40 protein-coding genes and 1 tRNA gene (1 of these 41 running past the window's edge) are annotated in these 57,671 nt (G+C 73.2%); 15 read left to right on the top strand and 26 right to left on the bottom strand.

Annotated features, from left to right (window positions below):
- Positions 1 to 19 precede the first annotated feature (19 nt).
- A complete protein-coding gene (locus tag ACFVFR_RS12890) occupies positions 20 to 451 on the bottom strand; it encodes a protein phosphatase (RefSeq protein WP_383700484.1) in 432 nt (143 codons plus the stop codon).
- Positions 452 to 1,143: 692 nt separating this feature from the next.
- Positions 1,144 to 1,566: a Rieske (2Fe-2S) protein gene (locus ACFVFR_RS12895; RefSeq protein WP_383700486.1), complete on the bottom strand. Its 423-nt coding sequence runs from the start codon at positions 1,564 to 1,566 to the stop codon at positions 1,144 to 1,146.
- A 506-nt stretch (positions 1,567 to 2,072) separates the two neighbouring features.
- Between ACFVFR_RS12895 and ACFVFR_RS12900 the strand changes: the two genes are divergently transcribed.
- The gene (locus ACFVFR_RS12900) at positions 2,073 to 3,011 is read left to right on the top strand and encodes a carbohydrate kinase (protein WP_383700488.1); all 939 of its coding nucleotides are present in this window, start codon (positions 2,073 to 2,075) and stop codon (positions 3,009 to 3,011) included.
- 91 nt (positions 3,012 to 3,102) lie between these two features.
- Here ACFVFR_RS12900 and uvrA read toward each other — a convergent pair whose 3' ends face one another.
- Positions 3,103 to 6,120 carry an excinuclease ABC subunit UvrA gene (gene uvrA, locus ACFVFR_RS12905; protein WP_383700490.1) on the bottom strand — a complete coding sequence of 1,006 codons (3,018 nt, stop codon included), beginning with the start codon at positions 6,118 to 6,120 and terminating at the stop codon, positions 3,103 to 3,105.
- Between the two features lie 181 nt (positions 6,121 to 6,301).
- Here uvrA and ACFVFR_RS12910 point away from each other — a divergent pair, with 181 nt between their 5' ends.
- On the top strand, positions 6,302 to 7,015 hold the full coding sequence (locus ACFVFR_RS12910) for a maleylpyruvate isomerase family mycothiol-dependent enzyme (RefSeq protein ID WP_383700492.1): 714 nt from the start codon (positions 6,302 to 6,304) through the stop codon (positions 7,013 to 7,015).
- 4 nt (positions 7,016 to 7,019) lie between these two features.
- Positions 7,020 to 7,676 (top strand): MBL fold metallo-hydrolase, encoded by a 657-nt coding sequence (locus tag ACFVFR_RS12915; protein WP_383700494.1) that lies wholly within the window; start codon positions 7,020 to 7,022, stop codon positions 7,674 to 7,676.
- Between the two features lie 156 nt (positions 7,677 to 7,832).
- Here the strand turns inward: ACFVFR_RS12915 and ACFVFR_RS12920 are convergent, their stop codons facing one another.
- From ACFVFR_RS12920 to uvrB, 4 genes are all read right to left on the bottom strand, one after another.
- Entirely contained in the window at positions 7,833 to 8,816 is a 984-nt protein-coding gene (locus ACFVFR_RS12920; protein WP_383700496.1) for a TerC family protein, read from the bottom strand.
- 295 nt (positions 8,817 to 9,111) lie between these two features.
- The gene (locus ACFVFR_RS12925) at positions 9,112 to 11,052 is read right to left on the bottom strand and encodes a TerD family protein (protein ID WP_383700498.1); all 1,941 of its coding nucleotides are present in this window, start codon (positions 11,050 to 11,052) and stop codon (positions 9,112 to 9,114) included.
- Positions 11,053 to 11,353: 301 nt separating this feature from the next.
- Complete coding sequence (locus ACFVFR_RS12930) at positions 11,354 to 11,932, bottom strand: TerD family protein (protein ID WP_383700500.1); 579 nt, start codon at positions 11,930 to 11,932, stop codon at positions 11,354 to 11,356.
- A gap of 188 nt (positions 11,933 to 12,120) precedes the next feature.
- Positions 12,121 to 14,247, bottom strand: coding sequence for an excinuclease ABC subunit UvrB (gene uvrB / locus ACFVFR_RS12935; RefSeq protein WP_383700502.1), 2,127 nt, complete (start codon positions 14,245 to 14,247; stop codon positions 12,121 to 12,123).
- 181 nt (positions 14,248 to 14,428) lie between these two features.
- On the opposite strand from uvrB, the gene ACFVFR_RS12940 reads away from it, so the two are divergent.
- Positions 14,429 to 14,629 carry a DUF4177 domain-containing protein gene (locus tag ACFVFR_RS12940; RefSeq protein WP_383700504.1) on the top strand — a complete coding sequence of 67 codons (201 nt, stop codon included), beginning with the start codon at positions 14,429 to 14,431 and terminating at the stop codon, positions 14,627 to 14,629.
- A gap of 228 nt (positions 14,630 to 14,857) precedes the next feature.
- Here the strand turns inward: ACFVFR_RS12940 and ACFVFR_RS12945 are convergent, their stop codons facing one another.
- On the bottom strand, positions 14,858 to 15,787 hold the full coding sequence (locus ACFVFR_RS12945) for a phosphotransferase enzyme family protein (RefSeq protein WP_383700506.1): 930 nt from the start codon (positions 15,785 to 15,787) through the stop codon (positions 14,858 to 14,860).
- 113 nt (positions 15,788 to 15,900) lie between these two features.
- Between ACFVFR_RS12945 and ACFVFR_RS12950 the strand changes: the two genes are divergently transcribed.
- Entirely contained in the window at positions 15,901 to 16,809 is a 909-nt protein-coding gene (locus ACFVFR_RS12950; RefSeq protein ID WP_383700508.1) for a glycerophosphodiester phosphodiesterase, read from the top strand.
- 435 nt (positions 16,810 to 17,244) lie between these two features.
- On the top strand, positions 17,245 to 17,775 hold the full coding sequence (locus ACFVFR_RS12955; protein ID WP_383700705.1) for a methylated-DNA--[protein]-cysteine S-methyltransferase: 531 nt from the start codon (positions 17,245 to 17,247) through the stop codon (positions 17,773 to 17,775).
- Between the two features lie 56 nt (positions 17,776 to 17,831).
- On the opposite strand, the gene ACFVFR_RS12960 is transcribed toward ACFVFR_RS12955, so the two are convergent.
- The 3 genes from ACFVFR_RS12960 to ACFVFR_RS12970 form a co-directional block, all read right to left on the bottom strand.
- The gene (locus ACFVFR_RS12960) at positions 17,832 to 18,476 is read right to left on the bottom strand and encodes a uridine kinase (protein ID WP_383700510.1); all 645 of its coding nucleotides are present in this window, start codon (positions 18,474 to 18,476) and stop codon (positions 17,832 to 17,834) included.
- Between the two features lie 237 nt (positions 18,477 to 18,713).
- Positions 18,714 to 19,175 carry a type II toxin-antitoxin system PemK/MazF family toxin gene (locus tag ACFVFR_RS12965; RefSeq protein ID WP_383700512.1) on the bottom strand — a complete coding sequence of 154 codons (462 nt, stop codon included), beginning with the start codon at positions 19,173 to 19,175 and terminating at the stop codon, positions 18,714 to 18,716.
- Positions 19,176 to 19,316: 141 nt separating this feature from the next.
- Positions 19,317 to 20,012, bottom strand: a complete 696-nt coding sequence (locus ACFVFR_RS12970; protein WP_383700514.1) for a S1 family peptidase — start codon at positions 20,010 to 20,012, stop codon at positions 19,317 to 19,319.
- A gap of 467 nt (positions 20,013 to 20,479) precedes the next feature.
- Between ACFVFR_RS12970 and ACFVFR_RS12975 the strand changes: the two genes are divergently transcribed.
- On the top strand, positions 20,480 to 20,803 hold the full coding sequence (locus tag ACFVFR_RS12975) for a DUF6343 family protein (protein WP_383700516.1): 324 nt from the start codon (positions 20,480 to 20,482) through the stop codon (positions 20,801 to 20,803).
- An 82-nt stretch (positions 20,804 to 20,885) separates the two neighbouring features.
- Here ACFVFR_RS12975 and ACFVFR_RS12980 read toward each other — a convergent pair whose 3' ends face one another.
- From ACFVFR_RS12980 to ACFVFR_RS12995, 4 genes are all read right to left on the bottom strand, one after another.
- Positions 20,886 to 21,257 (bottom strand): tetratricopeptide repeat protein, encoded by a 372-nt coding sequence (locus ACFVFR_RS12980; RefSeq protein ID WP_176161062.1) that lies wholly within the window; start codon positions 21,255 to 21,257, stop codon positions 20,886 to 20,888.
- A gap of 300 nt (positions 21,258 to 21,557) precedes the next feature.
- Positions 21,558 to 22,010 (bottom strand): DUF3592 domain-containing protein, encoded by a 453-nt coding sequence (locus ACFVFR_RS12985; RefSeq protein ID WP_383700519.1) that lies wholly within the window; start codon positions 22,008 to 22,010, stop codon positions 21,558 to 21,560.
- A 159-nt stretch (positions 22,011 to 22,169) separates the two neighbouring features.
- Positions 22,170 to 22,772, bottom strand: a complete 603-nt coding sequence (gene coaE / locus ACFVFR_RS12990; RefSeq protein WP_383700521.1) for a dephospho-CoA kinase — start codon at positions 22,770 to 22,772, stop codon at positions 22,170 to 22,172.
- Positions 22,773 to 23,071: 299 nt separating this feature from the next.
- Positions 23,072 to 24,019, bottom strand: a complete 948-nt coding sequence (locus ACFVFR_RS12995; RefSeq protein ID WP_383700523.1) for a PAC2 family protein — start codon at positions 24,017 to 24,019, stop codon at positions 23,072 to 23,074.
- A gap of 258 nt (positions 24,020 to 24,277) precedes the next feature.
- Between ACFVFR_RS12995 and ACFVFR_RS13000 the strand changes: the two genes are divergently transcribed.
- A complete protein-coding gene (locus ACFVFR_RS13000; RefSeq protein ID WP_383700525.1) occupies positions 24,278 to 25,303 on the top strand; it encodes a nitrous oxide reductase family maturation protein NosD in 1,026 nt (341 codons plus the stop codon).
- Positions 25,304 to 25,409: 106 nt separating this feature from the next.
- Here the strand turns inward: ACFVFR_RS13000 and rpsA are convergent, their stop codons facing one another.
- Entirely contained in the window at positions 25,410 to 26,921 is a 1,512-nt protein-coding gene (gene rpsA / locus ACFVFR_RS13005; protein ID WP_383700527.1) for a 30S ribosomal protein S1, read from the bottom strand.
- Positions 26,922 to 27,282: 361 nt separating this feature from the next.
- On the opposite strand from rpsA, the gene ACFVFR_RS13010 reads away from it, so the two are divergent.
- Both ACFVFR_RS13010 and hrpB read left to right on the top strand, forming a co-directional pair.
- On the top strand, positions 27,283 to 28,251 hold the full coding sequence (locus tag ACFVFR_RS13010; RefSeq protein ID WP_383700529.1) for a class I SAM-dependent methyltransferase: 969 nt from the start codon (positions 27,283 to 27,285) through the stop codon (positions 28,249 to 28,251).
- A gap of 163 nt (positions 28,252 to 28,414) precedes the next feature.
- On the top strand, positions 28,415 to 31,123 hold the full coding sequence (gene hrpB, locus ACFVFR_RS13015) for an ATP-dependent helicase HrpB (RefSeq protein WP_383700531.1): 2,709 nt from the start codon (positions 28,415 to 28,417) through the stop codon (positions 31,121 to 31,123).
- Positions 31,124 to 31,900: 777 nt separating this feature from the next.
- Here hrpB and ACFVFR_RS13020 read toward each other — a convergent pair.
- Together ACFVFR_RS13020 and polA are read right to left on the bottom strand one after the other, a co-directional pair.
- The gene (locus ACFVFR_RS13020) at positions 31,901 to 33,769 is read right to left on the bottom strand and encodes a lytic transglycosylase domain-containing protein (RefSeq protein ID WP_383700533.1); all 1,869 of its coding nucleotides are present in this window, start codon (positions 33,767 to 33,769) and stop codon (positions 31,901 to 31,903) included.
- An 818-nt stretch (positions 33,770 to 34,587) separates the two neighbouring features.
- A complete protein-coding gene (gene polA, locus ACFVFR_RS13025) occupies positions 34,588 to 37,317 on the bottom strand; it encodes a DNA polymerase I (RefSeq protein ID WP_383700535.1) in 2,730 nt (909 codons plus the stop codon).
- A gap of 295 nt (positions 37,318 to 37,612) precedes the next feature.
- Here polA and ACFVFR_RS13030 point away from each other — a divergent pair, with 295 nt between their 5' ends.
- Both ACFVFR_RS13030 and ACFVFR_RS13035 read left to right on the top strand, forming a co-directional pair.
- Positions 37,613 to 39,895 carry an FdhF/YdeP family oxidoreductase gene (locus tag ACFVFR_RS13030; RefSeq protein ID WP_383700537.1) on the top strand — a complete coding sequence of 761 codons (2,283 nt, stop codon included), beginning with the start codon at positions 37,613 to 37,615 and terminating at the stop codon, positions 39,893 to 39,895.
- Between the two features lie 73 nt (positions 39,896 to 39,968).
- On the top strand, positions 39,969 to 40,439 hold the full coding sequence (locus ACFVFR_RS13035; protein WP_383700539.1) for a PaaI family thioesterase: 471 nt from the start codon (positions 39,969 to 39,971) through the stop codon (positions 40,437 to 40,439).
- A gap of 164 nt (positions 40,440 to 40,603) precedes the next feature.
- On the opposite strand, the gene ACFVFR_RS13040 is transcribed toward ACFVFR_RS13035, so the two are convergent.
- A complete protein-coding gene (locus tag ACFVFR_RS13040; protein WP_383700541.1) occupies positions 40,604 to 41,260 on the bottom strand; it encodes an ANTAR domain-containing response regulator in 657 nt (218 codons plus the stop codon).
- A 99-nt stretch (positions 41,261 to 41,359) separates the two neighbouring features.
- Here ACFVFR_RS13040 and ACFVFR_RS13045 point away from each other — a divergent pair.
- Positions 41,360 to 41,432, top strand: a tRNA-Leu gene (locus ACFVFR_RS13045).
- 358 nt (positions 41,433 to 41,790) lie between these two features.
- On the opposite strand, the gene pyk is transcribed toward ACFVFR_RS13045, so the two are convergent.
- Positions 41,791 to 43,221, bottom strand: a complete 1,431-nt coding sequence (pyk, locus tag ACFVFR_RS13050) for a pyruvate kinase (protein ID WP_383700543.1) — start codon at positions 43,219 to 43,221, stop codon at positions 41,791 to 41,793.
- Positions 43,222 to 43,366: 145 nt separating this feature from the next.
- Positions 43,367 to 44,062 carry an SIMPL domain-containing protein gene (locus ACFVFR_RS13055; protein ID WP_383700545.1) on the bottom strand — a complete coding sequence of 232 codons (696 nt, stop codon included), beginning with the start codon at positions 44,060 to 44,062 and terminating at the stop codon, positions 43,367 to 43,369.
- A gap of 157 nt (positions 44,063 to 44,219) precedes the next feature.
- Here ACFVFR_RS13055 and ACFVFR_RS13060 point away from each other — a divergent pair, with 157 nt between their 5' ends.
- Positions 44,220 to 46,070 carry a bifunctional metallophosphatase/5'-nucleotidase gene (locus tag ACFVFR_RS13060; RefSeq protein WP_383700547.1) on the top strand — a complete coding sequence of 617 codons (1,851 nt, stop codon included), beginning with the start codon at positions 44,220 to 44,222 and terminating at the stop codon, positions 46,068 to 46,070.
- A gap of 553 nt (positions 46,071 to 46,623) precedes the next feature.
- Here ACFVFR_RS13060 and ACFVFR_RS13065 read toward each other — a convergent pair.
- The 4 genes from ACFVFR_RS13065 to pepN form a co-directional block, all read right to left on the bottom strand.
- Positions 46,624 to 48,081, bottom strand: coding sequence for a lysine N(6)-hydroxylase/L-ornithine N(5)-oxygenase family protein (locus ACFVFR_RS13065; RefSeq protein WP_383700549.1), 1,458 nt, complete (start codon positions 48,079 to 48,081; stop codon positions 46,624 to 46,626).
- Positions 48,078 to 49,823, bottom strand: a complete 1,746-nt coding sequence (locus ACFVFR_RS13070) for a pyridoxal phosphate-dependent decarboxylase family protein (protein WP_383700551.1) — start codon at positions 49,821 to 49,823, stop codon at positions 48,078 to 48,080. Before ACFVFR_RS13070 ends, ACFVFR_RS13065 begins: the two co-directional genes overlap by 4 nt.
- 881 nt (positions 49,824 to 50,704) lie before the next feature.
- The gene (locus ACFVFR_RS13075; RefSeq protein ID WP_383700553.1) at positions 50,705 to 51,556 is read right to left on the bottom strand and encodes an SDR family oxidoreductase; all 852 of its coding nucleotides are present in this window, start codon (positions 51,554 to 51,556) and stop codon (positions 50,705 to 50,707) included.
- Positions 51,557 to 52,179: 623 nt separating this feature from the next.
- Entirely contained in the window at positions 52,180 to 54,702 is a 2,523-nt protein-coding gene (pepN, locus tag ACFVFR_RS13080; RefSeq protein WP_383700556.1) for an aminopeptidase N, read from the bottom strand.
- 846 nt (positions 54,703 to 55,548) lie between these two features.
- On the opposite strand from pepN, the gene ACFVFR_RS13085 reads away from it, so the two are divergent.
- Positions 55,549 to 56,790: an amidohydrolase gene (locus tag ACFVFR_RS13085; RefSeq protein ID WP_383700558.1), complete on the top strand. Its 1,242-nt coding sequence runs from the start codon at positions 55,549 to 55,551 to the stop codon at positions 56,788 to 56,790.
- Positions 56,791 to 57,512: 722 nt separating this feature from the next.
- Here the strand turns inward: ACFVFR_RS13085 and ACFVFR_RS13090 are convergent.
- A protein-coding gene (locus tag ACFVFR_RS13090) for a chorismate mutase (protein ID WP_383700560.1) crosses the window boundary here: on the bottom strand, positions 57,513 to 57,671 show its 3' portion. The gene runs 255 nt beyond the window's last position; the window shows 159 of its 414 coding nt (coding positions 256–414); its start codon lies off the right edge, out of view; its stop codon occupies positions 57,513 to 57,515.

Here is a 57,671-nt window from a genome sequence, read left to right on the forward strand (position 1 = left end):
CGCGCCCCGTGCCGTCGGGCTACGCGAAGGCGGCCACGAAACGCCGCTGCCAGGGCGTTTCCACGGCCCGAGGCGCGTAGTGCCGTCGCACGTACGCCACGGCCTCGCCGCTGGGCACCCCGTCCAGCACGGCGAGGCAGGCCAGCGCGGTACCGGTGCGCCCGACCCCGCCGCCGCAGGCGATCTCGACGCGCTCGGACGCGGCCCGCGCCCATGCCAGCCGCAACGCCTCACCGGCGGCCGTGCGATCCGAGGGCAGCCAGAAGTCCGGCCAGCGGACCCACCGGGCCTCCCACGCGACGGCGGGCGGCCGGCGGCCCCGCAGATACAGCGCGAAGTCCGGCTGAGGACCGGCGGGAAGCGGATGCCGCAGCCCCCGGCCGCGCACGAGCCGGCCCGACGGCAGCCGCAACACACCCGTCGTCGTATCGGAGTCCCAGGTAGCGATCACACCGCGAGCGTAACTCTCCTCCCGGCAGCACGCGTTGAACCGCCCACGGCCGAGAGTCACGCAGGTGGCGAACGTGCGAGTGGCCAGCCCGCCCGCGCGGCCGGCGGCGCGCGCACGACCGGGGTCCGGTTGGCTGGCGGGCCGGGTGGCTGGCGGGTCCGGGACCGGCGGCGTGCGGCGGGCACGCGCGCCCGGCGTGCGCGGGGAGCCCGTCCGGGTGGTCCCGCCGGGCGGAGACGCCAGCCCGGGCCGGGGCTCGGGGGCACGTGCCACGGGGCGATGCGGGCTCGGCCAGGTCGACGGCTGAGCCGCGAGGAGCGCACGCGGAGGCTGAACCACTCGCGCACGGGGCGTCCGGGGCCCGCGAGGTTCAGGGGCGTCGGCCAGCGTGCGCGGACACCCGGGGCGGTACGCGCGCGGGCGGGTCGGCCGACGCCTGCGGCGCTGGCCGGCGCGGCCGGGCGCCACGAGCGCGAGGCCCGGACCACACGTCCGTGAACGGCGAGGAGAGGTGGCCTGCGCCCGGGCCCGCAGGGTCCCACCCGCACGGACGGCACCGCGCGCGGCGCGGGCTCACCCTCCAGCGCGGCCCCGGCCACGCGAGCGGGGAGCCGCGCACCCGCCGCGCGAGCGGCCCCCGGCGAGCGGGTGGCCCGCGAACGGCTCGTACGCGCGCGCCCCGCCCTCGGCCGTCACGCCTTGGGGCCCGCCACCAGCTTCCCGCCCTCCAGCCGCACCGGCACGGCGGGCAGCGGGGCGCCGGCCGGGCCGTCGAGCACCTTGCCCGTGGCCGGGTCGAACTTGCTGTGGTGGCAGGGGCACTCGGCCTCGCCGTCCTCGATCTTCCGCAGGGTGCACCCCGAGTGCGTACACACCGCGCTGAACGCCCTGAACTCCCCCTTCGCCGGCTGCGAGACGAGCAACCGGTCGTCGCGGTAGAGCTTCGCCTCCCCCACCGGAACCGCGTCCGGGGACCCCAGGTCCACGGGGGCGGTCGGCGTCGCCGGCCCGGGACGGGCGGCGCCCGCCGAGCACGCGGCCACGCCGAGCCCGGCAGCGCCCGCCAGTGCCGCCCCTCGCAGCACGGTCCGACGGCTGGCGCTCTGGCAACTCATGGGTACTCCACAGGGCACTTGGGGGAACTGGATCACGAAGCGAGCACGGCCGACGATACCCGGCCAGATGGCCGGGTCAGCGCCCGCGTCGGCGTTTACGCACCGCGTTCCCGTACGGTAATTTCTGCCCGTTCCCCGGGCGCCGGGCCCGCGTGCGCACCACGCGACGCGACCGGTCCCCGAGCCCGTCGCGCGAGCCGTGGCGGCCCCGGTTCGGCGCGGCGCGCCCGTCGAAAGGCACCGACGTGAGGACCCCGCACGAGGCGGCGCGGCGCTCGGCCCCCCGACGGCCACCGATCCGCCGAACGCCACCCCGCCGCGCACCGCGCGTCGACCACCCGGCGCCCGGCCCCCCGCCACGCGGGGCCCGCCACCCCCGCGCCGCTCGTCCCGCGACCTTCCGGACCGGCCGTCGTACGCCGTCGCCCCGCCCGCCGGCTCCCGCGCACTCCGTCGCCCGCCGCGCCGCGCACCAGCGGCCCGCCCCCTGGAGAGGACTCCCCCTCGTGATCGTCGTCGCCGGAGAAGCCCTGATCGACCTCGTCCCCAGTTCGGCGCCGCCGTCCGCCGCCGGGGGCCTCGCCCCGCTGGTCCCCCGCCGGGGCGGCGGCCCCTACAACACCGCGCTGGCCCTGGGGCGGTTGGGCTCCCCCACCACGTTCTGCTCGCGGGTGTCCACCGACGGCTACGGCGCGGCACTCCTGGACGGCCTGCACGCCGCCGGGGTGGACACCGCCGCCGTTCAACGCGGCCCCGAGCCCACCACCCTGACCGTGGCCGAGATCAGCGAGAACGGTTCGGCCGGCTACGTCTTCTACGTCGAGGGCACCGCGGACCGGCTCTTCCAGCTCCCGGCCGCCCTGCCGCCCGGGACCACGGCCCTCTCCCTGGGCACGTGCTCACTGGTCCTCGAGCCCGGCGCCACGGCGTACGAGGCGCTGCTGCGGCGCGAGGCGCAGCGTGGGGTGTTCACCACCCTGGACCCCAACATCCGAGCCGGGCTGATCGCGGACCCCGCCGCCTACCGCGCTCGCTTCACGAGCTGGCTGCCGCACATCGACCTTCTCAAGCTGTCGGTGGAGGACGCGACCTGGCTCGCCGGCTCGCCCGACGTCGTCGCCGCCGCACGCGACTGGCTCGCGGCGGGCCCCTCGGCCGTGGTGATCACCTACGGCGCGGACGGGCTGGCCGTCCACACCCGGCCCGGTGTCGAACTACGGGTCCCGGTCGCACCGGTCGACGTCGTCGACACCATCGGCGCGGGCGATACGGTCAACGCCGCGCTCCTGCACCGGCTCGCCGCGCACGACGCGCTGTCCAGGGCCGCGGTGGCCGGCCTCGCGCCCGACGCCTGGCGGGACATCCTGTCCTTCGCCGCCCGTGCCGCCGCCCTTACCTGCTCTCGCGCCGGCGCCGAGCCCCCCTTCGCCGCCGAACTCGCCTGACTCGACCGGGCCGACGCCGCGTCGGCCCGGCCGCCGGTGGGTGGCCGCGCCCGTCGGGCGGGGGCGCGGCCACCCACGGCCCGCTCGCCGCCTAGCGCGCGGTCCGCTTCGTCGCGGTCTTCTTCGCGGTGGCCTTCGTCGCGGTGGCCTTCTTCGCCGCCGTGCCCTTGGTGGGCGTGGCCTTGACGCTCGTGGCCGCCGTGGCCTTCTTCGCCGCGCTCTTCTTCGCGGTGCGCTTGCGCGCCGGAGCCACGGCCGCGTCGCTGACCCGGTCGCCCAACAGGTCCCGGAGGAACTTGCCGGTGTGGCTGGTCGGCACGGACGCCACCTGCTCGGGGGTGCCCTCCGCGACGACGAGGCCGCCGCCGCTGCCACCCTCGGGGCCCATGTCCACGACCCAGTCGGCCGTCTTGATCACATCGAGGTTGTGCTCGATGACGATCACGGTGTTGCCCTTGTCGACCAGCCCGGACAGCACCTTGATCAGCTTGCTGATGTCCTCGAAGTGCAGACCGGTGGTCGGCTCGTCCAGGACGTACACCGTGCGCCCCGTGGACCGCTTTTGCAACTCGCTGGAGAGCTTGACGCGCTGGGCCTCACCACCGGAGAGGGTGGGCGCGGACTGGCCGAGCCGCACGTACCCCAACCCGACCTCGTTGAGCGTGCGCAGGTGCCGGGAGATGGCCGGCACGGCCTCGAAGAAGTCCAGGGCCTCCTCGATGGGCATGTCCAGCACCTCGGCGATGGACTTGCCCTTGTAGTGGACCTCCAGCGTCTCGCGGTTGTAGCGCGCGCCGTGGCAGACCTCGCACGGCACGTACACGTCCGGCAGGAAGTTCATCTCGATCTTGATGGTGCCGTCACCGGAGCAGTTCTCGCACCGGCCGCCCTTGACGTTGAACGAGAACCGGCCCGGCAGATAGCCGCGCACCTTGGCCTCCATCGTCTCCGCGAACAGCCTGCGGACATGATCGAAGACGCCGGTGTACGTCGCCGGGTTGGAGCGCGGCGTCCGACCGATCGGCGACTGGTCCACGTGCACGACCTTGTCGACGAGGTCGTCGCCCTCCACTCGGGTGTGGCGGCCCGGGACCGAGCGCGCGCCGTTGAGTTCACGCGCCAGGTGCGTGTACAGGATGTCGTTGACCAGGGTCGACTTGCCCGAACCGGAGACACCGGTAACCGCCGTCAGCACGCCCAGCGGGAACGACACGTCAATGTCACGGAGGTTGTTCTCTCGTGCGCCGTGCACGGTCAACTGCCGCTCGTGGTCCACCGGTCGCCGGTCGTCCGGCGTCGGGATGGCCCGCTTGCCGGCCAGGTACTGCCCGGTCACCGAGGCGTCGTTGCTCAGCAGCTCGGCCAACGGACCGCTGTGGACCACCTTGCCGCCGTGCTCGCCCGCGCCGGGGCCGATGTCCACCACCCAGTCCGAGGTCTTGATGGTGTCCTCGTCGTGCTCCACGACGATCAGCGTGTTGCCGAGGTCGCGCAGCCGGACCAGGGTCTCGATCAGTCGGTGGTTGTCGCGCTGGTGCAGGCCGATGGACGGCTCGTCCAGCACGTAGAGCACGCCGACCAGGCCCGATCCGATCTGGGTGGCCAGCCGGATGCGCTGGGCCTCGCCGCCGGAGAGGGTGCCGGCGGCCCGGTTCAGCGAGAGGTAGTCGAGGCCGACGTCCACCAGGAAGCGCAGCCGCTCGTTGACCTCCTTGAGCACCCGCTCCGCGATGGTCTTCTCGCGGGCGCTCAGCTTCAGGGCGCGCAGGAACTCGGCGCACTCGCTGATCGACATGGCCGAGATGTCTGCGATCGACCGGTCCTGCACCGTGACCGCGAGAACGATGGGCTTGAGCCGCGTGCCCTCACAGGTCGGGCACGGCACCTCGCGCATGTAGCCCTCGAAGCGCTCGCGACTGGCGTCGCTCTCCGCCTCGGAGTGGCGCCGCTTCACGAACGGCACCGCCCCCTCGAAGGCCGTGGTGTAGGCGCGCTCACGTCCGTACCGGTTGCGGTAGCGCACCTCGATCTGCGTCTTGTGTCCGTTGAGCAGGGCCTTCTTGGCCCGCTGGGGCAGTCCGGCCCACGGGAGGTCGGTACGGAAGCCCAGCGCGTCCGCCAGCGCGCCCACCAGCCGCGCAAAGTAGTCCTTGGTGTGGCCGTGGGACCACGGGTGGATGGCGCCCTCGTCGAGCGACTTCTCCTCGTCCGGGATGATGAGCTCCGGGTCCACCTCCATCCGGGTGCCGATGCCGGTGCACTCCGGGCAGGCGCCGAAGGGCGAGTTGAACGAGAAGGAGCGCGGTTCGAGCTCCTCGAAGGACAGGTCGTCGTACGGGCAGTAGAGGTGCTCCGAGAACATCCGCTCACGCTGCGGGTCGTCCTCGTCGAGATCCACGAAGTCCAGGATGACCATGCCGCCGGACAGGCCCAGGGCGGTCTCCACCGAGTCCGTCAGCCGCCGCTTGGCGCTGTCCTTGACGGTGAGGCGGTCGACCACCACCTCGATGGTGTGCTTCTCCTGCTTCTTGAGCTTCGGCGGCTCGGAGAGCTGCACCGTGACCCCGTCCACACGGGCCCTGCTGTACCCCTTGGTCTGCAGGTCCGAGAAGAGGTCGACGAACTCCCCCTTGCGCTCGCGGGCCAGCGGGGAGAGCACCTGGAAGCGGCTGCCGGGGGGCAGCTCCAGGACACGGTCCACGATCGCCTGTGGCGACTGACGGGCGATGGGGCGCGAGCACTCGGGGCAGTGCGGCTTGCCGATCCTGGCGAACAGCAGGCGCAGGTAGTCGTAGACCTCGGTGATGGTGCCGACCGTGGAGCGCGGGTTGCGCGAGGTGGACTTCTGGTCGATGGAGACCGCTGGCGAGAGCCCCTCGATGAAGTCCACGTCGGGCTTGTCCATCTGGCCCAGGAACTGTCGTGCGTAGGAGGAGAGCGACTCGACGTAACGGCGCTGCCCCTCGGCGAAGATCGTGTCGAACGCGAGAGACGACTTGCCCGACCCCGAGAGCCCGGTGAAGACGATGAGGGAGTCACGCGGGAGGTCGAGCGAGACATTCTTGAGATTGTGCTCGCGAGCGCCACGGACGATGAGACGGTCGGCCACGCCGGTCGGCACCTTTCTTGAGAGAGGCGGAGCGGAGCGGAGCCCCGGAACCCAGAGTAGGGGGGACGCCCCGGAGAGATGGTGGTTCGATGCCACACACGAGCCTATAGCACGCACATTCGAATAACGGAGAAAGCCCACCACCTTCACCCGATCGAGTGGCGCGGACTACCGTTGGATCATGACTGACTTCGCGCATGACGCGGCTGCCGTGCAGGCTGCCACCGATCGCCTGCTGACCGCGGTGACCCCGCTGGACGACGAGGCTGTCGCCCGTCCGTCGCGGTTGCCTGGCTGGACCCGCGGCCACATCCTGGGCCACCTCGCCCGGAACGCTGACGCCATCGTGAACCTCCTCACCTGGGCGCGCACCGGCGACGAGACCCCGATGTACGCCAACGACGACGCCCGCAACGCCGACATCGCCCGCGATGCCAACCGCCCGATGGCCGTACATCTCGACGACCTCCGCACCAGCGCGTTCCGCTTCAATTCGGCGACCGCGGCCCTGAGCAAGGACCGGTGGGACTACGTGGTCGCCATGCGCAACGGCGTGACCGAACGCGCCGCCCGGCTCCCCTTCCGTCGCCTCGTCGAGGTCGAGCTGCACCACGTTGACCTGGACATCGGCTATGAGCTCACCGACCTGCCGGCCGACTTCGTGGAGCGGGAGGTGGAGTTCCTGGCCAGCGGTAAGTTCGCCGGGCACGCGGACGTGCCCGCGCTGACGCTCACGGTTCCCGGCGGGCACACCTGGCGCACTGGTCGCACCGACAGGGAGCCCACCACCGTCGAGGGTACGCCCGTCGCGCTGCTCGGTTGGCTCACCGGCCGAACCGACGGCTCGGACCTGTCCTCGGGCGCCCCGCTGCCCACGATCCCGCCACTAGGCTGAGGTCATGACGTACAGCGGAGCGGTGGAGGTCGGCGGCCCCGCCGACGTGCACGAACTGACCGATCTCATGGTCTCGAAGATCGCGGTCGGTCCGATGAACAACAACGCGTACCTGCTGCGCTGCCGGGCCACGGACGAGCAGCTCCTCATCGACGCGGCCAACGACTCCCCGCGCCTGCTCGCCTTCGTCGGCGACGACGGCATCGCCTCGGTGGTCACCACTCACCAGCACGGCGACCACTGGCAGGCGCTGGACGAGGTGGTCCGCGTGACCGGTGCCCGGACGTACGCGGGTCGCCACGACGCCGACGGCATCCCCGTGCGGACCGACGTCCTGGTGGACGACGGCGACACGATCCGCGTGGGGCGGGTCGAGCTCACCGCGCGCCACCTGGTCGGACACACCCCGGGGAGCATCGCCCTGGTCTACGACGACCCGCATGGGCACCCGCACGTCTTCACCGGAGACTGCCTCTTCCCCGGCGGGGTCGGAAACACCTGGGGCGAGGAGCGATCGTTCGCCAGCCTCATCGACGACGTCGAGCGCAAGCTCTTCGACGTCCTGCCGGACGAGACCTGGGTCTACCCGGGCCATGGAGCGGACACCACGCTGGGCGCCGAGCGCCCGCACCTGGGCGAGTGGCGCGAGCGCGGCTGGTAGCCGTCCCCCGAGGCAGCGCGTACAACACAGTGCCCCTGGCGTCCGTGGACGCCAGGGGCACTGTCGTGCGCCGCGCGTCGGCAGGGGCTCCGCGCTCCGGCGCACCGGGAGGGCGCCGCCGGGTCCCGCCCCGGCGGCGCCTGGTCGTGCGAGCCCTCAGGCGTCGACGCCGTTCTTGTTCTCGGCTTCCGCCTGGGCCTGCTTCTTCGCAGCGCGCAGGCTGGTGATCGTGGTGACCACGAGCACCGCGCAGATCACGCCGAGGGAGACCGGGATGCTGATCTCGGGGACGTTCACACCGGACTCGTGCAGCGCGTGCAGCACCAGCTTCACGCCGATGAAGCCGAGGATGACCGACAGCCCGTACGAGAGGTGGACCAGCTTCTTGAGCAGGCCACCGATGAGGAAGTAGAGCTGTCGCAGGCCCATCAGGGCGAAGGCGTTCGCCGTGAACACGATGTACGGGTCCTGGGTGAGGCCGAAGATCGCGGGAATCGAGTCCAGGGCGAACAGGATGTCGGTGGTACCGATCGCCAACATCACGATGAGCATCGGCGTCATCAGCCGCTTGCCGTTCTCGACGACGAACAGCTTGGTGCCGTGGTACTTGTCGGTCGACGGGAACCGTCGCTCCACCAGCTTCAGGAAGCGGTTCTCCTCGAACTCCTCGTCCTCCTCCTCGGCCCGCGCCTCCTGGATGAGCTTCCAGGCGGTCCAGACGAGGAAGGCGCCGAAGATGTAGAAGACCCAGGCGAAGTTGGCGATGATCGCCGCGCCCGCGCCGATGAAGACGGCGCGCAGCACCAGGGCGATGAGCACGCCGACCATCAGCACCCGCTGCTGGTAAATCGAGGGCACCGCGAACTTCGACATGATCAGGACGAAGACGAAGAGGTTGTCGACGCTCAGCGACTTCTCGGTGATGAAGCCCGCGGTGAACTCACCGGCCGGCTGCCCTCCCCCGAAGATCAACAGGCCGAGCCCGAAGAGACCGGCGAGGGCGACCCACACCGCCGTCCAGATACCGGCCTCCTTGATGGAGACCTCGTGCGGCTTGCGGCCACCGATGAAGAAGTCGATGGCGATCAGGGCGGACAGACCAACGATGGTCAGCACCCACATGGTCAAGGAAACGTCCACTGCTCCTCCGGCAGATTGCGTACGGCAACTATCAGCGTCGTCGCTGCCGGAGGTCTCTTCCGCCTGAGTCGGCCACACGTGTCACCGACCCATCAGGCCGACGCCCCGGGACCAAGGTCCGTGATGACGGGAACGTCGCAACAGGGAGTACTCCCCTCCGCAGACAGAAGAGTACAGGGAAAGCCAAGGAATAGTAAAGAGAGTAAAGAGCGAGCTAAACACGCAGAACGCACGGGCGCCCTGGTGTACCCGACCAGTGGTTCCGTGGTCGAGCGGCCAGGGCGCCCGTCAGCCGTCAGTCCGCGATGTCCTGTCCTCGGTAGGACTCCCTGGCCCGGGTCACCTCGCGGAGCACCCGCGTCAGGACCTCGCTGCCCTGCGGCGCCTGCGAGGGCTCGAACGTCCACGCGTGCCCGACCCAGGGGTCGGCCAGGTGGTCGTCGGCGATGGGCGTCACCCGCAGCAGCGCGCGCCACAGCGGGTCGAGGACCGGACCGTAGGCCCGCGCGTCCTCCCGGTCGGCCACCATCATCAGGTGCACGCCGACGGAGGGCCCCTCGTCCGCCAGGTACCGCAACTGGGTGACGGCCCGGTCGTCGAACCCGTGCGGGAAGTCGTTGACGATCAGCAGCTGCTGCGCGGTGTCCAGGTCGCGGGGCAGGGCGTCGACGGCGTCGCTGCGTATCGCCATCTGCACCAGGTCAACCCGCTGGGTCAACTTCGCCAGCACCGCCGCCACCCCCTGGGCCCCCGCCGCCGGCGGCTCGGCCAGGACTCCCGTGCCGGTCAGCGGGGTGAGCGCGGTGGCCCCCGCGCCGGCCGGGTCGATCACGTGCACCGTGAACTCGCCAGCCGGATACACCGCGATCAGTCGTGCCGCGTGCGCGACGGCACTCTCCATCGCCAGTCGGCGCAGCTCGGTGGAGTCGACCATGGCCGCGTCCGGAGATCCGCCGCGACCGCTGTCCACCCACAGCCCGCGCTCCAACGGCAGCCGGACGATCATGGGAATACGCAGATCCGTCTGTTCGGGCAGGTGCAGGTCCCCCAGCCGCAGCGCCATGGGCATCTCCATCGGCACCTCGTACGCCTGCCACACCGGGCTGCTCCAGCGCGCGTAGGCGGGCGGCAGCGCCGGCTCCACCACCTCGGCCTCGGCGACGAGCTGGGCCAGGTCGCGGTCCAGTACCGCACGGGCCCGCTCCACGAGCTCCGTGTGCCGACCGCGCGCCTCGGCACGCGCCGCGTCGGCGAGCGGCCCGATACGCGTGCGCGGGTCGGAGAGGACCGAGTCGAGCTCCTTCTCCATCCGCGAATCCGCGAAGTCGACAGCGCTGCGATAGGCGGCCGTGGTCCGCGCCAGATCCTCGAACATGCCCCAGACCTGGTTGTACAGCCGCTCCTCGGTCGTCCAGCCGGGAGCGTCGCCCGCCACGGGCCGCGGGGGCTGGCCCGCCGGGCCGGGCTGCGGGGCGGCGGGCGGCGGGGTCGGCGCGGCGGTGTGCCGGCCGGGGTGGCGGTAGTTCACGGGGCCGTCCGCCGAGGAGGCCGCGGCGTCCGCGCCGGCCGGGGCGGGGCCCGTGCCGGTTCCCGGGGCCGGGTCACCACCGCCCGCCGCGGCCGTGCGCAACCGGCCGTCACCGCCGTTGGCAGGCGTCGCCGGCGGTGGCGCGAGCGACTTGGCCATGCCGCGTGCCACCGCGTCGTTGATCTCCGTGGCCAGCGCCGTCGCCTCGGGCAGGCCCCGGTCGTGGAGCATGGCCGCGAGCCCCCCGGCGTACCCCTGACCGACGGCGCGCACCTTCCACGCGTCGTTGCGGCGGTACAGCTCCAGGGCCGTGACGGCGGACTCCGCGTCGAGGTCGGTGATGGTGAAGGTGGCGATCTCGTCGCCGTCCAGGTCGGTCACCGCGACGAACGGGGCGGCCAGGCCGCCGAACCGCACTGGTCCGCCCACTCCGGTGGGCAGCGCGAGGAGGACGGTGACCGTGTGCACGGCCTCGGGCATCGCGCCGAGGTCCACCGCGAGACGGTGGTCGGCCGCCGCCTGCCGGGACACCTCGAGCCCCGGTATCTGCGGGGCGGCGGGGTGCGCGACCCAGTCGGCACCGCGCACCCTTCCCTGGTCGTCTCCGAGTGTCGCTCCGGCGACGACGGGCTTCCCCGCCGCGATCCGGACCTCCAAACGGGTCTGAGGCAGCGGGAAGTTCTGCCCCCGGACCAGCTCGGCCGTCATCACTGCGCCCTCTCGTCGGTGGTGTGCGTGGGTGGGTGGTGCGCCGCAAGGCGTACGTCCACGGTGGCGTGCGGTTGCCCGACCTGGCGGTCGTGCGGACGCGGTAGGGCCCCGCCTTCGTGGCAGGGCCCCACACGCCCGGGTGTCGCGACGTCGCGGCCGGCCGTGCCCCCGTCGGGCGAGGTGGCCCGCCAGGGACGCGGCGGCGCGGGGCGCGACAGGTCCGCGTACGCGAGACGCCCTCGGTCCCCACGAGCGAACGGCTCGACGGGCGGGTGGCGCGCGTGGCGGACCAGGCGTCCTACAGGTGCGGGACGATCGTCGGCATCAGGTCCTGGAACGTGCGGCCGTTGGCCGGGGTACCGATGGCCGTCATCTGCCAACCGTTGCCCGCCCGGTGCACCTTGGCCATGATCTGGGCCGTGTACTGCCCACCACCGGTGAGGGTGTAACGCGCCATCTCCTGGCCGTTGGTCTCGTCCACCAGCCGGCAGAAGGCGTTGGCGACCTCCGCGAAGGTCTGGCCGGTGAAGGAGTTGACGGTGAACACGATCTGGTCGACGTGCACCGGAACCCGCTGCAGGTCGACGAGAATCGACTCGTCGTCGCCGCCCTGGCCGGCGCCGCCGACGAGGTTGTCGCCGGTGTGGCGGACCGAGCCGTCGTCGCTCGTCAGGTGCCGGAAGAAGACCACGTCCACCGGCTGCTTGTCCGCGAACAGGACGGCCGACGCGTCGAGGTCGACCTCCTTGGTGCGGGTCCCGAACAGGCCACGGCGAGGCGCGGCCTGCCAACCCAGGCCCATCCGAACGGCGGTCAGAGTGCCGCCGTCGGCCTTCTGAAGGCTGATGGCCTGGCCCTTGGACATGTTGACCGTCACGCGCTGTACCTCTCTCGACGTTTCCCCGGTCGCCCGTCTGTACGACCTGCTTGAACCCTATGCACTGCGCCCGCCGCTCCGACCACCCGCGTCCGGCTTTGTGTCGCTCTTGCAACACACCGCCGGGTGTGGCGCGACACGGCCCCGTCTCGCGCGCCCCTGGGGGCGTGCCCGCCACCCGCCCGCTGTCAGGCCAGTCCCGCCTCACGCATCTGTCGCAGCTCCTTCTTCAGCTCGCCCACCTCGTCCCGCAGCCGCGCCGCGACCTCGAACTGGAGGTCCGCCGCCGCGGCCCGCATCCGCTCGGTCATCTGCTCGATCAGCTCGGCGAGTTCGGCCGCCGGTCGGTCCGTCGGCGTCGCGCTCCTGCCGCTCCCGGCCTTGCCCCGCGTGGACTGCTTGGCCAGCGCCGGCACGGGGGCCTTGCCCTTGCCGTTGTCGGGCTGCCGGTAGCCGGTGCCGAGCAGCTCCTCGGTGTCGACCTCCTCGCGGGCGATCGTCGCGACGATGTCGTTGATCTTCTTGCGGAGCGGCTGCGGGTCGATGCCGCGCTCGGTGTTGTACGCGATCTGCTTCTCGCGGCGCCGGTTGGTCTCCTCGATGGCCGTGGCCATCGCCGGGGTGATCTTGTCGGCGTACATGTGCACCTGGCCCGACACGTTGCGCGCCGCGCGGCCGATGGTCTGGATCAGCGACGTCCCGGAGCGGAGGAAGCCCTCCTTGTCGGCGTCGAGGATGGCCACCAACGAGACCTCGGGCAGGTCGAGCCCCTCGCGCAGGAGGTTGATACCCACCAGCACGTCGTACTCGCCGGCGCGCAGCTCGCGCAGCAGCTCGACGCGGCGCAGGGTGTCGACGTCGCTGTGCAGGTACCGCACCTGGATGCCCAACTCGACCATGTAGTCGGTCAGGTCCTCGGCCATCTTCTTGGTGAGCGTGGTGACCAGGACGCGCTCGTCCTTCTCGGTCCGCAGCCGGATCTCGTGGATCAGGTCGTCGATCTGCCCGTCGGTGGGCTTGACGACGACCTCGGGGTCGATCAGGCCGGTCGGGCGGATGATCTGCTCCACGAACCCGTCGCCACGGGCGAGTTCGTACTTGCCGGGGGTGGCCGACAGGTAGACCGTCTGGCCGATGCGCTGGAGGAACTCCTCCCACTTCAGCGGGCGGTTGTCCATCGCGGACGGAAGTCGGAAGCCGTGCTCGACCAGGGTGCGCTTACGGGAGGCGTCGCCCTCGTACATGGCGCCGATCTGCGGAACGGTCACGTGCGACTCGTCGATGACCAGGAGGAAGTCCTCCGGGAAGAAGTCGAGCAGCGTGTGCGGCGCGGAGCCCGGCTCACGGCCGTCGATGTGCAGCGAGTAGTTCTCGATGCCCGAGCAGGTGCCGATCTGGCGCATCATCTCGATGTCGTAGGTGGTGCGCATCCGCAGGCGCTGGGCCTCCAGCAGCTTGCCCTGCTTCTCCATCCGGGCGAGCGTCTCCTCCAGCTCGGCCTCGATGCGGGTGATCGCCTTCTCCATGCGCTCGGCGCCCGCGACGTAGTGGCTGGCGGGGAAGACGTGCAGCTCCTGGTCCTCGGAGATCACCTCGCCGGTCAGCGGGTGCAGCGTGGAGAGAGCCTCGATCTCGTCGCCGAACATCTCGATGCGGACGGCCAGCTCCTCGTAGACCGGGAAGATCTCGATGGTGTCGCCGCGCACCCGGAAGGTGCCCCGGGTGAACGCCAGGTCGTTGCGCGCGTAGTGGATGTTCACGAAGCGCCGGAGGAGGTCGTCGCGGTCGAGCTCGTCGCCGACCGTGAGGTGCACCATGCCCTTGACGTACTCCTGCGGCGTACCCAGGCCGTAGATGCAGGACACGGACGCGACGACGACCACGTCACGGCGGGTGAGCAGCGAGTTGGTCGCGGAGTGGCGCAGCCGCTCGACCTCCTCGTTGATGGAGGAGTCCTTCTCGATGTACGTGTCCGACTGCGGTACGTACGCCTCGGGCTGGTAGTAGTCGTAGTACGAGACGAAGTACTCGACCGCGTTGTTGGGCAGCAGCTCGCGGAACTCGTTGGCGAGCTGGGCCGCCAGCGTCTTGTTCGGCGCCATGACCAGGGTGGGGCGCTGCAGCTTCTCGATCATCCACGCGGTGGTGGCTGACTTGCCCGTACCGGTCGCGCCGAGCAGGACGACGTCCTTCTCACCTGCTCGGATGCGCCGTTCGAGCTCGGTGATCGCCGCCGGCTGGTCGCCGCTCGGCTGGAAGGGGCTGACGACCTCGAAAGGTGCCACCTTGCGCTGGATCTGAGATACGGGCCGCATGGAACCACCGTACGGCTCACCACTGACAACGGCCTCGGCACGGCCACGTGGCCTGGCGTCTTCGGTTACCCGGGCCCACCACACCGAACACAGTCGGTCACTGTACGCATCAATCCGAACGCATCAGGGCACCAGTGCACCGATTCGCCGCACCAGCGCAACGAACGAAAGGCTGTCGTCCATGTACGAGTACAAGGTGATCCAGATCCGCGAAAAGCTGATCGGCGGCAAGATGTCGCCCGACAAGGTCGAGGATCTGCTGAACAAGTACGCGGCCGAGGGCTGGCAGCTCAAGGCGATAACGGCCGCCGACGTGAAGGGGCGCGTCGGCCCCGGCGGCGTGGAGGGGCTGCTCGTCACCTTCGAGCGCCCGCGCGGCTGACCCCCTCCGGCACGGGCGGTCGGGCCACGGGCGGGGCGACTCCGACCCGACCGCCCCGGCCGGACGCGGCGAGCAGCCTGCCCGGATGCCCGGCGCCCGCGCCCGGCGCGCGTTGCCACCTGCCGGTCGCCGGCACGGGACACGCCGGCGCGAGCCGCCTCGGACGCGCCTCCGCCGGCGCCGTGTGCCCCCGGGCCGCGCCGAGCACGGGCGTCGGGCGCCCGCCGCTCAGGGCCGCAGCGCCTCGAAGGCCGCCAAGCGCCGCCGGTGGTAGTCCACGTCCTCCTGGTCGGGCGGCGTGCCGCGCGCGCCCGCGGCGGCGAAGTACGCCGCCTCCCGGCGCAACCGGTGGCGCATCAGCTGGGCCATCGTCGTGTCGTCCACGTCCTCGGCCGTGCCGCCCTCCGCCAGGTAGGCGTCCACGAACCGTCGGCAGGCGGCCCAGTCGTCGGCGAACTCCCCCGAGAACTCCAGGGCCGCGCCCGCCAGTTCCACCTCCGGCGGCGCGACCAGCGCCTCGTCCCAGTCGAGCACGCCCACCAGGTGGCCTTGGTGGACCAGCAGATTGCCGTGGTAGTAGTCGCCGTGCAACGGGTGCTCCCGCCGCGCGCCCCGGGAGAACTCCGCCAGCCACGCGTCGAGTCGCGCGTCATGGAGAGCGGCGTCCCGGTACGTCACCTCGCCGCGCAGCCCGACCGCCAGATCCGAGACGACCGGCCGCTCGGGCACGTCCGCTCCGGCGAGCGCGTGGTGCAGGCGGGCCAGCAGCCGAGCCGCCCGCTCCGGTTGCCCCTGGTCGGCCACGTCCGCCCACTCGCCCTCGACGTAGGGCCACAGCGAGACGGGCCGCCCCTCCGCCCTGACGACCGTACGGCCGTCCGACGTTCGCAGCGGCACCACGGCCTCGGCCAGCCCCCCGTCCGCGGCGCACCGGGCCACGGCGTGGCACCACTCGGCCTCCTCGGACGTGCGCCAGCGCGGCCCGACGCGCACGACGACCGGTCGCGGCGGGCCCTCGCCGCTCGCGCCGTCCGCCCGGTAGGCGGCCGACTCCTCGCCGCCGTACAGGCGACGCGCCCCCGCACTGAGGCGAATCCCCCACGCCTGTAAGGCAACTGACTGAATTCGCTCCGAAAGTGGTATGTCCGCAAACGACACGACGCACCTCTCGTTCAGTTCCTGTCCATTCCGTGCCCGTCTGCCGGTACGGAACGACTGGGACTCTCGGCCCGTCCCGCTCGTCTCCGAGACACCCGACACGAGGAGTCCACATGCACATCCGTTCCGTCGCCGCGGCCACCGGCGCGCTGCTGGGCGCGTCCGCGTTTGTCCTGCCCATGGCGTCGGCCCAGGCCGCCGACCACCCGCACAGACCGGTCACCGTCGCCCACCGGGGTGCTTCCGCTTACGCGCCGGAGAACACGCTCGCCGCCGTCGACGCCGCCGCCAAGCTGAAGATCGACTGGGTGGAGAACGACGTCCAGCGGACCAAGGACGGCAAGCTGATCGTCATTCACGACACTACGCTCAACCGCACCACCAACGTCGAGGAGGTCTTCCCCGACCGCGCGCCGTGGAAGGTCGCCGACTTCACGTTCAAGGAGATCCAGCGGCTGGACGCCGGTAGCTGGTTCGGCCCGAAGTTCGCCGGCGAGCGCGTGCCGACGCTGAAGCAGTACATGAACCGGGTGAGCCGCAACCACCAGAAGCTGCTGCTGGAGTTCAAGGCTCCCGAGCTCTACCCGAACATCGAGCGCGAGACCCTCAACGAGCTGCGCCAGCAGGGTTGGCTCAACCGTCAGCACGTCAAGCACCGGCTGATCATCCAGAGCTTCAACGCCGACTCGGTCAAGGCCACGCACGCGCTGCGGCCCGACGTGAAGACCGGCTTCCTCGGCACGCCGGCCGTGGCCGACCTGCCGAAGTTCGCGAAGTTCACGGACCAGATCAACCCGCACTTCGGCTCGGTCAACGCCGACTACGTGGCCGCCGTCCACGCGCTGCGCGGCGCGCACGGCAAGCCGCTGGAGGTCTACACCTGGACCGTGGACGACGCCGCCACCGCGGTCAAGGTCGCCAAGGCCGGCGTGAACGGCATCATCACCAACAAGCCCGACGTCATCCGCGACGCGGTGAACCGTAAGGGCAAGCCCGTCCGCGACGCGGTGCCGGCGGCCTGACGCCTTTCCCACAGCGGTCTCACCACCGAGTTCCGCATCACCCGGCGTCGCGGCCCGGTCCTCCCTCGCACGGGGAGCACGCCCGTCGCCGCCGGGCACGGGTTCGCGCGGCCGGCGCACAGTGGTCCCGCCACACCGCTGAGCGTCAGCCGCGCGCCCCCGACCCCGTGGCGTTCCGCACGGTCCACGCGCGACCCGGCACCCGATTTCGGGCGGTTCGCCGGGCGGGAGCGCCTCGGAATCTCTTCCGCTCAGACGCGTTTTCCCAAGTCAACGGCGATTGTCAGTGCGCCGCTCTACGCTGAACGCGTGAACATCTCAGAGCAGGTGGAGCAGGGGGCACGCCCCTCACCGCCCGCGCCGGAGCGCGGCCAGCGTCAGGAAGGTGTGCCGGCCCCGGCGGAAGCCGGGGCGGCACGGCCCGGGAGTCGCTTCCTGGCCTGGCAGGTCATCGACACGACGATCGGCCCGTTGCTGGTCACCATGACGGGGCAGGGCCTGGTCCAGGTGCTCTTCCACGCCACCAAGGCGAGAAGCGCTGACGCCCTCGACCGCCTCTCGCGGCGGCTGGGAACGGCCGCGCCACCCACTCCCTCGCCCGACCACCCGATGGTCGCGGCGGCGGTCGCGCAGTTGGAGGCGTACTTCGACGGCGAGCTCCAGGACTTCACACTGCCGCTCGACTGGTCCCTGACCTCGGGATTCAACCGCCGCGTGCTGCGTGAGCTGGCGGCGCACGTGCCGTACGGCTCCGTGGTCGGCTACCAGGACCTCGCGGTCAGGGCCGGTGAGCCGGACGCGGCCCGCGCGGTCGGCGTGGCCATGGGGGCGAACCCGATCCCGGTGGTCGTGCCCTGCCATCGCGTCGTCGAGAGCGACGGGGGCATAGGCGGCTTCGGCGGCGGCCTGGAGATGAAGCGCACGCTCCTCGCGCTGGAAGGCGTCCTGCCTCAGCCGCTGTTCTAGGGTCGGGCCCCTGCCGCGCGGCGCTGTGCCGTGCGGGCGGGGCGCCCACCGGGCCGTCAGGCGTCGCCGGCACCGTTCCAGGCCGGTCGCCGGGGGTCGTCCGCGCGTACGACGACATCCGCGTGCGCCGCCGGGTCCACCTCCGTCTCGTACCGGGCGAAGGCGGGCAGCGTCCACCGCTCGCCGCTCTCCGTACGGCGGGCGAGAGCCGCCGGCGACAGCCGCAGGTGCACAGTCAGGTCGAACGGAAACCAGTGGCCGAGCAGCAGTGGGCCGTGCACCACCAGCACCGCGCCGGGCGACAGTCGCGCGTACGGCGACCGCGTCGCCCGATCGGTGACCGGGTCCCACAGGTCGGGGAGGACACGCCCGGAGCCGCCGGGGTCGAGGGGGTTGAACACCTCGCGCCACAGGGCGCCGGTGTCGGTCCACCCGTCGTAGTACGCCTCCACGTCCTGCCGGCCGTACTCGTAGCGCAGCGACGCGGGACGCAGGAACCCGGCCGTGGCCACCACCAGCACGGACCGTCCACGGACGCGCAGAGCGTCGGCGAGCCGCTCCGCGAAGGCGGCTCCCCCGGCGGCCGGCGCGCCATCCACCGCCACCCGCGACCAGGGCCCGCCGTCCGTGGTCTCGGTGCGCGTCACCCGATCGGCGAGCGCGTCCGTCAGCCGTTCCCAGGTGATCGCTTCGAGCCGCACCACACCATCATGCCGGCCGGCCTCGGTCCGCCCGTCCCCCGGGTCGGGCCCGGGGCGCCCCCCTCAGCGCGCTACCCGTGCGCCGAACCGCGTGGCGCCGCCCGGTCGCTGCGGGCGGGGGCACACTTCTCCCTCACCGCGCGGAGCGGTCGTGTGGGAGCCGTCGTCGCGGGGCCGGCCACGCGGCGTCGGGCCGGCGCCCGGCGGCGAGCGTCGGCTGCCCCGGGGGCCACGCCGTCAGCTCCAGCCGTAACGCTGCCGTAGCCGGGCCACCACGCGGTCGAAGCGCGGACGGTCGAGCGCGCACGCCTCGCGGCGCATGCCGTCGGGATGCACGCGCAGCACCCGGTCCAGGTCGACCCACGACTCCCGACCGGCGCGGTCCCACGGCCCCGCCCCGATCGGCACCCACTCCCGGTCGTCGTCGTGCCGCTTGCTGGACAGCTGCACGGCCAGCAGGGTCCCGGCCCGCTCCCGCGCCACCACCAGCACCGGCCGGTCCTTGCCCCGCCCGTCGTTCTCCTCGTACGGCACCCAGGTCCAGACGACCTCGCCGGGGTCGGGGGCGCCGTCCGGGTCGGGGGCGTACTCGGTCCGCACCGGGCCGACCTGCCCGGGAAGGGCTTCCGCGGTGGCCGACGGCCCGGCGCTGCCGGGAGGTGGGGACGCGTCGTGGGAGGTGTTGGTCGCTGACGTCATGCGGCCACGCTAGCCCGCGCGGCGCGCGGCCCACGTTCCCGGGTTCCGTCCCTCCACGGGGGCGATCCGGTGCGCCCACGGCACGAGCCGGGCAAAGGCTCCCCGGTGGGCGGCCCGGCGAACGGTGTCGGCGGGTCGGGGTCAGCGCAGCGTCAGGCCGTGCGCGGCCAGGACCGGGCCGATCGGCTGGTAGAACGTTCCGGCGCCGAGTCGGCACCCGCCCTTGGAGGCGACGATGAAGCCGAGCGCCCTGTTCCCCGCGAAGGCCGGGCCGCCCTCGTCCCCGCGCTCCGAGCACACGTTGGACGTGAACAGCCCGGTGACCACGCCGTCGGGGAAGTTCACGGAGACGTTCACCGCCTGCACGGTGCCGCAGTGGACACCGGACACGCGACCCACGTGACACATCGAATGGCCGATCACGGGGGACATGGCTCCCGCGATGTCGAGCGTGCCGCCCATGCCGTCGCGCACCTCGCCGGGGAAGGAGACGGCCGTGTTGGTGTAGCGGATGACGCCGTAGCCGGCGCGGGGGAAGCTGGTGCCCTCCGTCGTGCCGATCGGCGTCGTCCGCGCCGCGTCCGCGAACCAGGTGGTCCCCGCCTGGGCGCAGTGCCCCGGAACGATGCCGTACGGGTTGCCGTTCTTCTCCGCGTTGTAGCCCACGACGCAGGTGCCGCCGGTCCCGCCGTAGATCAGGTCGCCGCCGACCACGACGAGCTGCCGGCCTGCGGCTGTCGCGGGTGGAGCCCCCACGACGAGCAGGGCGAGCACGGCGAGCAGCACACCGGCCCACCACGGTCGTGTCGCATGGGCGGCGGAGGGGCGAGATCTCATGGTTCCTCCCGGATCGGGCGAGCAGAGCATCCGTGGGCCGCGCTGAACTGGTAGAGGTCCGCCACGTCCGTGGCGCCGACAGCGGCAAGTATGGTGCGCCGCCCGCGCCCTGGGGCACCCCCGTGCGCCGGTCGTCTCCCCCTCACCGCCGTACGCACCGCGCCCACGCGGCACGTGGCACACGGTGGCGGGTGGCTCGCAACGACGCGTGCCGCGCAGCGGTGGATGGCACGCTGCCGCGAAGGGCGCGTCCCCCACGCGGCGCCCTCTCGGCGCCGCACCGGGTCCCGTGCTTGCCGCACCCCGGCCCACGCGGCCTGCCTTCCGTCGGGCCTGACCCGGACACCCGCGCTCACCAGGCGATCGGCGCCGCTGGGGCGCCGCGCTCACGCTTCGTCGACGGTGGCGCGAGGACTTCCGTGGTCGCGGGCCGGTGGGAGTACCTTGGGCGTGGGAGACGCGTTGCGATGCCACGTACCGGCGACGAGCCACTACACGCCCGCAGCCCGCTACGGCTGCGCCTTGGCCTGGCCCTGTGGGGGCTGGTCTGGTCGCTCGCCGGCGCGATCGCCTTCGCCGTCGCGGGCCGGCCCGGCTGGGCGGCGGCCTGCGCGGCGGTCGCCGCCGTGACGCTGCTCGACATCGGATTCGTCGTACGACACCTGCGGCAGGGCCCCCACTACCAGCCCGCGCGCGACGTGCCTCCGTACGAGCCCGTCAGCGGCGAGTCCCCCGAGCCGGGTGAACGGCGACGGGACGGCGGCCGACGTCACCGCCCCCCTCGCTACTGATCGTCGCCGGGCCCACCCGCTGGGCCAGGCGGCGGGCACCGCCCGGCCCGGCCCGGCGGATGGGCCGCACGTGCGCGTCGAACTACCCCGCGTCGCCGAACCGGGCCGCCGCGATGAAGTCCGGGCGGGGGTCGAGAGCCGCCGCCAGTCGGAAGTGACGCGTGGCCTCGTCGGGACGGCTGGCGCGCTCCAGCGTGCGCCCCAGCGCGAAGTGGGCGAACGCGTTGTCCGGCTCGCGCTCCAGGACGTGCTGGAACTCCAGCTCGGCCGCGCGCAGCTGGGCTCCCAGGAAGAACGCGCGGGCTCGCAACAGACGGGCCGCGGTGTTGTCCGGGTGCGCGGAGATGACGGAGTCCAGCAGCTTCACGGCACCGCGCGGGTCGCGCGCCGCGAGCAACTGCTCCGCCGCACGGTAGTCGATCACATGCGTCTCGGGCGTCGGCTGCCTGGTCACTGCCGTCTCCTCTCCCGGCTTCCGGATACCGGTCGCCGGCTCATGGGCGTCGAAGCCTCGTTGACAACCTCCCGCCGCGGTGCGGACCCGCCTCGCGGTGCGTCAACACACGCGTCCTGCCGCCGGATCACACACGCCCACGGTGTTCGCGAGGTGGTGTCAGTGAGGACCACAACGGTCCGCCCCGAGTCTGTATTCCCAGGGCCTCGGCCGCCCACTCGCCCGCGCGCCCCCTGCACGACGCCCCGTGCCCCCCACCACCGGCCCCGGCCCGATCCGCTCGCCGTGGCCCCACGCGGCTCACGGGGCGAGCACGAGAACCAGCAGCCCCAGGAGCATCCAGGCCAGCCCCGCGCCGGCGAAGCCGTAGTCCCGGGCCAGGCGCTCCCGTCGCTGGATGACGACGGTGCGCGGATCGGTCCGGTCGTAGCGGATGAGCACATGGGTGCCGACGGTCAGCCGGTGGTGCCGGGAGGGCGCGACGGGGCAGGCGACCTCGATGACGCGGCCGTCCTCGGTGGTGAACTGCAAGCGCGGTCGTCCCCCGGTATCCGGTTGCCGCGCGCCGGCGCGCCCGCCCCCTAGCCGGGCCGGTCCCGACACCCGGGGCGCGGGCTTGACCAGCGCCCACGCCGCGACCCCACCGCGCCGCGACCGCCAGCTGTCGCGCAGGCCCACCAGCCCCGCCAGCAGCGCCACGGCCCCACCGAAGACCGCGCACAGCCCCATGACCGAGGCAGGCCCCGCCGCCATGGCCGCCCTCCCTTCGCCTCGCTCCCGGAGGTACGTCCTCACCCCGTTCGCCGCACCCCACCCGGTCGTACGCCGTGCCACGTCACGGCCGCGTCGTACGGGCACCCGGCCGGGCCGACCGGCGCGAGCGCCGCCCGTCCCACGGCGCCCCCGATACCGCTAGGCTCCGGCCGCGCGCTGCGTCAGCTGCGCCCAGACCGCCCTGACCTGCGGTTCCAGGGCTTCCAGCGGGCCGTCGTTGTCCACGACGAGGTCGGCGATGGCCTGCCGTTGCTCACGCGTCGCCTGCGCGGCCATACGGGAGCGCGCCTCCTCCTCGGTCATGCCTCGCAGCCGGACCAGGCGGTCGAGCTGTGTCCGTGGGGACGCGTCCACGACCAGGACGAGGTCGAAGAGGGGCGCCAGGCCGTTCTCGGTGAGCAGCGGCACGTCGTGGACGACGATCGCCTCGGCCCCCGCCTCCCGTTCCAACTCGACGGACCGTTCCCGCACCAGGGGGTGAACGATCGCGTTGAGCGCCGCCAGCCGCTCGGCGTCGGCGAACACGAGCGAACCCAGCTTCGGCCGGTCGAGCCGCCCGTCGGCGTCCAGCGCCTCCTCGCCGAACTCCGCCACGACGGCGGCCAGCCCGGGGGTGCCCGGTTCCACCACCTCGCGGGCGATCTTGTCGGAGTCGATCACGACCGCCCCGTAGGAGGCGAGCAGTCGCGACACCTCGCTCTTGCCCGCACCGATTCCGCCCGTGAGCCCCAGCTTCAGCATGGGCTCAGCCTATGTGGCGAGGCGCGCGCGAACAGGCCCCGCCCCGGCCCAAACGCAGGCGTCACCGATACGCGGTCCGCTTCCGAGAGCCGCGCCGCATACGCTGCCCGAGCAGGCGCTACGTCGCTGCCACTCCCCCGCCGGCCCGAGCCCACGGGCCGGCTCCAGCCACCCCGCGCGACGGCACCACCTCCGCGTGAGGCCCGCCCCCTCGCACGCCCCGACACGCACCCGCCGCACGCCTCGACGCGGGTCGGCGGACACGGCGACAGGACCTCGGCGGGCAGGAGTAGGCGCGGTCAGACGTCGCCGTCGCGCTCCGCGCGTTCAGCGAGGAACTGCTCCAGCTCCGCCCCGAGTTCCTCCGCCGAGGGCAGCTCAGTGGGCTCGGCCACCAGGCTGCCCCGCGTCTCGGCCCCGGCTATCGCGTCGTACTGGTGCTCAAGGCCGCGCACCAGGGTCACCAACTCCTCGTCCCCTTCGGAGATCTGTCGCTCGATCTCCTCCTGGGTCCGCAGAGCGGCGGTACGCAGCGAGTGCGCGACTCCGGGCAACACCAGCCCCGTCGCCGCGGTGACCGCCTCGAGGGCGGTCAACGCCGCGTCCGGGTACGGCGACCGGGCCACGTAGTGCGGCACGTGCGCGGCCACGCCCAGCACGTCGTGTCCGGCTTCGCCGAGCCGGAACTCGATAAGGGCCTCGGCGCTGCCCGGCACCTGCGCCTCGTCGAACAGGCCCTGGTAACCCGGGGTCAGATCGACCCGGTTGCCGTGCGGCGTCAGCCCCACCGGCCGGGTGTGCGGCACACCCATGGGAATGCCGTGGAAGTTGACCGTGAGTCGCACGCCGATGCGCTCCACGACCTGCCGCACGGCCGCCGAGAAACGCTCCCACTCCACGTCCGGCTCCGGTCCCGCGAGCAGCAGGAAGGGAGCACCGGTGGCATCGCGGACGAGATGGAGCTCGATGACGGGCGTGTCGTAGGCCGACCAGTGGTCGCGCTCGAACGTCAGCAGCGGACGCCGGGCGCGGTAGTCCACGAGTCGGTCGTGGTCGAAGCGCGCGACGACCTGATGTGGCAAGCCCTTCAGCACCCGGTCCACGATCTGGGCGCCGGTCTCGCCCGCGTCGATGTAGCCGTCGAAGTGGTAGAGCAGCACCAGCCCGGCCGAGTCGCGCGACGATATCGCGTCCACCGCGGCAAGCCCGCTCGGCTCCCATGCGTACAAGTCCTGGGGTTCCAACACCGTGAGCGCTCCTCCTCGTTCTCGTTGAGGCCAACGCCGTCACCACCGCCCACATTCCCGGTGATCGCCCTCCGTTGTGAGGTCGGCGCGGTCAGCAGTCGAACGCGCCGAACCGGGCGACACCACCCGGCGCCCGCCGCCCGTGTTGACGCGTTCACGTAATGGCCCTACGTTCCCGAGCCGTCCACGGACGCGCGCGGCCACCCTGGTCCGCCCGCCGGCACGACACCCCCAGCCCCCGACACAGAGGCAGCCCCCATGCGTACTTCTCCCGCCGACCCCGGCCACACCCCTCGCCCGCGCGGCCTCCTCGCCCTGCCCCTCACGGCGCTCGTCTGCGGCGGCCTGCTCGCCACGGGACCGGCCCTCCAGGGCGCGGCGCACGCCGCGCACGCCCGCCCCGCCGCGACCGTCCCCGTCTCCTCCGCCCCACAGCTCAAGGACGCGCTCGAAGCGGCCCGGCCGGGCGACACCATCGAGCTGGCCGACGGCACCTATCGCGGAAACTTCACGACCACGCGCCCCGGCAGCCGCGACGCCCCCATCACGCTCGTCGGCTCGACCAGGGCCGTCCTGAGCGCCGGGGGTGGCTACGGACTGCATCTGAACGGGGCCGACGCCTGGAACCTGCGCGGCTTCACGGTCACCGGCGGCCAGAAGGGCATCGTCATGGACGGGGCCGACGACGTACACCTCGACGGCCTCACCGTGCGCGATCTGGACATGGAGGCCGTGCACTGGCGCGGGTCCAGCTCCCACGGCTCGATCCGGAACTCGACCATCCGCGACACCGGAACCAACGGGCGGGGCATGGGCGAGGGCGTCTACGTGGGCAGTGCCGGCGGTACGTCGGACAGGAGCGACAACATCCTGATCGAGAACAACACCCTGGGCCCGGGCATCGGTGGCGAGAACATCGACATCAAGGAAGGCACCACCGGCGCCAGGATCATCGGCAACACCTTCGACGGCAGCGGACTGACCGGCGCGAACTACGACGACTCGTGGGTCGATGTGAAGGGCGACGACGTGCTCGTGGAGAACAACGTCGGCAAGCGCACCACCAACGACGGCTACCAGACGCACGCGGTACGGGACGGTTGGGGCTGCCGTGCCACCTTCCGGGGCAACAGGTCCGACCTCAGCGGGTCGACCGGGCCCGACCGGTACGCCATCAACGTCACCCACTACGACGCCCGAAGCTGCCCCGTGACCGTGACCGGCGACAACACCGTCACCGGCGGCCGGGGCCTGACCAATCCCGGCATCCCCGTGCGTGACTGATCGCGTCCGTTCCCGGCCATCGCCCGGCAACGGACAACGGCGAAGGCCCACCCCTCGCGGAGGGGTGGGCCTTCGCCGTCAGCTAGCGCCTAGCAGGGGGGAGAGCTCAGCTCTGCCCACCCGCCAGCTTCTCGCGGAGAGCGGCCAGGGCCTCGTCGGAGGCCAGGGCGCCGGAGGTGTCGTCCGACTCCGAGGAGTACGAGCCGCCGGAGACGTTGCCTCCGCCGCCCGTGCCGCCGGACGCCGGGGCGGCAGCACCCTCGGCAGCGGCCTGCTCGTCGGCCTCGCGGGACTTGATGACCTGCGCCTGGTGCTGCTCGAAGCGGGTCTGGGCCGTGGCGTACTGGCCCTCCCACTCCTCACGCTGCTTCTCGTAGCCGGGCAGCCAGTCGTTGGCCTCGGGGTCGAAGCCCTCGGGGTAGATGTAGTTCCCCTGGTCGTCGTACGAGGCGGCCATGCCGTAGAGCGTCGGGTCGAACTCGACCGAGGCCGGGTCGGCACCGAAGGACTCGTTGGCCTGCTTCAGCGAGAGGCTGATGCGGCGGCGCTCCAGGTCGATGTCGATGACCTTGACGAAGATCTCGTCGTTGACCTGGACGACCTGCTCCGGGATCTCCACGTGGCGCTCGGCCAGCTCGGAGATGTGCACCAGGCCCTCGATGCCCTCGTCGACGCGAACGAACGCGCCGAACGGGACGAGCTTGGTGACCTTACCCGGGACGACCTGACCGATCTGGTGGGTCCGGGCGAACTGCTGCCACGGGTCTTCCTGCGTCGCCTTGAGCGACAGGGAGACGCGCTCGCGGTCCATGTCGACGTCGAGAACCTCGACGGTGACCTCCTGGCCGACCTCGACAACCTCGGAGGGGTGGTCGATGTGCTTCCAGGAGAGCTCGGAGACGTGCACGAGGCCGTCCACGCCACCCAGGTCCACGAAGGCACCGAAGTTGACGATGGAGGAGACGACGCCCGAGCGCACCTGGCCCTTCTGCAGGGTGGTGAGGAAGGTCTGGCGGACCTCGCTCTGGGTCTGCTCCAGCCAGGCACGGCGGGACAGGACCACGTTGTTGCGGTTCTTGTCCAGCTCGATGATCTTGGCTTCGAGCTCCTTGCCCACGTAGGGCTGGAGGTCGCGGACGCGGCGCATCTCCACGAGGGAGGCCGGCAGGAAGCCACGGAGGCCGATGTCGAGGATGAGACCACCCTTGACGACCTCGATGACGGTACCGGTGACGATGCCGTCCTCTTCCTTGATCTTCTCGATGGTGCCCCAGGCACGCTCGTACTGGGCGCGCTTCTTCGAGAGGATCAGGCGGCCTTCCTTGTCTTCCTTCTGGAGGACAAGGGCCTCGATCTCGTCACCGACGGCGACGACCTCGTTGGGGTCGACGTCGTGCTTGATCGAGAGCTCGCGGCTCGGGATGACACCTTCGGTCTTGTAACCGATGTCGAGCAGGACCTCGTCCCGGTCGACCTTCACGATGACGCCGTCGACGATGTCGCCGTCGTTGAAGTACTTGATCGTCTCGTCGATCGCGGCGAGGAAGGCTTCCTCGTTACCGATGTCGTTGACCGCTACCTGCGGGGTGGTGGCGGTGGTCTCGGTGCTGCTCGTCATGTGGGAAAGGGCTCCGGTACGGACATTGAAGTCGTAGGTACTGCTACGCCGAGAACCCGTATCGCACTGCCGAAGTCGGCCAGTCTTGGAGGCGTGGGCTTTCCGGACGGGAAGCCGCAAGCGCCTCGACAACCGAGGGGACATACAACAGATGCAAGCGCGACCTGCTCCGTCTGAGGTACGCAGGCTCGCAGCGCAACTTGTAGCATACGGGGGCAGCCGGGCACGGTCAATGCGCGAAGTGCGCACGTGGAGAGCCAAACGCCAATAACCCGGCGTACGTGTGGTCCGGGCCGCCATCGGGGGTCACTCACGGTGTTCGCGGCCACAGGTCGAATCAGAGAGTACGACGACACCGACGATGAGCCAAGACCGCCGGCCGACCGACGCGCCCGCCTCCTCCGAAGCCCTCGACGGCGGCCCCCGCACCGCCGATTCCGCGCTCCCGCGCGCCCCGGCGTACGCCTCCGGGGTGTCGCCGGCGGACCGGGCGGAGGCCGTGTCGGACGGTGGGGAGCAGGACGACGCCACGGCCACCCGACGCCGCGCCGGGGACGACGAGAGCAACCGGGCCAGCCGGGGCTGGTGGGACCGCAACGCCGACGAGTACCAGGACGAGCACGGCGCCTTCCTCGGCGACGACCGGTTCGTCTGGGGCCCGGAGGGGCTCGACGAGGAGCGGGCCGGGCTGCTGGGGCCCGTCGCGGAGCTCCAGGGCCGCCGCGTGCTGGAGATCGGGGCGGGCGCCGCGCAGTGTTCGCGCTGGCTGGCGGCGCGGGGCGCCCGGCCGGTCGCGCTCGACCTCTCCCACCGCCAGCTCCAGCACGCCCTGCGGATCGCCGGGCAGCTCCCCTCGGCGCCACCGGTGCCGCTGGTGCAGGCCGAGGCGGGCACCCTGCCGTTCGCGGCCGGCACCTTCGACCTGGCGTGTTCGGCGTACGGGGCGATTCCCTTCGTGGCCGACCCGGTGCGCGTGATGCGTGAGGTGCGCAGGGTGCTGCGGCCCGGCGGGCGCTGGGTGTTCTCCGTGACGCACCCGATCCGCTGGGCGTTTCCCGACGAGCCGGGCCCGGAGGGGCTCTCGGTCGCGGCGTCCTACTTCGACCGCACGCCCTACGTCGAACAGGACGCGGCCGGGCGGGCCGTCTACGTCGAACACCACCGGACGCTCGGCGACCGGGTACGCGACGTGGTGGCCGGCGGGTTTCGGCTGGTGGATCTGGTCGAGCCCGAGTGGCCTTCGTGGAACACGCAGGAGTGGGGTGGCTGGTCGCCGCTGCGCGGACAGCTCATACCCGGCACGGCGATCTTCGTGTGCGAACGCGACTGACACGCGACACGGGATCGCTCCGACCCGCTGTGCCCGGGAGCGGCTGGGCGCGGGGAGTCGGGGCGTTCACACGATGGACGGGTGGCCTGGCCGGTCCCGGCGCCGCGCTCACTCTCGGTGACCGTTCGCCCGCTCGGTGGCGATGTCAGTGGTCGCTGCGAGGATGGCCATCGTGACGATCCGTACTGACGTGCTCGACCTACTGCCCGTCCGCGACGCGGTGCCCGCCGTGCGGGACGCCCTGGAGGCGCACGGGGCCGCCGTGCTGTGCGCGCCGCCGGGCACGGGGAAGACGACGCTGGTCCCGCTCGCGCTGGCCGGGCTGCTGGGCCCGGGGAGCCGGGTGCGGCGGGTGGTGGTGGCCGAGCCACGGCGGATCGCGGCACGGGCGGCGGCGCGGCGGATGGCCTGGCTGCTGGGTGAGGAGGTCGGTGAGCGGGTCGGCTTCACGGTGCGCGGCGAGCGGCGGGTCGGGCGGCGGACCGTGGTGGAGGTCGTCACGACCGGCGTGCTTCTGCAAAGGCTGCAACGCGATCCGGAACTGGCCGGTGTGGATGTCGTCATGTTGGACGAGTGCCATGAACGCCACCTCGACGCGGACACGGCCGCCGCCTTCCTTCTTGACGTACGGGCGACGCTACGGCCCGAGCTGTGGCTGCTGGCGGCCTCGGCGACGACGGACGCCGAGGGCTGGGCCGCGCTGCTCGGCGGGGTGGACGCGGGCACGGGCGGTGCGCCGGCGTCGGGGCGGGTTCCGGGTGGTGGCGCGGCGCCGATCGTCACCGCTCAGGGTGTCGCGCATCCGGTGGAGGTGGTGTGGGCGCCACCGGAGCGTGCCGTACGCCCCGCGCACGGGATGCGGGTCGATCCCGTACTGCTCGATCACGTCGCGGCCGTGGTGCGGCGGGCGCTGCGCGAGCGGAAGGGGGACGTGCTGTGTTTCCTGCCGGGGGTCGGCGAGATCGGGCGGGTGGCCGGGCACCTCGCGGACGAGCGGCTGGACGTCGAGGTGTTGCGGGTGCACGGGCGCGCGCCGGCCTCGGTTCAGGACGCGGTGCTGGCCGGTGGCGCGGGCCGGCGCCGGGTGGTGCTGGCCACCTCGGTCGCCGAGTCGAGCCTGACGGTCCCCGGGGTGCGGGTCGTGGTGGACGCGGGGCTGGCCCGCGAGCCGCGCACGGATCACGCGCGGGGGCTGGGGGCGCTGACGACCGTGCGGGCCTCGCGCGCGGCGGCGCGGCAACGGGCGGGGCGGGCGGGCCGTGAGGCACCGGGCGCCGTGTACCGGTGCTGGTCCGAGGCAGACGACGCGCGGCTGCCGCGCTGGCCCGCACCGGAGATCGCGGTGGCCGACCTGGCGGCGTTCGCCCTGCACTGCGCCTGCTGGGGCGACCCCGACGCGGCGGGCCTCGCGCTGCTCGATCCGCCGCCCGCCGGGGCGATGGCCGCCGCCCGGGAGGTGCTGGCGACGATCGGCGCCACCGACGCCGGGGGCAGGGTGACCGATCGCGGGGCGCGCCTGGCCCGGCTCGGGCTGCATCCCCGGTTGGCGCGGGCGCTGTTCGACGGCGCGCGCGAGGTGGGCGCGCGCCCAGCGGCCGAGGTGGTGGCCCTGTTGAGCGAGGAACCGCCACGGGAGTACGGGGACGACTTGAGCGCGGCCTGGCGGGTCGCGCGGCGCGGCGGCGACGCGTACGCCGGACGCTGGCGCGAGGAGGCTCGGCGGCTGGCGGGGGCGCTGCGTGAGGTGGACGGCGCCGTACGTGACGGCGGGCGCGGCGCGACGGGGCCCGCTGCGAGCGGGGGCGCCCAGGCTCGTGGACGGCGAGGGAACGCGGGGCGCGGCGGGCCGGCCGGAGCGGCGACGGGCGACACGGGCGTGGGCTTCGACGACGCGGTGGTCGGGCTGGTCGCGGCCCTCGCCTTCCCCGAGCGGGTGGCCCGGTCGCGCGGTGGGGGCGCGCTGCTGATGGCGTCGGGCACGGGGGCGGAACTGGCGGCGGGGTCCGGGTTGCGGGACGCGGAGTGGCTGGCCGTCGCGGTCGCCGACCGCCCGGTGACCGCCGCGTCGGCGCGCGTGCGGCTCGCCGCCGTGGTCGACGAGGAGACCGCGCGGATGGCGGCGGCTCCCCTGCACGCCGTCGTAGAGGAGGTCGGCTGGGCCGCCGACCGTGGCGACCTGGTGGCCCGTCGGGTCGAGCGGCTGGGGCGTATCGAGCTGTGGTCGCAGCCGCTCGCCAGGCCCGCCCCGGACCTCGTGCGCGCCGGGCTGCTCGACGGGCTGCGTCGCGAGGGGCTCGGGCTGCTGCACTGGTCGGACGAGGCGCGGTCGCTGCGGCAGCGCATGGCCTTCGCGCATCGCGTGCTGGGCGATCCGTGGCCCGACGTCGGCGATGCGGCGTTGCTGGACCGCGCGGACGAGTGGCTGGCCGGCGCGCTGGACCGGGCTCGGAGCCGGTCGGACCTGGCGCGGGTGGATGCGGGGCAGACGCTGGGCCGGCTGCTGCCATGGGCCACCGGGGACGCGGCACGGTTCGCCGAGTGGGTGCCGGAGCGGATCGAGGTGCCGAGCGGATCGAGGATACGGGTGGACTACGCGGAGGAGCGGCCGGTGCTGGCGGTGAAGCTCCAGGAGTTGTTCGGCTGGCAGGAGACGCCACGCATCGCGGGCGGGCGGGTCCCCGTGGTCGTCCACCTGTTGTCGCCGGCCGGCCGACCCGCTGCCGTCACCGCCGACCTGGCCTCGTTCTGGCGGGAGGGCTACCGCTCCGTGCGAGCCGAGTTGCGCGGCCGGTACCCCAAGCACCCCTGGCCGGAGGACCCCACGACCGCCGAACCCACCCGCCACACGTCGGCACGCGCTCGACGGGGCTAGACGCCTCGCGGCGGGCGGTCGGTGGTGGGCGGTCGGTGGTGGGTGGTGGGCCGCGGATGGGCTCTCAGCGGGCAACGGGGGCGGCGGCTGGTCGCCGCCCGTCGCCTGGGCAGCCGCGTGACAAGGGTCGAGTGGCCGACGTCCCGCCACCGGTACGCGGTGGTGTCATCACCGGGCGCGAACGCCGGGCGTCGACACGCGCCCCGGCGGGCCCTCGCGCCGCGTGCGGGGCGGCCATCGGTGCGACGCGGCGGTGCCGGGATCGGTGATCGGTAGGGGTGGACTCGCCCGCGTCGAGCCTGGCATCGGACAGGCTGGGAGCCGGCTGGGGCGTGCCGTGGAATGGGCCGAGCGCTCGTGGGGCCCACCGTCGACCGCCGTTGGGCGGGCCTGATCTCCGACCGGCCGGACTCCCGACAACGCCGGCCCCGGCCAGGACTCGGGCGAGCCCAGCCTCGACCGGCCCGACCTCAGTCCGGCCCAGTCAGTCCGGCCCGGCTTCGGGCCAGCCCGGCCTTCGAGCCGGGCCCGTCGTCGGGCGGGCCACCCCTCCAGCGCGACGAGCGCCACCACGGCTCGGTTTCGGGTCAGCCGGACGTCAGGTCGGGCGGCTCCAGGGGGCGCGTCCTCCGACGGGCTGCAGGGGGCAGGGCTCCCGTCGGGTTCGGCGCCAGGCCGGGCGCGTCCTCGTGGGGCCGATACGAACGGGCGTGGGGCCGATACGAACGAGCGCCGGCCAGGGAGTCCCTGGCCGGCGCTCGGTGTGGTGGGTGGGGCTCAGGCGACCGTCAGGGTGAGCGTGAAGGCGGTGCCGTCGGCGGTGGTGAGGCGGAGCAGGAAGGTGCCCGTGACCTTGTCGGTGAACACCTCGGGCAGGACGAGTTGGCCCTTGGCGTCCGTCTTCAGGCCGGCGAGCGTACGCAGCGGCTTGCCGTCGGCGTCCTTGAAGTAGGGGCCCTTGTCGTTCGGCTTCGCGTCCGTGGCCGAAGTGATCATGGTCGCGGTGAACGTCACGTCCGCGGCCGGCTTCCCCCGGTGGGTGGCCTGTACCGCGATGGGCTCGACGAACGAGGCACCCGGCTTGGCGGTGAGTGGCAGCGCGTCCGGACGCGTCACCTCGTCAGCCGTCGGCGTGGGGCGGAGCTTGACGGTCGCGCTGAAGTCGACCGCGCCCTTGGTCTCACCGATGATCGAGGCCCGCACGGTGAACGTGCCCGCCTGCCTGCCGGCGGTGATCTTGGGCGCCGTGGCCGTGCCATCCAGGTGCGAGAAGACGGTGACCTTGTCGGTCAGACCGAAGAAACGCGCTCCGGTCTCACCCCGTATCTCGTACCGCACCCGCACCGCGGCGAGCGGCTTGCCCTTGCTGTCCACGACGCGGACCTGAGGCGACGTGTCGAACGCCGCTCCCTCGGTGGCCGTGAACTCCCGGGGGCCGACGCGCGTCAGCGACTTGGCCGGCTTCGGCTCGGGCGCGGGCGGCTTCGTCGGCGGCGTGGTGGGGGGTGTGGTCGGCGGCGTCGTGGGCGGCTTGGGCTTGGTCGGCGGCTTCGTGGGCGGTGTCGTCGGCGGCCTGGTGGGCTTCGGGGACGGCTTGTTCGGCTGCTGGGGCTTGTTCGGCCGGTCGGGCCGCTGCGGTCGCGGCGTCGGATCGGGTCGCTCGCCGGCGCCCGGCCGCTGCGCGGGCCGCTCGCCGCCCTGGTGCGTGTCCGCGCCGCTCTCGCCCCTGCCACGGTCGCCGCCCGTGCGGGCCGGTTCGGTGCGGTCGTCGGGGCGCGTGTCGCCGTTCGTGCCGGGGCCGTTGTCGTGCGGCAGCGCGCCGGTACCGTCGGGCACCTCGTGGGTGCCGGACCGGTAGTACTCGAACCAGGACAGCACCGTCCGCAGGTACTCCTGCGACCGGTTGTAGCCGAGGATCGCCTTGTCCAGATCGCCCTTGACCGACAGGTCGCGGTCGTTGGCGCACAGGTAGTGGGCCGCCGCCAGCGCCGCGTCGTAGATGTTGTTCGGGTTGCGCTGGCCGTCACCGTTGCCGTCCTGGCCCCAGGTGGCCCAGGTGGACGGGATGAACTGCATGGGGCCGACAGCCCGGTCGTGCGTGGTGTCGCCGTCGTAGGCGCCGCCGTCGGTGTCGGTGATGCGGGCGAAGCCGTTGCCGTCGAGGACGGGGCCGAGGATGGGGCTGAGGGTGGTGCCCTCGCGGTCCACGGCGCCGCCACGGGCCTGCCCCGACTCGACGCGGCCGATGCCGGCGAGCAGTTGCCAGGGGAGGTTGCACTGCGCACGGCTGACCGCGACGGAGGACTCCGCCTTGCGGTACGCGTCGAGCACGGTGGCCGGGATGCCGGAGTCGGTGCCACCCATCTGGCTGGGCTGGTTCGCGCTCGGCGGTTCGTTGGGCCGGATCGACGGCTTCGGGCTCTTCAGCGGCGGCAGGTCGGTGTGGTACGAGGAGTCGCCGCTGATCGCGTCGTTCTGCGGCGCGGGCGCCTCGCTCGCGAGGTCTCTGTCCCGATCGCGGTCCGCTTCCGCGTGGCCGCCCGCGAACCCCGGGGCCTGAGACGCTGTGAGCGCGGCCATCGCGACCGCCGCCACGGCGGTCGTCGCAGCTCCCTTGCGCAGCCGCCGACTGATGTGCGCTGCCATCGTCCGTCCCTCCCGTCGCCCGTGCCGCGCGCTCCCCCGCGCGACAATGCCCGTGACACTACGGCAACTCATGGCCCGCAGCTACTGACGCAGAGCGCTCCTTTATGAACGGTTACGACAGGGTGTACTGCGGTGGTGATCGCGACAGTTCGCGTACTGCTTCGGGTGCGATCCGCCCGTCACTAGGACGTCGCTGGCCAGGCACAGGTTCCCCGGTCAGGCCGTGTTTCGGTGGCCACCTCGCGCCCCGCGTGAGCCGACGTCACGGCGGGGTGGCGGGGTGGGTCCTCGGAGCGGGAGCCGTCACCGAGCGTTGCCCTTCCCGGCAGCACCGGGTGCGCGTCCGTTCCGGTTTCGGTGCGCGTTCCTCCCCAGCCAGCGCGCCGGCCGGGGAGCGACCGGGGCGGTCGTGGCGTGCGGCCGGTGGCGCGGCCGACTTAGCGCCGCTGGCGACTCAGGGCGCGTACGCCGCCGGACCACGGCAGCTCACGGGGATGCCGTACGCACCCCGAGGGCCGATGGGCGATCCGGTCGAGGCGCGGCGCGTGTCTCCGAGGCGCGGCGCGAGTGCCGGGCCGGGGCAGTCGGTCCGGCACTCGCGGGCACACTTCGGCTACGCCGCCCGGCCGTTGGGCCGGACCGGACCGAACCGGATCGCACCCGGCCGAGTCGGGTCGGACCCGGTCAGCTCCGACCGGCCGCATCGGATCGCGGCCGGGCGTACGCCGCATCGACGTGCGCCCCCGTCGTCCGGTCCTCGTCACGTCGGGCCGCCCGGCGGCCTCGGTCCTCGCCGGCCGACGGGCCTCCCGCGCGGCTCAGTGAGCCGCCGACTCCCAGTCGCCACCCGCGCCGACCGAGACGTCGAGGGCTGCGTTGAGCTCCACGGCGGCGGACATCTCGCGGCGCACCAGTTCCTCCACGCGCTCCCGCTCCCCCGCCGCGATCTCCAGGACGATTTCGTCGTGCACCTGGAGCAGCATGCGCGAGTCCAGCCGCTCCTCGCGCAGGGCGCGGTCCACCCGCAGCATGGCGATCTTGACGATGTCGGCCGCGGTCCCCTGGATCGGGGCGTTGAGCGCCATGCGCTCCGCCATCTCGCGGCGCTGCCGGTTGTCGCTGTTGAGATCGGGGAGGTAGCGCCGACGGCCGAGCATGGTCTGGGTGTACCCGGTGGCCCGCGCCTCCTCGACCACGCGCTGGAGGTAGTCGCGCACTCCGCCGAACCGCTCGAAGAAGGTGTCCATCAGCTTGCGCGCCTCGTCGGGGGCGATGGTCAGCTGCTGGGACAGTCCGAAGGCGGACAGTCCGTAGGCCAGGCCGTACGACATCGCCTTGATCTTGCGGCGCATCTCCGGGTCGACCTCGGTCTTGGCGACGCCGAAGACCTGGGAGGCGACCGTGGTGTGCAGGTCCTCGCCCGAGGCGAACGCCTCGATCAGGCCCTGGTCCTCGGAGAGGTGGGCCATCACCCGCAGTTCGATCTGGCTGTAGTCGGCCGTCATCAGCGACTCGTACCCCTCGCCGACGACGAAGCCGCGGCGGATGGCGCGTCCCTCGTCCGTGCGCACCGGGATGTTCTGCAGGTTCGGGTCGGTGGAGGACAGTCGACCGGTGGCCGCGACCGTCTGGTTGAACGTGGTGTGGATTCGGCCGTCGGGGGCGATGGTCTTGATCAGACCCTCGACGGTGGAGCGCAGGCGGGCCTGCTCGCGGTGGCGGAGCATGATGACGGGGAGCTCGTGCTCGGTCTGGCCGGCGAGCCAGGCCAGGGCGTCGGCGTCCGTCGTGTAACCCGTCTTGGTCTTCTTCGTCTTCGGCAGGCCCAACTCGCCGAACAGCACCTCCTGGAGCTGCTTGGGCGAGCCGAGGTTGAACTCGTGGCCCACCGCGGCGTGTGCCTCCCCCACCGCCTGCTGCACGGCGGCGGCGAACTGCTGCTCCATGTTCTCCAACCAGCCACGGTCGGCGGCGATACCGGCCCGCTCCAGTCGGGCCAGCAACTCGGAGGTGGGCAGCTCGATCTCGTGCAGCAGGTCGGCCGCGCCGACCTCGGCCAGTCGTCCGTCGAACGCCTCGCCCAGGTCGACCACGGCTCGCGCCTGCGACATGAGCGCGTCCTGCTCGGCCTGGTCGTCGGCGCCGAAGGCCAGCTGTCCGCTGTCGGCCGCCGCCGGGGCCAGTTCGCGGCCCAGATACTCGACCGTCAGCGCGTCCAGCGCGAAGGACCGCCGACCGGGCTTGACCAGGTACGCCGCGAGCGCGGTGTCCATCCGCACACCGGCGACGGACCATCCGTGCTCGGCGTAGACCCGCATCGCGCTCTTGGCGTCGTGCATGACCTTCGGCCGCTGCGGGTCGCCGATCCAGGCGGCGAAGGCCCGCTCGTCGGCCTCGTCGAGCTGGGCGGGATCGAACCAGACGGCGGGCCCGGCCGCGGTCGCCAGCGCGATCTCGCTGACGCTGCCGCTGCCCAGCGCCCACGCGTCCACGCTCGCCACGCCGAGCGGGGCCCCGCCGTGCTCGGCGAGCCAGGGTGCCAGCTCGCCGGCGCCCAGCGCCTGGCCGTCCACCTCGACGCCGGCGGCCGGGGTCACCGTCTCCTCGACGGCACCGGGGTCGGCGGCCAGCAGTCGCTCGCGGAAGTTCTGGTGCCGGAACTCCAGCGCGTCCAGCACCACCGTCAGCGCCTGCCGGTCGTAGGGCGCCCGCAGCAGGTCGGCCGGGCCGCAGGAGAGCTCCACGTCGCGGACCATCTCGGTCAGCCGACGGTTGAGCTTGACCGACTCCAGGTGGTCCCGGAAGTTCTGCCCCGCCTTGCCCTTGACCTCGTCGGCCCGCTCGACCAGTTCGGCGAAGGATCCGAACTGGTTGATCCACTTGGCGGCCGTCTTCTCACCGACGCCCGGAATACCCGGGAGGTTGTCGGAGGGGTCGCCGCGCAGCGCGGCGAAGTCCGGGTACTGCTGGGGCGAGAGGCCGTACTTCTCCTGGACCTTCTCGGGGGTGAAGCGGGTCAGCTCCGAGACGCCCTTGGTCGGGTAGAGCACCGTCACCTGATCGCTGACCAGCTGGAAGGAGTCCCGGTCGCCGGTGACGATCGAGACCTGGTACCCCTCGGACTCGGCGCGCGTGGCCAGGGTGGCGATCACGTCGTCGGCCTCGAAGCCCTCGACCGCGAAGCGGCGCACGCTCATCGCGTCCAGCATCTCCCCGATGAGCTCCACCTGCCCCTTGAACTCGTCGGGGGTCTTGGAACGCGTCGCCTTGTACTCCGGGAACTCCTCGGAGCGCCAGGTCTTGCGGGAGACGTCGAAGGCGACCGCCAGGTGCGTGGGCCGCTCGTCACGCAGGGTGTTCGCCAGCATCGAGGCGAAGCCGTAGATGGCGTTGGTCGTCTGGCCGGAGGTGGTGCTGAAGTTCTCCGCGGGCAGGGCGAAGAACGCCCGGTAGGCCAGGGAATGCCCGTCGAGCAGGAGCAGCCGGGGGTGCTCGGCCGGCTCGCTGGTGGGCTGCGCTGCTGTCGTCTTCGATGCTTTCTCTGCCACGTCCCCGATCCTGCCACGGCCCACTGACAATCCCGAGCCGCCGGGCGGCGGCCGGCCTCCGGCGGGCCCGCGCGCCGGGGTCCGGGGCGGGCGGGCGGGGCCGTTGTCAGTGCCTCGTGACAGGATTCACCCGTACCGGTCCCGTACCGGACGCCCGGCCTCGGCTCGCCGTCGGCCGGGCGGCGACCAGCCACCGTACGCGGCGGGGCGCGCGCCACCGGCCCGCTCGCGGCGGCCGACGCCTCATGTCGGTCGCCACCGACCGCGCACGGCCGACCGCGCAAAGGGGAGCGTCATGGCAGCCAAGCCGCCCACAGGTGACCCGGTTCAGGACGCGCCCGACGTGGGCCCCCCGCGGCGGGCCGCGGCCGGGCTGCCGGGCATCACGCACTCCCTGCTGGCCGCCCAGCGGCAGATGGGCGTGCGGCGCACCGCGCTCACGCTGCTGCGGGTCAACCAGAAGGACGGCTTCGACTGCCCCGGCTGCGCGTGGCCGGAGCCGGACAAGCGGCACACGGCGGAGTTCTGCGAGAACGGCGCGAAGGCGGTCGCTGAGGAGGCCACCCTGCGTCGGGTGACGCCCGAGTTCTTCGCGGCGCACCCGGTGGCCGACCTGGCCACCCGCAGCGGGTACTGGCTGGGCCAGCAGGGTCGCCTCACCCGGCCGATGCTGTTGGACGAGGGCGCCGAGCGGTACGAGCCGATCACCTGGGACCGCGCGTTCTCGCTGATCGCCGAGGAGTTGCGGGCGCTGTCCTCGCCCGACGAGGCCGTCTTCTACACCTCGGGGCGTACGAGCAACGAGGCCGCGTTCCTCTACCAGCTCTTCGCCCGCGAGTTCGGCACCAACAACCTGCCGGACTGCTCGAACATGTGCCACGAGTCGTCGGGCTCCGCCCTGACCGAGACGCTGGGGGTCGGCAAGGGCAGTGTGCTGCTCGACGACCTCTACCAGGCCGATCTGATCATCGTCGCCGGGCAGAACCCGGGCACCAACCACCCGCGGATGCTCAGCGCGCTGGAGAAGGCCAAGGCGGGCGGCGCGCGCGTGATCACGGTGAACCCGCTGCCCGAGGCGGGCATGGAGCGGTTCAAGAACCCGCAGACCGCGCGCGGGCTGGCCGGTGGCGGCACTCCGCTGACCGACCTGTTCCTCCAGGTCAGGCTGGGCGGCGACCAGGCGCTGTTCCGGGCTTTGAACCGGCTGGTCCTGGAGACCGAGGGCGCCGTCGACGAGGAGTTCGTCCGCGAGCACACCCACGGTTTCGAGGAGTTCGCCGCCACCGCCCGCGCGGCCGACTGGGACGAGACGCTGCGCGCGACCGGGCTCTCCCGCGCCGAGATCGAGCGGGCGTCGGAGATGGTGCTGGCCTCCCGGCGCACCATCGTGTGCTGGGCGATGGGCCTGACCCAGCACAAGCACTCGGTGCCCACCATCCGGGAGGTCGTCAACTTCCTGCTGCTGCGTGGCAACGTGGGGCGGCCCGGTGCCGGCGTGTGCCCCGTGCGCGGCCACAGCAACGTGCAGGGCGACCGGACCATGGGCATCTTCGAGCGGCCCGCGCCGGAGTTCCTGGACGCGCTGGCGGCGGAGTTCGACTTCGCGCCGCCGCGCGAGCACGGTCTGGACGTCGTACGGGCCATTCGGGCACTGCGCGACGGGCAGGCCAAGGTGTTCTTCGCCATGGGCGGCAACTTCGTCTCCGCCACCCCGGACACCGAGGTCACCGAGGCCGCGATGCGGCGGGCGCGGCTGACCGTGCACGTGTCCACCAAGCTCAACCGCTCGCACGCGGTGACCGGGGCGCGGGCCCTGATCCTGCCCACCCTGGGGCGTACCGAGCGCGACACCCAGGCCGGTGGCGACCAGTTCGTCACGGTGGAGGACTCGATGGGCATGGTGCACGCCTCGCGCGGGCGCCTGGAGCCCGCCAGCGCGCAGCTGCTCTCCGAGCCGGCCATCGTCTGCCGGCTGGCCCGCGAGGTGCTGGGCGAGGACAGCCGCACGCCGTGGGAGGAGTTCGAGCGGGACTACGGGCGGGTGCGGGACCGCATCGCGCGCGTGATCCCCGGCTTCGAGGACTTCAACGCGCGGGTGAGCGTGCCCGGCGGGTTCGTGTTGCCGCACGGCCCGCGCGACGAGCGGAGCTTCCCCACGGCCACCGGCAAGGCCAACTTCACCTCGGCTCCGGTCGAGTACCCCGAGGTGCCCGAGGGGCGGCTGCTGTTGCAGACGCTGCGCTCGCACGACCAGTACAACACCACCATCTACGGCCTCGACGACCGCTACCGGGGCATCAGGAACGGGCGCCGCGTGGTCCTCGTGCACCCCGAGGACGCGCGCGAGCTGGAGCTGGCGGACGGCGCGTACGTGGACCTGGTCAGCGAGTGGCGGGACGGTGGGCAGCGGCGGGCGCCCGGCTTCCGCGTCGTGCACTACCCGACGGCTCGGGGCTGCGCCGCCGCGTACTACCCGGAGACCAACGTCCTGGTGCCGCTCGACGCGACGGCGGACACGAGCAACACCCCGACGAGCAAGTCCGTGGTGATCCGCCTGGAACCGACCGCCCCCGTATAAGCGTTCGCTCAGCGAGCTGATAGGTAAGACGCAGCACACAACGCACACGAGCCGCGGATCGGAGCCGGACAGCATGGGTGAGCAGACCACCACCACGTTCCCGCAGGAGATCGTCGACCAGTACGCGGGACTCGGGCTCGACCTGCCAGCCCTCTTCTCGGCCGGGAACCTGGGCGAGCGCATGGGGTTGCGGATCGTCGAGGCGGCGCCCGACCGCGTCGTGGGCACCCTCCCGGTGGAGGGCAACACCCAGCCGTACGGGCTGTTGCACGGCGGGGCGTCCGCGGTGCTCGCCGAGACCCTGGGTTCGGTCGGCTCGATGTTGCACGGCGGCCCGCACAAGATCGCCGTGGGGGTGGACCTCAACTGCACCCACCATCGCGGGGCCCGCTCCGGCCTGGTGACCGGGGTGGCCACGCCGTTGCACCGAGGTCGTTCGACGGCCACGTATGAGATCGTCATCACCGACGAGCAGGGCCAGCGCGTGTGCACCGCGCGGCTGACCTGCCTGCTGCGCGAGGTCGAGGCCCCGGCCACGACGTAGCGCGCGGGCGGGGCGGGCGGCAGGGCGGGCCCGGCGCGGTCTGTGCGCGAAGGGGCGCGCCCGGTGGGCGCGCCCCTGGCTGGCGGTGCCGACGCTCCGCGCCGCCCGACTCCCCCGACCCCGACCGGTGTTGACGGCGCGGGGGTCGGCGGAGCGGGCGGCGGCTAGGACTCCTTGGCGCTCTTGGCCGCCTTCTTCTCCGCCGCGTCCTCGATGACCGCCTCGGCCACCTGCTGCATGGACAGGCGGCGGTCCATCGACGTCTTCTGGATCCAGCGGAAGGCGGCGGGCTCGGTGAGCCCGTACTGGGTCTGGAGCACGCTCTTGGCGCGGTCGACCAGCTTGCGGGTCTCCAGTCGCTGGGAGAGGTCGGCGACCTCCTTCTCCAGCGTCTTGAGCTCGGTGAAGCGGGAGACGGCCATCTCGATGGCCGGGACCACGTCGCTCTTGCTGAACGGCTTGACCAGGTAGGCCATGGCTCCCGCGTCGCGCGCCCGCTCGACCAGTTCGCGCTGCGAGAAGGCGGTCAGCATCAGGACCGGGGCGATGCTGTCGGCGGCGATCTGCTCGGCGGCGGAGATGCCGTCCAGGATCGGCATTTTCACATCGAGGATGACGAGGTCGGGACGGTGCTCTCGGGCCAGCTCGACGGCGCGCTCGCCGTCTCCGGCCTCACCGACGACCGAGTACCCCTCTTCTTCGAGCATTTCCTTCAGGTCGAGGCGGATCAGGGCCTCGTCCTCGGCGATGACGACACGTGTGGTCAACGGCGGGACGTGCGACTGCTGCTCATCGACGGGCTCAGGCTCGACGTCGCTCACGGGACTCCTCGAATCAGGCAGGTGGTGCCCCACGAGCCTACCTAGCTCCTGTATGTTTGACGCACAGCGTCTTTCCGCTAACCTCTGTTTCTGAGGTCAGCCCTGGTAGTCCAATGGCAGAGACGATACTCTCAAACAGTATTCAGTGTGGGTTCGAATCCCACCCAGGGCACTTCATTTCGCTTCCAAGGTTCGTTCTCCACTGGCGGGATTCATTCGCCGTGATGAACGTCGCAACGCGACGCGGACCGAATGCACATATGGCGATCGGCTTTTCGGGCCCGGATTGCGGTGCCGCGTACATCGGGTAAATGCCGTGCTTCTCACGCCTTGCCACTCCCCCTTATTCCGGCGTTCCGCCCGTGCCGTGCCCCGGGTGCGGGGCGGGTGCGAGCGTGGCTGGGACGCGGTCGCCGTGAATACGGAATCCGGTCATGAATCCGCGTTTCACGCGGAATGGGAGCGCCCCGCGCACACGCTCAGCGAGCCGGGGTACGGCTCGCTGAGCGAATGACCGGTCGTGGCGGGAGTTACTGGCCGGGGTCGTCACCGATGCGGTGGACGCGGACCAGGTTGGTGGAGCCGGCGACGCCGGGGGGCGAGCCGGCGGTGATGACGACCACGTCGCCCTTCTGGCAGCGGCCGATGCGCAGCAGCTCCTCGTCCACCTGGGCCACCATGGCGTCCGTCGACTCGACGTGCGGGCCGAGGAAGGTCTCCACGCCCCAGGTCAGGTTGAGCTGGGCGTAGGTGTCCGGGTCGGGCGTGAAGGCGAGGACCGGGATCGGCGAGCGGTAGCGCGAGAGGCGACGGACCGTGTCGCCGGACTGCGTGAAGGCCACCAGATACTTCGCGCCGAGGAAGTCCCCCATCTCCGCCGCCGCGCGGGCGACCGCGCCGGCCTGGGTCCGCGGCTTGTTCCGCTCGGTCAGCGGCGGCAGCCCCTTGGCCAGCATGTCCTCCTCGGCCGCGACGACGATGCGGCCCATGGTCCGGACCGTCTCGATCGGGTACTTGCCGACGCTGGTCTCGCCGGAGAGCATCACCGCGTCGGTGCCGTCCATGACGGCGTTGGCGACGTCCGACGCCTCGGCGCGGGTGGGCCGGGAGGCGTCGATCATCGAGTCGAGCATCTGGGTCGCCACGATCACCGGCTTGGCGTTGCGCTTGGCGAGCTTGACGGCGCGCTTCTGCACCATCGGCACGGACTCCAGCGGCATCTCGACGCCGAGGTCGCCACGGGCCACCATGATGCCGTCGAAGGCGTCCACGATGGCTTCCAGGTTCTCCACCGCCTGCGGCTTCTCGACCTTGGCGATCAGCGGCAGCCGGCGGCCCTCCTCGGCCATGATCCGGTGGACGTCGCGGGCGTCGTCGGCGTCGCGCACGAAGGACAGCGCGATGACGTCGGCGCCGATACGCAGCGCCCAGCGCAGGTCCTCGACGTCCTTGCCGGACAGCGCGGGGACCGAGACGGCGACGCCGGGCAGGTTGAGGCCCTTGTGGTCGGAGACCATGCCGCCCTCGATGACCCGGGTGCGTACGCGCGGGCCGTCGACCCCGGTCACCTCCAGGGTGACCCGGCCGTCGTCGACGAGGACGCGCTCGCCGGGCGTCACGTCGCCGGCCAGGCCCTCGTAGGTGGTGCCGCAGCCGTGCCGGTCGCCCTCGACCTCCTCGACGGTGATCGTGAACTCGTCGCCGCGTTCAAGGAGTACGGGCCCCTCACGGAACCGGCCGAGGCGAATCTTCGGGCCTTGAAGGTCGGCGAGGACACCGACGCTGCGGCCGGTCTCCCGAGAAGCTTGGCGCACCCTCTGGTACCGCTCCTCGTGTTCCACGTAGGAACCGTGGCTGAGGTTGAAGCGGGCGACGTCCATGCCGGCCTCGACAAGCCTCTTGATCTGCTCGTACGAGTCGGTGGCGGGGCCCAGGGTGCAGACGATTTTCGCTCGGCGCATGAGTCGAGCCTATGACCTACCAACGGGTAGAGAACCGTGAACTCCCTACAGCCCAACGACCTTTACGTGAAAGGCTCTTGACAACTAATGAAACGTGCGCGGGGTCGCTCCGATGAGCGATGTGCCGGGGCCTCCCGCGCCGTTCTCACAGGGCGGGACGCGTCATGGTGAAGCGGGCGTTGACGTGCGCGTACACGGTCTGCCGTCGGGGTTCGAGGTCGAGGGCCGGTGCCTGGTCCGACGCGCCGCCGTAGCCGGGGACCGCCGCGCGCAGACCGGCGACCGGCGGCGGCGCGGGGGCGTTCTCCGCGCCGATGTCGGCGAGTTCGACGAGGGCGGCGAGTTCGGCTCCCAGCGCCTGGGCGTACTCGCGGGCCCGCTTGACCGCCTCGCGGACGGCCTGCTGGCGGGCCTCGCGGTGGGCTGGCGAGTCGGGGCGCAACGCCCACCAGGGGCCGTCGACGCTGGTCAGCTCCAGGTCGGCGAGGCGGGTGGTGAGCTCGCCGAGCGCGCTGAAGTCGGTGAGCGTGGCGGTCAGGTAGACCCGGCCGTGGTAGGCGCGGACGCGTTCGTGACGGCCCTTGTCGGTGAGCTGCGGGGTGATGCTGAAGGCGCCGGTCTCCAGCTTCTCGACCGCGTCGCCGTAGGACCTGACCAGGTCGAGGACCTGGTTGTTGCGGCGGGTGAGGTGGTCGAGCGCGCCGCGCCGGTCGGTGCCCCGGGCGCTGACGGCGATGCCGAGGCGGGCGATCTCCGGGTCGACCTCGATGTGGGCCTCGCCGCGCACCGCGACGCGCGGGGTCTCGGGCGTTCCGTAGGACAGCGGTGTGGTGGTCGTCATGGGGGCCACTCTCGCAGCCGGTCCGCGCATCAGGTAGTCATGTGGTCAAGGGCCACCCGGGGTGTCGGATCGACCGGTCCGGGTGGGCGACCCGCCCGCGCGCGCCATCGCGCGCGGGCGCGCTGGGCCGGGCTGCTGGAGTAGGGAGAACCACGAGATGCCACTGGACCGTAGGAGGTTCCTGGGTCGTTCGGCGGCGACGGGGGCCGCGGTGGCCCTGGCGGGGACGGCGACCGCCGCCGCGTCCCCGACGGGCGGGCGCGGCCACGGCCGGCCAAGCGATCGGTACGAGTTCACCGTGCTGGGCACCACCGACCTGCACGGCAACGTCTTCAACTGGGACTACTTCACCGACGCGGAGTTCGACGACCGGGACCACAACGACGTCGGGCTGGCCAAGATCTCCACGCTGGTGCGGCAGGTCCGCGCGGAGCGGGGCGCGGCCAACACGCTGCTGCTCGACGCCGGCGACACGATCCAGGGCACCCAACTGTCCTACTACTACGCCAGGGTCGAGCCGATCACCAGCCCCGGCGGCCCGGTGCACCCGATGGCCAGGGCGATGAACGCCATCGGCTACGACGCGGCGGCGCTGGGCAACCACGAGTTCGACTACGGCGTCCCGGTGCTGCGGAAGTTCGCCGAGCAGTGCGACTTCCCGCTGCTGGGCGCGAACGCGCTCGACGCGCGCACGGGCCGGCCGGCGTTCGCGCCGTACTGGATGACGCGGCTGCGCACGCCGTTGGGGCGGCCGGTGCGGGTGGCGGTGCTGGGGCTGACCAATCCGGGCGTCGCGGTGTGGGACAAGGCGCACGTGCAGGGCGAGTTGACCTTCCCCGGCCTGGTGGAGCGGGCGGCGACGTACGTACCACGGCTGCGGTCGATGGGCGCGGACGTGGTGATCGTCGCGGCGCACTCGGGCACCAGCGGCGCCTCCTCCTACGGCGACCAGCTGCCGCACGCGGAGAACGCGGCGACGCTGGTGGCGCGTCAGGTGCCCGGCGTGGACGCGATCCTGGTGGGGCACGCGCACCAGGAGATTCCCGAGTACCGGGTGGTGAACGAGGAGACCGGGCGCGAGGTGGTGCTCTCGGAACCGCTGAAGTGGGGGCAGCGGCTGACCCGGTTCGACTTCGCCCTGGCCTGGGAGCGGGGCCGGTGGCGGGTGGAGTCGGTGGGGGCGAGGGTGCTGAACGCGAACGCCGTCGCCGAGGACCCCGCGATCACCGGGCTGCTCGGCGCCGAGCACGCGAAGGTCGTGGCGTACGTGAACCAGGTGATCGGCACCTCGGCGCGGCGGATGGCGGCGGACGAGGCGCCGTACAAGGACACGCCGATCATCGACCTCGTCAACCACGTGCAGACACGGACCGTGCGGGCGGCGCTGGCGGATACCGAGTACGCCTCGGTGCCGGTGCTCTCGCAGGCGTCGTGCTTCTCGCGGACGGCCGTGGTGCCGGCGGGTGAGGTCACCATTCGCCAGGTGGCCGGCCTGTACCCGTTCGACAACGCCCTGGAAGCACGGCTGCTGACCGGTGCGCAGGTGCGGGAGTACCTGGAGTTCTCGGCGCGCTACTACGTGCGGACGGCGCCGGGCGGCGGCGTGGACCCGGCGAGGCTGACGAACGCGAACGGGACGCCGGACTACAGCTACGACGTGGTCAGCGGCCTGACGTACGAGATCGACATCGCCCGGGAGCCGGGGCGGCGGATCGCGAAGCTGTGCTTCGAGGGGAAGCCGGTGGCCGACGACGCGCGGTTCGTACTGGCGGTCAACAACTACCGGGCCAGCGGTGGCGGCGACTTCCCGCACGTCGCCTCGGCGCGGGTGGTGTGGTCGACGTCGGAGGAGATCCGGAACACGATCATCGCCTGGGTGCGCGCGGAGGGGACCATCGATCCGGAGCGGTTCGCGACCCAGGACTGGAAGCTGACCCGCGACGGCGCGCCGGTCTTCTTCTCACCGCTGGAGCACCGGCCCTACGTCCAGTGCCCCTGCTGCCGCTAGGCGGCGCCGCCGAGCCGGGCCGGTGCCCGGACGACCCCGATGACCCGCACGTTCGACGCGGTCGGCGGGTGGGCGCAGAGGGCGGTCGGGGCGGTGGCACATGCCGGGGTGAGATGCCCTCGTTCAGGAACCGTTAAAGGGCGTCAACAACCGTTAAAGGGTGTCAGCAAATCCCTCCCGGAACGGGCGCGGTCAGCACAATGAAAGGATGAATGAGGAGTTCGCCGTCGCGTTCGAAGCCGTTCGCCGGGATCTAGCTGCCTCATGCGCCGTGCGTCCTCGCTTCGCCGAGGACGCGTGGGCACAGGAGCTCGCGGGTGTGGGCGGTGTCGCGGGGGTGATGCTGTACGAGCCGGACGGCTCGGGGATGGGCATCTCCACGATGCTCGGCCAGCCACGGGCCCAGCAGGTGACGGAGCTCGCCGACCAGGTGCAGGAGTGGGCGGTGGAGGCACTGTGCGCGGCGACGATGCCCGCGGTGTGGCCCGAGTGCCCCGCCCATCCCAACGCGCATCCGCTCGCCCCGGTCGTACGGCGCGGCCAGGCGGTGTGGTCATGTCCGCGCGACGGTGTGACGGTCGCGCTGATCGGTGAGCTTGCCGCCGCGCTGGCCGCCGCCGCGAACCGTCGGATCGAGGCCGAAGGTGGTGAACGCGGTCCGGCGCGGAAGCGCAAACGCCAGCCGGCCGGTGACTGAGTTGAGGATGACCGCGCCGCGCCAGGCGGCGAGCCCGAGGTCGGGCGTGCCGACGCCGTGCGTGTGGCGTTCGGCGTTCTGCACGTAGACCGAGCCCTTGATGGCGGGGTCGAGGACCAGTCGTTGCTGCTCGTCCACCAGGGGGCGCCCCGTGCCGTCCCGGTGGAGCTGGGGTTGCAGGTCGGCCAGGAGCGTGTCGGTGGGACGTTCGCGGTAGCCGGTGGCCAGCACGACCGCGTTGGTCGTGAGCCGGGTGCGGGTGTGCTGCTGTTCGTGTTCGACGTGCAGCTCGATGGTCGAGGTGCCGACGCGGCCCGCGGTGCGCACCCGCACGCCGGGGGTGAGGACGGCGTCGGGCCAACCGCCCTCCAGCGTGCGGTCGTACAGCTCGTCGTGGATGGCGGCGATGGTGGCCTGGTCGATGCCCTTGTAGAGCTGCCACTGGCTGGGCAGGAGCGCGTCGCGGGCGGGCTCGGACAGGGCGTGGAAGTAGCGCGTGTAGTCGGGTGTGAACTGTTCCAGGCCGAGCTTGCTGTACTCCATGGGCGCGAAGGCGGCCGTGCCCGTGAGCCAGTGCAGCCCCTCGTGTCCGGAGGGGCGGCGGCGCAACAGGTCGAGGAAGACCTCGGCACCGGACTGACCCGAGCCGACGACGGTGACGTGGTCGGCGGCCAGCAGTTCGGCGCGGTGGTCGAGGTAGTGCGCCGAGTGCAGGACGGGGACGCCCGGCGCGTCGGCCAGCGGGCGCAGTGGTTCGGGCACGTGGGGCGCGGTGCCGACGCCGAGCGCCAGGTGGCGGGCGTAGGCGCGGCCCAGGGCCACCACCTCGTCGTCGGCGTCGAGTTGGGCGTAGTCGACCTCGAAGAGTTCGCGGTCGGGGTTCCAGCGCACGGCGTCGATGTGGTGGCGGAAGTAGAGACCGGGCAGGTGCTCGCTGACCCAGCGGCAGTACGCGTCGTACTCGGCGCGTCTGATGTGGAAGCGCTCGGCGAAGTAGAAGGGGAAGAGTCGATCCTGGTCGTGCAGGTAGTTCAGGAACGTCCAGGGGCTGGTGGGGTCGGCGAGGGTGACGAGGTCGGCGAGGAAGGGCACCTGGAGCGTGGTGCCCTCGATGAGCAGGCCGGGGTGCCAGCGGAAGGCGGGCCGCTGGTCGTAGAAGGCGGTGCGCAGGCCCGGGACGCCGTAGGCGAGGGCGGCCAGGGACAGGTTGAAGGGGCCGATGCCGATCCCGGCCAGGTCGTAGGGCTGCTCGGGGCTGGTGGCGGGGGCCTGGAACTGGGGCTCTGAGGGGGAGGTGAGGTCGGTGGTGCTCATCCGGTGCGGTGGCCTTCCACGAGTTTCACCAGCGCTTCGAGGTCGCTGGGCTGGATGTGCGGGTTCAGGAGGGTGGCCTTGAGCCACAGGCCGTCGGGGCGGGCGGCGCGGCCGAGCACGGCCCGACCCTCGGCCAGGAGTCGGCGGCGGGCGCGGGCCACGGCGGGCGGGTCGGCCCCGGTGGGGCGGAAGAGGACCGTGCTGATGACGGGCCGGGCGTGCAGTTCCAGGCCCGGGGTGGCCTCGATGAGGTCGGCGAGGTGCTGCGCGGCGGAGCACGTGCGGTCCACGAGCTCGCCCAGCCCGTTGCGCCCCAGGGCGCGCAGTGTGACGGCGACCTTGAGGATGTCGGGGCGGCGGGTGGTGCGCAGGGAGCGGCCGAGCAGGTCGGGGAAGCCTGCTTCGGCGTCGTCGGCGGCGCTCAGGTAGTCGGCGCGGTGGCCGAGCGGTGCGAGGTCGGCCCGGTCCGGTACGGCGAGCAGGCCGGCCGCGACAGGCTGCCAGCCCAGCTTGTGCAGGTCCAGGGTGACGCTGTGGGCGCGCTCGATGCCGCGCAGCTTGTGCCGGTGGGCGGCGCTGAACAGCAACGGGCCGCCGTACGCCGCGTCGACGTGCAGCCGGGCACCGTACGCGGCGGCCACGTCCGCCAGTTCGGGCAGCGGATCGATGACGCCGGTGTCGGTGGTGCCCGCGGTGGCCACCAACAACCGGGGTGCATCGGGCGGCAGTTGACCCAGCGCGGCGGCCGCGCTGGCCGGATCGAGCACGCCCCGAGGGGTGGCGACCACCACCGGGTCGGGCAGCCCGAGCACCCAGGCCGCGCGCACCACGCTGTGGTGCGCGTTCTCGCCGCAGACCACGCGCAGCGCCGGCGGCTCGGGCAGCGGCCGGCACGGGCGGGCGGGGCCCGGGTGGCGGCGCGGGTGCGGCAGGCCGTGCGCTCCCGGGCGCGGCCCGCCCGCCGCGCGCTCGACGGCCGGGGCACAGACGGGGGCGCTCGACGCGTGGTCGGCCGGTGCGGGAGGGGTCGCGGCGGGATCGGCCGGCGTACGGCTGGTGGGTGGGGGGCCGGCGGGGGCACGGTCGGTCGGCGGGGACGCGCTGGGCGTGCGGTCGGCCGGGGCCGCCGGGGCGTGCGCCGGGGTGCGGGTGGGGGGCCGGTGGTCGGCCGGGCGGGCGGCGGGGGTCGCCGGGGCGGGGCGGGTGGCCTCCTCGCGGGCCAGCAGGAGGGCCAGTTGGTTGGACTCGGTGCCGCCCGTGGTGACCAGGGCGTCGGCCGTGGGGGTCGCGGGGTAGACCAGGGCGGCGAGCGCGTGGCTGGTGAGGGCCTCCAGCTCGGAGGCGGCCGGGGCCTGGTCCCAGGAGTCGAGCGAGGGGTTGAGGGCGCTCGCGGCGAGGTCGGCCGCCACGGCGACGGCGAGCGGCGGGCAGTGCAGATGGGCCGCGCAGTGCGGGTCGGCGGGGTCCGCCGCGCCGACGGTGACGGCGTGCACCAGGGCGCGCAGCGCCTCGTCGGCTCCGGTGCCCTCGGCGGGGATGGCCTGCCCCACGGTGTGGCGCACGGCCCGCGCGACGGCCTCCGGTCCGCCCCGTGGCAGCGGGCCGGCGCGGTCGCGCGCGCCGGCGGCCACGGTCTCCAGGACGGCGTCGAGCAGCGGGCGCAGCGCGCGCGGGCCGGCGGCGCCACCCGCGAGGGGCGGAAGCGGCGGGTCGGCGTCGGCGTCGGCAACGGGCACAGGCACGGATGTGCCCTCCAATTAAGGGAGTCGCGGGTGTGAGGTCGGCCCAAATTACTGGCGTCGCCCTCGGGCGCGGCAGCCGATGCCGGGACACCACCCGTTAGGGGGTAGCCCCGAGCCCGTACGAGGGAGCGGCGCTCTCGTACGGGGGAGCCACGGGCCCCGTACGAGGGAGCGGCGGGCGGGCACGACGGCGCCCGCCCGACCGGAGGCGGGGGCTGCTCGTGGGCGCGCGCGGGGCGAGTTGGGGTGGGGTCGCGCGGGCGTGGGCGCGAGGGGGTCGCGCGGGTGCGCGGGGCGGGTTCGAGGGTGCGCGGGGTTCGCGCGGGGCGGGGCATCGGGGCGTGCCAGGCGGGGGCCTCGGGGCGTGGGTGCGTCGGCCGCTCCCGCGCGCCGCGACAGGCGGCCGGGTACGGGCGTGCGGGACGGGGCCCGCACTCCGGGGCGCGTGGGGTATGACGGGCGGCGCGGGGCACGGCGTACGGGCCTGCGAGCGATGCGGCGGCGGGCGACTCGGCGCACGGACGCGCGGTGGAGTGCGGGCGCGAGGTGGGGCGTGTGGTGGCGTACGGATACGCACGGGGTGGTGGGGCGGGGCCGCGAGTGGGGTGGTGGGCCGCGAGGCGCGGTGTACGACGCGGGTTGGTGGGTGGGAGCGGCCGGCAGGGGGCGATGGAGGGCCGATGGGCCCGGCCCCGCGCGGGGGCGGGGCCGGGCGGGAGTCCGTACGCCGGGGCGTCGGGCCGGGGCGTCGGGCGGTGAGGCTGGGGAGTGGCGTCGGCTACGCGATGTCGGCTACGCGGCACCGTCGAGTTGGGGTCGGGTGGCGGCCCGCGTGAGGCCAGGGAGACGGCTGGTGCGGGTGGGCGCGGGGCGGGTGGGGGTCAGGGGGTGGGGCGGGTGAAGTCGGCCGTGTGGTCGGTCGCCCACCGGGCGAAGGTCAGGGCCGGGCGGCCGGTGACCTCGGCGACCGTCGTGGTGACCTCGGTCTCCGCGGTGACCGCGGCGGCGAACGCGTCGAGGATCGTGCCCAGCATCGCCGGCGGCACGTGCGGGAACAGGTCGGGGCTGACCTCCTCCCGAGGCACCTCGTCGAAGCGCAGGTCGCGGCCGAGGGCCGTGCCGATGGCCGCGACCTGCTCGGCGGCGGTCAGGACCTCGGGGCCGGTGAGCCGGTAGGCCGCCCCGTGGTGCCCCTCGTCGAGCAGGGCCCGGGTGGCGACCGCGGCGATGTCCGCCTCGTGGATGGGCGCGGTGCGCGCGCCCGCGAACGGGTGGCGCACCACGTCGCCGTCGCGGATCTGGGGCGCCCACTGGAAGGCGTTGGTGGCGAACGCGTTGGGTCGCAGCAGTGTCCACCGCGCGCCGCTGGCCACGACCGCGCGCTCCGGTACGAGATGGTGCGCGACCAGCGGGTTGCTCTCGTCCGCGCCGTCGTCGACGGCGCCGCTGGACAGCAGCACCACCCGCCGCACACCGGCCGCCACGGCGGCGGTCAGCAGGTCCTGGGTGTGCGAGCCGACCGCGCTGAGGTTGATGAACAGCCCGGTGGCGCCGACGAAGAGCGCGTCCAGGGCGGCGGGGTCGGCGTAGTCGGCGCGTACCGCCTCGGCGCCGGGGGGCAGGTCGGCGCGGGCGGGGTCGCGGGTGACGCCGCGTACGGGCCGCTCCTCGGCGACGAGTTGGGAGACGAGCGAGCGCCCCACGTTTCCGGTGGCTCCGGTCACCACGATCACGGCTGTGCCGCCTTCCTGTCGAACCCGCCCCGAGCCGGCCCGTACGTCGTCGGCGTCGCCGTGGCACGCCGGTCGACCGGCGTGGGCCGCTCGGTACGGGGCGTGCGGCGCGGGCGAGGGCGCGGCACCGGGCGGGGTGGGGCGTGGGGTGACGGTCCGGCCGGGGCGGCGAGGGGGTCTGCTGATGAACACGGCCAGGCTAGTGAACCGGAAGGCCCCTCCGGATCGCCGGTTGGGCGGAGCCGCCCTGCGACCACGGACCTAGGTCCACGGCACGCGCGACACGACGTATGGCGATATTGGCGGCACGGAAGGGGTGTTGGCCCGACGGCGGGCCGACAGCACCGCGTACGAGCGGCGCACCGGCGGCGCGAGAGGCGGGCGCGGGTCGCGGGTGCCCGGGACCGGCCGGCCCCGGTCGGGCGGGGCGGCGCACCGGGCCACGAGCGCGGGTCGCGGGCGCGGGTCGCGGGCGCTGGCGTCCGGTCCGCCAACGCGCCGTGCGTGCCAGCCGTGGCGGGCCACGTGGCACCGGGGCGGCGACGCGACCCGGGGGTCCGCGCCACGTCGCGGAGCGCCCCGTGCCGCCCCGGGACGGGGCGGCGGGGCGGCGCCGTACGGGGTCAGCCCGTCGCGGCGGTGGTCCGCTGGCCCTCGCGTACCCGCAGGGCGCGGCGCAGGTCGTCGAGTTCGTCCGCGAGCCGGCGACGCAGGGCGGGGATGGGGTTGGCGTCGCGCAGGCAGTCCTCGCCCAGCCGCAGCGTGTTCGCGTCCACCGCGTGGTGCGGGAACCCGAAGCGGCCGACGGCCTGGGCGATGGCGGGGCCGCGCCGGGCGGCGAGGTCGGCGACCGCGGGGAAGTAGCGCGCGAGGTAGGCGCGCAGCAGCTCGTGCTGCTCCGGCTGCCAGAAACCCTCCGCCGTGGCGGTGGCCAGGTACGTCGAGAGGTCGTCCTTCTCGAACAGCTCGGCCCAGGCGGCCTCCTTGGCCGCCACGTCCGGCAGGGCCGCGCGGCAACGGGCCGCGCCCTCCTGCCCGGTGGCGCTGGAGTCGCGGGCGAGTTCCGCCTCGATGTCGGTGAGGGTGACGGCGCCGAGCACGGAGCGGCGCAGCAGCAGGCGCCAGCGCAGCTCCGGGTCGAGTACGGGACCGCCGGGCACGGTGCCGGCGGCGAGCCAGTCGCCGAGTTCGGCCGCGTCGTCGGTGCTGTCGACCAGGGTGTGCACGGCCGACAGTCGCAGGCCGGGCGCGGAGCCGTCGGCGGTGCGGTCGAGCAGGTCGCGGCAGGTGTCCACGAGGGTGGCCAGGGCGGCGGGGCGCTGGTCGGCCGCCAGGTAGCGGTCGGCGAGCTGGCCACGGGCGAAGGCCAGCACGCCCTGCGTGATGACGACGTCGCTCTCCTCGGGGAGGTGGGCGCGCAGCACGTCGAGGTAGCTGGTGGGTGCCAGCTTCCCGTCCCGCACCAGGTCGCGGGCGGCGTTCCAGACCACGGCCCGCGACAGCGCGTCGGGCAGCCCGGACAGGGACTCGGTCAGGGTGGTCCAGGACCGCTCGTCGAAGCCGATCTTGACGTAGCCGTAGTCGCCGTCGTTGACCAGGACGAGGTCGGGGCGGGGCCCTTCGGTGACGTAGACCCGGTCGTCGGGGACGTTCCAGCTCAGCGGCGTGCGGGGGATGAGGCGGCCGGTGTCGGGGTCGCGGTCGTAGCAGCCGATCGTGAGCTGGTGCGGGCGGCTGCCCTCGTGGGACAGCCGCAGCTCCCAACCACCGGGCACCTCGCTGACCCGTGGCGTGAGGGTGTCCACGCCGGTGGTGCGCAGCCAGGCGTCGGCCCACTCGGGCACCGGGCGGCCCGAGGCGCGGGCGAGGGCGTCGATGAAGTCGGCGAGCGTGGCGTTGCCGAAGCGGTGCAGTGTGAAGTGGTCGTTGATGCCGGCGAAGAAGTGCTGTTCGCCGAGCCAGGCGACGAGTTGACGCAGCGCGGAGGCGCCCTTGGCGTAGGAGATGCCGTCGAAGTTGAGGCGGGCGGCGGCCGTGTCGGGGACGGCGTCGGGCTCGGGGGCGACGGGGTGGGTCGAGGGGCGCTGGTCGGCGTCGTAACCCCAGTTCTTGCGGCGCACGCCGAAGTCGGCCCAGGTGTCGGTGTACCGGGTGGCCTCGGTGAGGATCTGGAAGCCCATGTACTCGGCGAACGACTCGTTCAGCCAGATGTCGTCCCACCAGCGCATGGTGACCAGGTCGCCGAACCACATGTGGGCCATCTCGTGCGCGATGACCATGGCGCGGCTCTGCCGCTCGGCCTCGGTGACGGCGGAGCGGAAGACGAACTGGTCGCGGAAGGTGACGAGCCCGGGGTTCTCCATGGCGCCGGAGTTGAACTCGGGGACGAACGCCTGGTCGTAGGAGTCGAAGGGGTAGGGCTCGTCGAAGATCTCGTGGTAGCGGTCGAAGCAGCGCCGGGTGATGTCGAAGAGCTCCTCGGCGTCGGCGTCGAGGTACTCGGCGAGCGAGCGGCGGACGTGCAGGCCGAACGGCAGCCCGGCGTGCCGGGTGCGCACCGAGTGCCAGGGGCCGGCGGCCAGCGCCATCAGGTAGGTGCTGATGGGCTGGGTGGGGGCGAGCTGCCAGCGGCCGTCGGCGGTGTCACCGACGCGGGTGGCGATGCCGTTGCCCAGGACGGTCCACTCGGGCGGCGCGGTGACGCTGACCTCGAAGACGGCCTTGAGGTCGGGCTGGTCGAAGCAGGCGAACACCTTGGGCGCGTCCGACATGCAGCACATGGTGTAGAGGTACGTTTCGCCGTCGGCCGGGTCGGTGAAGCGGTGCATGCCCTCGCCGGTGCGCGAGTAGTGCATGTCGGCCTCGACCAGCACCTCGTGTTCGCCCTCGCCGAGCCCGGTGAGCGGGTAGCGGCCGTCGGCGTACAGCGTGGGGTCGAGGTCGTTGCCGTCGAGCGCGATCCGGTGCAGCGCGGCGGCCTCCAGCTCGATGAAGGTGTCGACCCCCGGCTCCAGCACGCACAGGCGCACGGAGGTGGTGGAGCCGAACACCTCGGCACCTCGCGTCAGGTCGAGGTCGATGGTGTACCGGCGGAGGCCGATGCGGGCGGCACGGGTCTGCGCTTCGTCGCGCGTCAGTACGGACATGGGGACATGCTGCCGTACGCCCCGCCGTCCGTGCAGGCCGCGGTGGCCTCGCCGGCCAGGCGGGGTGCCCCGGAGGTGCCTCGTGGCGAGGGGGTGAGGGTGCGCGTGCGGGGGCGCGGGACGCGGTGGCCTCGCCGGCCGGGCGGACCGTCCCACGGTGGCGGGAGGGATGCCGCGCGGCGGCGACCGGGCGCGTCGCGGAGCTGGGGCGTGCCTCGGGGCACCGGGCGGGGTGCCGCGCGGCGATGGGGTGGGACGTGCCCCGGGGTGCCTCGCGGCGGCGGGGCGGGGTGCCTCTCGCGGCGGCGGAGCGGGAGGGCCGCGCGGCCGTGGCCTGGACGTGGTGGGGCAGGCGGCCTCGCGCCGGTGGGGCGGGGCGCCACGCGATGGCGGGACGGTGCCGCGCGGCAGGGTTGCCGTCGGGGGCGGGGTGGTGCCCTGCCCGGTGGCGTCGGCGGCACGGTGGTGCCGGGGGGCGAAGTGACGCCGGGGGCGAGATGGTGCCGGGGGCGAGGTGGTGGCGGGTGCGCGGTGGCAGGGTGGTGGCATGACGATCGGCATATCCGCCCCGCCCGGCCGGGCCTCCGCACGGCGTGGGCCCGCGCCCCGCACCGCCCTACCGGCCGTACCCGCCCCACCGGCCGCGCACGGCGCGCCGCCGACGCCCGCCCCACCACCGGCGTACGGCGCGCCGCTCCCGCGCGCTGGCACGCTCCCGCACGCCGCGCGGGTGCCCATGCCCGCCACCGGGCCGGCACGTGACGCGAACGCGCGCGCCACCGAGCCCGCGCCGGGCGCGTTCGCCGCGCCGCGCCGGGTCGAGCCGGCGCGTGGTGGGGGTCGGCGATGACGGGCGGCGACGGGCTCGCGGACGGCCGGCGCGCGGGCGGGGACCGGCCCGGTGAGGTCGCCGCGCGGCGGCGCGCGCTGGAGCGCGTGGACGCGTTCGCCGACCGCCTGACGGCACTGAGCCGTGCCCTGCACGCCGATCCCGAACTGGCCTTCGCCGAGCACCGCGCGGCGGGGCGGCTGGCGGCGCTCCTGACGGAGGCCGGGTTCGCCGTGCGCCGTGGCCCCTACGACCTGCCGACGGCGCTGAGCGCCTCGTACGGCACGGGGCCGCTGACGATCGGGGTGTGCGCCGAGTACGACGCGCTGCCGGGCCTCGGACACGCCTGCGGGCACAACGTGATCTGCGCGGCGAGCGCGGGAGCGGCCATCGGTCTGGCGGCGGTCGCCGACGAACTCGGCTTCGCGGTGCGCCTGCTGGGCACCCCGGCGGAGGAGGCGGGCGGCGGCAAGGTGCTGATGCTCGAACGCGGCGCCTTCGACGAGGTGACGGTGGCGATGATGGCGCACCCGGGGCCGGCCGACGACATCGATCCGCGCTCGTCCACCACGGCGGTGGCGCGCTTCGCGGTGACGTTCACCGGCCGCGCCGCGCACGCGGCACTCGCCCCGCACCTGGGCGTCAACGCGGCGGACGCGGCTGTGGTGGCGCAGGTGGCGGTGGGGCAGTTGCGCCAGCAGCTGCCGGACGGGTACCGCGTGTCGGGCATCGTCCGCGACGGTGGCGAGCAGTCGAACATCATCCCGGAGCGCACGGTGCTCGCCTTCGAGGTGCGTACGCCCACGGCCGAGGAACTGGCCGCGCTGCGCGAGCGGGTCCTGGACTGCTTCCGTGGCGCCGCGCTCGCCACCGGCTGTGCCGTGACCGTCGAGCCCACCCAGCCGGACTACCTGGATCTGCGCAACGACGCCTGGCTCATGGCGCGGTACGCCGACGGCCTGCGCGCGGCCGGCCGCTCCCCCGCCGAGCCGGCGGGCGCCCCCCGCCGCCTCGGCGCGTCCACCGACATGGGGAACGTGACCAGGGCGCTGCCCGCCATCCACCCCCACTTGGGCCTCATCGGCTCCCACAGCACGCCGCACACCAGGGAGTTCGCCGAGTGGACGGGGGGTGAGGCCGCGGACGACGCGGTCCTCGCGGCGGCCCGCGCCATGACCTGGGCCGGCGTCGCCCTGGCCGCCGACGAGGAGCGCCGCGCCCACTACCTCGCCCTACGAGCGGCCGGAAGGACCAGCTGAACGACCGAGCCGGGGCCGCGCCGAAGCGGCGGGGCGCCGGGACACCGGCGTGCGCGAGACACCGTGGGCGAGCGGTCGGGGCCGCTGGGCCCTGACCGCTCGGCGGGGGCACGGGGTGGGCGGGCGCCAGGGCACCCGCGCGGGTGGGCCTCCACCATGAGCGGGGCAGGGGCCGGAGGTGGGCCAACCGCGTACGCGCGCGCGGGCGCATGGTGCCGGGGGCACGGGGGCGGCGGGGCGCCGGCGTGGGCGGGCCGCCGTGGCGCACGGCCGAGCCCCCGGCCCCGGGCGAGCGCACGGGAGGGGCGCCAGGCCGCCCCGGTACGTACGGGCGCGGGCCTACAAAGCTGCCGGGGGCGAGGGGAGCGCCAGGTCACCCGCGTACGCGCGCGGACGTAACGGCGACACCAGGTGCGGGTCGCCGCGCCGCCGGGCCCCCGCCTCGGAGCGACCGACGCGGTGTACGCGGGAGCGGCCAGGCGCGCGGGGCCCGTGGCGCTGGCCACGGGAGCGGCGGTGTGGCGGGGGCACCCGCGTGCGCGCGGGGGCGGGGGCGGGGGCATCGCACACCGCGCCCGGGAGCCGGCCCCCACGCGTACGCGCGCGGAGGCGTCTCGGGCGGCGGCACGCCCCGCGCACGCGCGCGCGAAGTGGTCAGGACGCGGCGGAGCGGCCCGGTACGAGGCCGCCGCGCGGGGTGTGCCGTTGCCGGTGGTGTGGGGCTACGCGCGGTGTCTGGCCGGGCCGCCGTTGGCCACGACGTCGTCGGCGATCTGCTCGTGGTGCCTGATCACCTCGGCGATGATGAAGTTCAGCAGCTTCTCGGCGAACCCGGGGTCGAGCTTGGCGCTCTCGGCGAGCTCGCGCAGCCGGGCGATCTG

Origin of the sequence: Streptomyces sp. NPDC057702 (genome assembly GCF_042799315.1) — a bacterium.
Classification (GTDB): domain Bacteria; phylum Actinomycetota; class Actinomycetes; order Streptomycetales; family Streptomycetaceae; genus Streptomyces.

Excerpts from the sequence above, each read along its gene's own strand:
- ACFVFR_RS12895 (WP_383700486.1), bottom strand. The coding sequence starts at position 1,566 with ATGAGTTGCCAGAGCGCCAGCCGTCGGACCGTGCTGCGAGGGGCGGCA.
- ACFVFR_RS12910 (WP_383700492.1), top strand. The coding sequence starts at position 6,302 with ATGACTGACTTCGCGCATGACGCGGCTGCCGTGCAGGCTGCCACCGAT.
- ACFVFR_RS12915 (WP_383700494.1), top strand. The coding sequence starts at position 7,020 with ATGACGTACAGCGGAGCGGTGGAGGTCGGCGGCCCCGCCGACGTGCAC.
- ACFVFR_RS12925 (WP_383700498.1), bottom strand. The coding sequence starts at position 11,052 with ATGACGGCCGAGCTGGTCCGGGGGCAGAACTTCCCGCTGCCTCAGACC.
- uvrB (WP_383700502.1), bottom strand. The coding sequence starts at position 14,247 with ATGCGGCCCGTATCTCAGATCCAGCGCAAGGTGGCACCTTTCGAGGTC.
- ACFVFR_RS12940 (WP_383700504.1), top strand. The coding sequence starts at position 14,429 with ATGTACGAGTACAAGGTGATCCAGATCCGCGAAAAGCTGATCGGCGGC.
- ACFVFR_RS12950 (WP_383700508.1), top strand. The coding sequence starts at position 15,901 with ATGCACATCCGTTCCGTCGCCGCGGCCACCGGCGCGCTGCTGGGCGCG.
- ACFVFR_RS12965 (WP_383700512.1), bottom strand. The coding sequence starts at position 19,175 with ATGACGTCAGCGACCAACACCTCCCACGACGCGTCCCCACCTCCCGGC.
- ACFVFR_RS12970 (WP_383700514.1), bottom strand. The coding sequence starts at position 20,012 with ATGAGATCTCGCCCCTCCGCCGCCCATGCGACACGACCGTGGTGGGCC.
- ACFVFR_RS12975 (WP_383700516.1), top strand. The coding sequence starts at position 20,480 with ATGCCACGTACCGGCGACGAGCCACTACACGCCCGCAGCCCGCTACGG.
- ACFVFR_RS12985 (WP_383700519.1), bottom strand. The coding sequence starts at position 22,010 with ATGGCGGCGGGGCCTGCCTCGGTCATGGGGCTGTGCGCGGTCTTCGGT.
- coaE (WP_383700521.1), bottom strand. The coding sequence starts at position 22,772 with ATGCTGAAGCTGGGGCTCACGGGCGGAATCGGTGCGGGCAAGAGCGAG.
- ACFVFR_RS13000 (WP_383700525.1), top strand. The coding sequence starts at position 24,278 with ATGCGTACTTCTCCCGCCGACCCCGGCCACACCCCTCGCCCGCGCGGC.
- rpsA (WP_383700527.1), bottom strand. The coding sequence starts at position 26,921 with ATGACGAGCAGCACCGAGACCACCGCCACCACCCCGCAGGTAGCGGTC.
- ACFVFR_RS13010 (WP_383700529.1), top strand. The coding sequence starts at position 27,283 with ATGAGCCAAGACCGCCGGCCGACCGACGCGCCCGCCTCCTCCGAAGCC.
- hrpB (WP_383700531.1), top strand. The coding sequence starts at position 28,415 with ATGGCCATCGTGACGATCCGTACTGACGTGCTCGACCTACTGCCCGTC.
- ACFVFR_RS13020 (WP_383700533.1), bottom strand. The coding sequence starts at position 33,769 with ATGGCAGCGCACATCAGTCGGCGGCTGCGCAAGGGAGCTGCGACGACC.
- ACFVFR_RS13030 (WP_383700537.1), top strand. The coding sequence starts at position 37,613 with ATGGCAGCCAAGCCGCCCACAGGTGACCCGGTTCAGGACGCGCCCGAC.
- ACFVFR_RS13035 (WP_383700539.1), top strand. The coding sequence starts at position 39,969 with ATGGGTGAGCAGACCACCACCACGTTCCCGCAGGAGATCGTCGACCAG.
- pyk (WP_383700543.1), bottom strand. The coding sequence starts at position 43,221 with ATGCGCCGAGCGAAAATCGTCTGCACCCTGGGCCCCGCCACCGACTCG.
- ACFVFR_RS13055 (WP_383700545.1), bottom strand. The coding sequence starts at position 44,062 with ATGACGACCACCACACCGCTGTCCTACGGAACGCCCGAGACCCCGCGC.
- ACFVFR_RS13060 (WP_383700547.1), top strand. The coding sequence starts at position 44,220 with ATGCCACTGGACCGTAGGAGGTTCCTGGGTCGTTCGGCGGCGACGGGG.
- ACFVFR_RS13065 (WP_383700549.1), bottom strand. The coding sequence starts at position 48,081 with ATGAGCACCACCGACCTCACCTCCCCCTCAGAGCCCCAGTTCCAGGCC.
- pepN (WP_383700556.1), bottom strand. The coding sequence starts at position 54,702 with ATGTCCGTACTGACGCGCGACGAAGCGCAGACCCGTGCCGCCCGCATC.
- ACFVFR_RS13085 (WP_383700558.1), top strand. The coding sequence starts at position 55,549 with ATGACGGGCGGCGACGGGCTCGCGGACGGCCGGCGCGCGGGCGGGGAC.